Here is a 41,750-nt window from a genome sequence, read left to right on the forward strand (position 1 = left end):
CAGCACAACGATCCAGCCAAGCTGAACCACGGCCAGGTATTTCGCGTAGCGCAGGCAGGTGTCGCGGCGGGCAGGGTCCTGCCTGGACGCCCGCACCCACTGCGTCACCAAGGCCAGGCGCATGAGCACATAGCCGCCGACTATTACCCTGTTGTCTACGTGGTCACCTTCAACGATGGAGTGGAACATCGGCTCGATACCCATCGCCAGGATCAGGACCCCGACTATCTGGACCATAGTGACTACGCGGAACACCCAGTCGTCGGTGTCGTACGCGCTGGCGAACCAGGTGAAGTTGATCCAGGCCCAGATCACCGCGAACATCGCAAAGGAGAAGCCCAGCAGCCCGGCACCGAAGTGGGCTTCGGCGATTTCGTGCGCGAACTGGCTGCCGGCCACGCCGAAGGCAATGACAAAGGTCAGGTCGAAGAAGAGTTCCAGCGGTGTGGCCGCACGGTGCTTCTCATGGGGATCCCGGCCGCCCATGCGGGCGAAGGCATGCCGAAGTGGGTTTGAGGACATGGTTCAAACGTACCGTCGGCGGGGTTCCGGCTCCACTGTGTCGGAGCCATGGGTGCCGCCGCAGTTCGCCGTACTTCGAATTCGCCGGAACGCTGCCCGCTCGCCGGAAGTCTCCCGGCGAGCTCGAAGGGTTCCGGCGAATTCACGTCCGGGACACGCCCGCCGGCGGCTACACCCGGCCCAGCGCGTCGATGTCCTCGAGGAACTGCTGGTGGACCTCAACACTGACGGTGGTCCGGGTTTCACCGATCGCGTCGAGGTAGTCCTGCGTGGAGGGCCCCTTCCGGACCGCCTCGCGGACGGAAACGCTGCCTCCGGAAGCCGCACCGCCGTCGTCGTACACTGCCTTCTCGAGCGCACGCTGGGAGGCGCTGCGGGCCGCATACTCAATGTCCGCGGGGGAGAAGCCCTCGGTCCGTTCCACCAGGAGCTCCACGTCCACATCGTCCACCACGGTGGCCGGGATGAAGCGCTGCCACATGGCTTCGCGGGCCTGGCGGTCGGGCAGGCCGATCGGGATGACGTAGTCGAACCGGCCGTGGCGCAGGAAGGCCGTGTCCAGCGCGCGGATGAAGTTGGTGGCGCACACCAGCAGTCGGCCGGGCTGTTCGCGGAATGCCGGGATGATTTTCAGGAGCTCGTTCGTCACGCCCTGCAGCGGCGACGGCGGCTCGCCCGACCGCTGCGACGCGATCTCCTCCACTTCGTCGATGAACACCACGGCGTGCTCCAGCTCGGCGATCTCAAGGAACGTCTCGCGAAGGGCCCCGGCGAGTCCCTTCGGATCGGAGGCGAGCCGGGACGGGAAAACCTCCACGAACGGCCACTCGAGCCGCGACGCGATGGCCTTCGCGAACGTGGTCTTGCCCGTTCCGGGAGGACCAAAGAGGACGACGGCGCGCGGCGGCACCACGCCGTACTCATCCGCGAGGTCCGCCTCGGCCAGGGGAAGCACCAGGCGCCGCTCGAGGAGTTCCTTCTCATTCCGCATGCCGGCAACGTTTTCCCAGAGGTCCCGGGCCAGGATGCGGCCACCGAGCTGGCCCAGCGCCCCCAGTTCCTGGCGCTGCACGGGAATGGTCCGCTCGAAGTAGCGCAGGTTCTTCTTCAGCGCGAAGCCGCGGCTGAGGAAAGCCTCCACCCTGGTTTCGGACTCCGGCATCAGCGCGGAGAGTTTGTTGAGCCCGTGCGGGGCCATCCGGTTTTCGACGGCGGCAAGCAGCGAGGTGCCGATCCCCCGGCCGCGGTATTCAGGCAGCGTGGCGAGGAAAACGATCCAGCCCTGGTCGTGGGCCGCACGTCCGACGGCGGCGCCCACCACCATGTCGCCCTGGACCGCCACCACGGCGTGGTCCTTTTCGCAGGACGCCAGGACTTCGGAGAGGGCATACACCGGTTCCACGTTGGTGGCCTTGAGCGATTCCCAGAGGTGCAGGATCCCGTCCAGGTCCGCCGAGTGGAAATCCCTGATCCGCCAGTTGGTCATGCCGTGTCTCCCGGGTGGTTCGTCGTTGAACTGCTCGTTGAACTTTCACAGAGCCGCGCGATGAAGCGCTCTGCTGAGCATAGGCGATCGACCCGCGCCGAAGGGTTGCGGGAGCGTTGCATTACAGGAACGGCCGGGAGGTTCAGCCCGCCGGTTTGATGTTCTGGTTAATGTGGAACAGGTTGTCCGGATCGTATTTCGCCTTGATGCTGGCCAGCCGGGCGTAGTTACCGGCGTAGTTGTCCGTGATCCTGGACTGGTCATCGGCGTCCATGAAGTTGATATAGGCGCCGCCGGCGCTGTGCGGATGGAGCCCGGCCGCGTAGTCGCGCACCCAGCCCACGTTGGCGTCGTTGTCCGCAGGGTCCTCCCACATCCCTGCGATCACGGCGGCGAAATCGGAATCGCGGTAGGGGAATGCCGTGGCATCCCGCGGCACGCGCTGGACTGCGCCGTTGATGGGGTAGAAATGGTTGGCCGTCTGCTGGCTCGGGACGCCTTCGCCGAACTGCTTCGCCACTTTGATGACCTCATCGCTCAGGGTGGGCAGGAACTCGGCCTTCCAGTAGGCCTGGAGTCCCTTGGGCAACGAGTCGTCAAAGAGCGTGTTCAGGACCGGGTATGGCAGGGGCCCCAGGAATGAGCCGGCCACCGGCGCGACGTCCAGGAACGGCTGCCATTGCCGCACGCCTTCGTCATGCGGGCCGGTCCAGCCTCCCACCAGGACCACCACCGGACGGCCATGGAATTCCTCCGGCAGGAACGGGACCTCCGGCCCTTGGTGGACTCCGAGGAAGACGCCGAACTCCTCGGGCCCGGTGGCGATTTTTTCGCGGTACAGCTGGCCTACCGCTTCGGCATGTTCGAGCAGGTAGATGATGACGCCGCCGTAGATGACGTCCACTGGGTGCAGGCTGAATTCCAGGGATGTCACCACGCCGAAGTTTCCGGTTCCGCCGCGGAGTGCCCAGTAGAGGTCCTCGTTTTCCGTGGCACTGGCAACACGGAACTTGCCGTCCGCGGTGACTACGTCCGCGGACTTCAGATTGTCGCAGGACAGGCCGTATTTCCGAGAGAGGTAGCCGATTCCGCCGCCCAGCGTCAAGCCGGCCACGCCGGTGGAGCCGATGATGCCGCCTGTCGTGGCCAGGCCGAACGCGTTGGTTGCGTGGTTGAAGTCTGCCCACGTGGCACCCGTTTCGGCCCGGGCCGTCGCGGTGGAGGGATCCACCCGCACACCCCGCCGGTTGACGAAATCAATAACCAGGCCGCCATCGCACGTGCCGAAGCCGGGCGCGCTGTGGCCGCCGCCGCGAAGGGCAACGTCCAGTCCTTCATCGCGGGCGAAATTCACTGCCGCCATCACATCGGCCACTTGGGTTACCTGCAGGATGGCGGCGGGACGTTTGTCGACCATGCCGTTGTAGACGGTCCGGGCTGTTTCGTACCCAGGGTGGTCCGCCGTGATGAGGTTGCCGCGTACTTTTTCCTGCAGTGACTGGAAAGTGCTGCTGTTCATGTTGAACTCCAAGCTGTCTGACGCTTAGGTGTCCGGGCACAACGCCCCGCCAGCTGGCCATGCCCCGATGTGATGGTGAAGACCGGTGCACCACGGCAGCGCCGTACGGCCTGGCCGCACGCTCTGCCGTGGCGTGCTTTGTGACTGCGTGTCTGCCGGTTGGCAGCCAATACCCGGGCACTTCGGTGGGCCCGGTTATTCGTAAAAGTACGCCCGCGCCGCGGGGCGGTCAACGCAATTTATGACGACGGCGGCACCTTGGGTTCTGTGTGTACAGAACCCAAGGTGCCGCCGTCGTACGTCTCTGCCGGCGGGCCGGCGCGGCGCTACTTCTTGAAGCTTTCCGCGGGCGGGTTGGCGATGACGGGTGCTGTGCCGGTGAAGCCGTCGCGGGTTTCGGCGATTTCGCGGATGCGGGTGCGGCAGGCGTACCAGCCGACCACCATGAGGGCGCAGGCGATGGCGGTGACGAGCATGGTCAGGGGTGAGTCGATGAAGACCATGACCAGGACGCTGGCCAGGAAGAGCAGGGAGAGGTAGCCGGTGTAGGGTGCGCCGAACATCCGGAAGGAGGGGCGTGTCAGCCAGCCTTTGTCGGCCCAGCGTTTGAGCTGGATCTGGCAGAGGACGATGGTGGCCCAGGTCATGACGATGCCGACGGAGGCGACGTTGAGGACGATCTCGAAGGCCTGGGCCGGGACGAGGTAGTTCAGCGGGACCCCGAGCAGGGACACCCCGGCGGTGATGGCGATCCCGCCGTAGGGGACGCCGGCCTTGTTCATCCGGGAGGCGAACTTGGGCGCGGAGCCGTTCACTGACATGGAGCGCAGGATCCGGCCGGTGGAGTACAGGCCGGCGTTCAGGGAGGAGAGGGCGGCGGTGAGGACCACGAGGTTCATGATGACGTCCACACCCTGGATGCCGATGGAGCCGAAGAACGTCACGAAGGGGCTGACGCCCTTTTCGTAGGAGGTGTAGGGCAGCAGCAGGGCGAGCAGGATGACGGAGCCGACGTAGAACACGGCGATGCGGAAGACCACGGAGTTGATGGCCTTGGGCATGATCTTTTCGGGGTTCTCGGTCTCGCCGGCGGCGGTGCCGACGAGCTCGATCGAGGCGTAGGCGAACAGGACGCCCTGCATGAGGATGATCATCGGCAGCAGGCCGTTGGGGAAGATCCCGCCGTTGTCCGAGAGGAGGCTGATGCCGACCTGCTGGCCGTCCACGGGGGTGCCGAAGATGACGAAGTAGGTGCCCACGACCAGGAAGACGACCAGGGCTGCGACCTTGATCAGGGCGAACCAGAATTCCATCTCGCCGAAGACCTTGACGGAGACGAGGTTCAGGGCCAGGACCACGATCAGGGCGATCAGGGCCCAGGCCCACTGCGGGACGGCCGCCATCCAGGGGATGTAGTGGCCGAAGAAGTTCATGTAGAGCGCGGCGGCGGTGATGTCCACGATGGTGGTGGTGGCCCAGTTGATCCAGTAGAACCAGCCCGAGACGAACGCGGCCTTCTCGCCGAAGAATTCCCGGGCGTAGGAGACAAACGAGCCCGAGGACGGGCGGTGCAGCACCAGTTCGCCGAGTGCCCGCAGGATCAGGAACGCGAAGAACCCGCACACCGCGTAGGCGATGACCAGCGACGGGCCGGCCGCGTTAAGCCGGCCACCGGCGCCGAGGAACAGGCCGGTGCCGATCGCACCGCCGATCGCGATCATCTGGATCTGCCGAGGTTTCAGGTTTTTGTGATAACCCTTGTCCTCCGCATGCAACGCCGACTCGCTGGCATGCGCATGGCCGCCGTCTATGAGGTGGTCAGGGATGGGGGAATTCGTCATGGGGTGTCCTTCGGGAGAGCGGTTGGTGGGCCCACGACCGCAGGGATCCCTGGCCTCGCTTGCGGGGCCAGGGGCGGTGGGGGATTACTTGCTGAGGTTGGCGCAGCCCGGGTGGGTGTTCAGGGCGATCGCCAGGCCGATGGATGTGCTCCACCGTGATCCGGAGGTGTTCGGGGAGGGTGGTGGAAGGTCGTGCACGGACCGGGTCAGCGGTACGGCATCAGGGGCGGTCAGGTCGGTGGTCACCGATTTCCCGCAGGGCTTCGTTGGGGTTGGAAAGGAAGTCTGTGGGCTGCAGCAGGCCGACTTTGTGACCGCCGCCCAGGATGGGCGCAGTGCCGATACCGGCCAGCGGCGCTATGTCCACTCCGAGCGATTCGAGCAGGCGGACCGTGGCGGGCATCCGGGCGCGGTCGCCGCCGTCGGAAATTTTGACGGCCACTGCACGGCCGTCCGGCAGGCCCACAAGCTGCACGCCTTCGAAACCGTCTTTCGCCACTGAACCGGGGAGCAGCCGCATCAGGTCGGTGACGTCCCGGCGTTCGCCGGCCACCATGTCCGGGTGCTGGCGCATGGCGAGTCCGACGGCGGCTTCCGCTGCCGGCGGGACGGTCCCGGCGTGGTCGGGAGTGCTGCCTGCGGCGTTCCCGGCGGCGACAGCTATGCGGCCGAAGGCGCGGGCCATGCCGCGGAGGGTGAGGGCGAAGAGGGGTGTTCCGCAGCCGTCCGTGCTGCGGGCAAAGGGTTCCTCACCCGTCAGTTCAGTGATGGTGGCGGCGACGAGCCGCTGGAGCGGGTGCGACGGGTCGAGATAACCCTTGACGGGCCAACCGTTGATGACGCACGTGGCAGCCATGGCGGCGTGCTTACCGGAGCAGTTCTGGGTCAGCTGGGTGGCGTGGAAACCGGAGCGCAGCCAGTCCTCGCGCTCGGTGGTGCCGTAGGGGAGGTCGGCGCTGTTCTCGAGGTCGGCGGCGGTGAGGCCGTGCATGGCGAGGATGCGCTGGGTGCCGCCGCGGTGCTTGGCTCCGCCGGAGTGGCTTGCGGCGGTCAGGGCCAGCAGGTCGGCGGGGAGGTTCAGGCCGGCGCGGACCATGGCCACGGCCTGCAGGGGCTTGAGGGAAGAACGCGGGTAGAAGGGCGCCAGGGGGTCGCCGGCCGTTGCCAGGGTTGAGCCGTCCGGTGCCGTGGCGAGGGCCGAGCCGTAGTGGACGCTTTCCACCAGGCCGTCGCGGGTGGCGACCACCAGGGGTGCGTGCTGCGGGAGCATCGCGGATACGGCTGCGGCGGTGCCTTGGGCAGCGGTATGGGCAGCGGGCATGGCAGGGGCTGGCATGGAGTCCTAGGGGGTTACTTGTTGAGGATGGAATCGAGGGCAACGCCGACGGCGCGCAGGTGCTCGGCCATGGCTTTGCTCGCGGCATCCGCGGAGCCGGCCTCGATGGCGGTGAGGATCTGCTGGTGCTCGATGTCCGACGCGTGCTGCCGGTCGGCCACCATGTTCAGGGTTTCTGACTGGAACGCCAGCGCGCCCCGGATATCCGCGACCACGCTGGCGAACACCTTGTTGCCGCTGGCGCGGGCGATGGCGGCGTGGAAGCTGGAGTCCAGGGCAACCCAGGATTCGGGGTCCGTTTCCGCGGTCATCGCGGCGACGATGTGGCGCAGGGTCTCCAGTTCGTCGTCGGTCCGGCGCTGGGCGGCCAGTCCTGCTGCGGGGACTTCGATATGGGGACGCGCCTCGGTGAGGTCGCGGGCGGAGTACTGGCCCAGGGTGAGGTCGTTGGCTACCTTGTCGGCCACAACGAACGTGCCTTTGCCGGTTTTGGTGACGGTCAGCCCCAGCGCGGTGCAGGAGCGGAGGGCTTCGCGGATGACCGAGCGGCTCACGCCATACTGCTGCGAGAGCATCGCCTCGGAACTGAGCTTGCCCCCGACAGGTACCTGTCCGGATTCGATGTCGCTCCGGATGGCGTTGAATACCGCTTCGGCAGCGCTGAGCCGGGCGAGCGGATGGGGCACGCGCTGGGCGGTGCTCGGGCCTTGGGCCATTGGTTCCGCGGCGGACTCGGCAGGCTGTCCTGCTGTCCGGCTGTCTGACAGGTTCACGCTTAAAATATGGCACGGGTCACAGGGAGTGTCAACCATAAGCCGCTGGCGTGGACACCGTAAGCCGACGGCACGAAGGTGCTGCCGGACATCGGTACGCTCGTGCCGTTTTAACCCTTCCCGTAAATGTTGATCCGGCGTAAGCTCATGATTACCGGCGAATCGGCACGAACGTACCTATTGGAGTGCTCATGGCGACACCAATTAGCGACCTCCTGGCCACCGAGGTACGCGCACGCAGGTCTGCCCTGGGCCTCACCCAGCAGGACCTGGCGGACATGGCCGGCGTTTCCGAGCGATTTGTGCGCTTCGTTGAGCAGGGCAAGCCGAGCGTCCAGCTGGACTCGCTGACCGCGCTGCTGGAAACGCTGGGGCTGCAGCTGCAGCTGGTCACCAGAACCAGCCAGGCTGCGCGCGCACTCATCCGCCCCGCACGCGAACACGACACAGCGCCATGAAGCACCGCATCGCCGACATCTACAAGGCCGGCATACTGGCCGCGCGCCTCGAACGGCACGACGGCGGCACCCGGTTCAGCTACCTGCCGGCGTACCTCGCGTCCGGGGGACCCGCCGTCGCAAGTTCCCTGCCGCTGACGGGCGAACCGGTCCTCTCCGCAGCGGGCGCGGCGCCGCCCTATTTCACCGGGCTGCTGCCGGAAGGCCGCCGGCTCAACGCGCTGCGGCGATCCATCAAAACCAGTGCCGACGACGACCTGTCCCTGCTTATCGCGGCTGGCGGCAACCCCGTAGGGGATGTCCAAATCGTCGGCCACGGTGAACCGCTGGACCCGGACGAGCACGCCGTCCAGCTCGATCCGAAGCTGCCCGTGGACTTCGACCAGCTCCTGGGCGACCCCGATCTGATCGACCCCGTGGCCCTGGCCGGAGTGCAGGACAAACTGTCAGCCGGCATGATCTCGCTGCCCGTGGCCAGCGCCGGGAGGCGGTTCATCCTCAAACTCAACGCCCCCGAATTTCCGCATGTTGTGGAAAACGAGCTGGTGATGTTCCGGTACGCGGCCAAACTGCGGATTCCGCTGAGCAGGGTCCAGCTGATCCGGGATGTGGCAGGGCGGCCGGGCCTGCTCGTCGAGCGCTTCGACCGGGTGCCCGTCCCTGGCGCGGGTGCGGACGGTGTGCGGCGCCTGGCTGTGGAGGACGGGGCGCAGGTGCTCAAGCTTTACCCGGCGGACAAGTACAACGTGGGCTACGGGCAGGTGTGCCATGCGCTGGCGGATTACTGTTCGGCGCCTCTGCCGGCACTCCGGAACCTGGCCATCCAGGGGGCGTTTGCGTGGCTAAGCGGCAACGGCGACCTGCACGCCAAGAATGTCTCCATGGTCCAGCAGCCGCACGGGGAGTGGACCGTCGCGCCTGTCTACGACATCCCCTCCACAGTGGTCTACGGCGACAAAACCCTGGCGCTGACCCTTGCGGGAAAGCGCAGCGGAATATCGCGCCGGCACTACCTGGGCTGGGCTCAAGAGCTGGGACTCCCGGACCGCACGGCGGCCCAGGTGGTGGAGTTGGCGCTCAAGGCGTCCGGTCCGCTGATCGCCGACCTGGAAGCCGGCACCGCCTTTGCGGGCGTGGCAGGTTCCGGACGGGACGACGACGGTGGTTCGCCGTTTCCGGAGATGGTCACCCGGGCATGGGTCAAGGAGCTGAAGCACCGGAGGAGGCTGCTGGAAGGCTGACCACGCGCGTGGTCATCGGTGTAGTGCTACAGGTGCTGGATACCTGCGCGCTGCATGGCGTCCTTGTAGACCTCAACGCTCTTTGCGAGCAGCTCTTCCTGCTTGGCCTCAGAAACAGCAAAGGCCCGCCCGCCGAGCGCGCTGGCCTTGTAGATCTTGATGCCGCTGTTCTTCAGGGAGGAATGGTAGGTCTTCTCGAAGAGGGTAAGGAACGTTGAAGCGTCGGTGCCGTGGGCGATGATGGCCGAAACGCGGGAATTGATTTTCAGGAACTGGCGGAAGGGGCGCAGTCCGTCGGTCTTTTCCTGGACGTTGAGCGCGGTAGGGAGATCGGGGTCGCGGACCCACGGGTACGCATTCCATGGCATCACGTAACGGGGATCGAGTTCGGCGAGTTCGTAGATCTGGGTGGCGCGGCGGGCGGCTTCGTCGTCGTTGTTATGGGAGACGAACCCGGATTCGGTGCCTTTGCCGGGACTGACCTGCAGGCTGACGATCCGGCATTCATCCTCGTCGTGCACGGGATCGATGTACGGGACGACAGACCCTGGCTTCTTTTCCATCAGTTCGTCACAGAGCTGCGTTACCGCCGCGATGTTTGGTTCCTGTAGCAGGGCCTTTTTTTCGTCCCAGTCAATCGTCACGATCTCTCCCTCAGCAGCACGGCGTCCAGAATCAGGCGTCTTAGGCCACTCTACGCTTTTGGAGGTGGGGCGCGCAGGCGGGAAGTTATTCCATTCCCTTGCGTTCACGGTGGTGAAGAATGGTACGGCGGCCCCACACCGTGGACGCCAATGAACTAAGGAACCACAACAATGGTCAGCAGGACATCGCTTAGGGCCGAAGGGTTCGCCGGGTTCAGGACGGTAGGCAGCCTTGAGATCATGCGGATCCCGCAGGGCACAGGCGTCTTCGCCGTGCTCCGGCCGGACGGCTTCGAGCCGCGTTTCCTGAAGAAGAGCGCTGCCGGAGTGTTCAAAAAGAAGGACCCCTCGCTGCCGGAAACAGCATTGGCTGCCGAATGGGTCGGGGACGCGGACGTCCTCTATCTCGGCAAGGCGGGCCCCGGCAGCAAAGGCAACCGGGGGCTGCGCCGGCAGATCCAGGAATTCCTGGACTTTGGCAAGGGGAAGCCGCCGGGCCATTGGGACGGCAGGCTGGTGTGGCAGCTCGCGGCTTCCGAATCGCTGGTCATTGCGTGGAAAGAGGTCCCGGCTGGGGAGGTCAATGGGACCGAGGCCCGGCTCCACGCGGACTTCATCGCGGAGTTCGGGCGGCTGCCGTTCGCGAACCTCGTCCAGGCCCGGTTGAAGAAATAGCACCCACGAGTAACTAAGCCAGGCCGCCGTCGTATGTGAAGCGGCCGGCCAGCAGCGTTGCCGCAACCGGCATGGCGGCGTACACCGCATCCGGCGCGGCCAGCGGGTCGGCATCCAGCACCACCAGATCCGCAGGGTCCCCGACGCTGATCCGGCTCCGGCCCCTCGCTGACGCAGCCAGTGCCTGCCGCCGGCTGATGCGCTCCTGTGGATGCCACGGACCCCTGCCGTCCTCCCGGGACCTGGTGGTGGCCGCCGACATCGCAGCCCATGGATCCAGCGGCGCAACCGGTGCGTCCGAACCCAGTGCCAACGTGGCGCCGGCGTCCAACAGGGACCTCAGCGGAAATGCGCGGTGGGTGCGGCCGCCCCAGTTGGACTCCGCGGCGTCGCGGTCGTCGAGGGCATGGACCGGCTGCACGCTGGCGGTGATGCCCAGCGGGCCAAAGCGGCCGAAATCCTCCGTCCGGACAAACTGGGCGTGTTCAATCCGGCCGCCGGTCCCGGCACGTTCAAACGCGTCCAGCGCCACGCGGTTGGCGGCGTCGCCGATGGCATGGACTGCGGGGACAAATCCCGCTGCCTTCGCCTGCTCCAGGAGCGCCAGCAGCCCGCCTTCGCTCACAGTCAGCAGCCCATGGCTGCCGTCCGGGTACGGATCCGAGCAGAACGCCGTCCGCGTATTCAGCGACCCGTCAATGAGCACCTTCAGCGGGCCGACGCGCAGAAGCCCTTTGCCGCCGTCGAGCTCCAAGCCCGTGCTCATTCCCTCGTGGCGTGCCCGTTCAAGGTCCCCGGGGTAGACGCCGGCGTCCACCCGGAGGGCATCGAAGCCGCCGTCGATGCGCCGCAGCCAGGCGTCGCGGTTCCAGGTCATCTCGAAATCAACGATGCCCACGATGCCGCGGGCGGCAGCCGCCTGGGCGGCATCGGTGACCCAGCCGTCCACCACAGAGTCCGGCAGTTTGCCCAGCTCACGGGTCAGCGTAAAAGCAGGTTCCTCCCGGAGCAGGCCGCTGGCATCAACATGTACCCCGTACCGGCGGGCGGCGGCGCTGTTCACCCAGGCGCAGTGCAGATCGTGGCTGACCAGGGCGGTGGGCTGGTTGCCGGTGGCGGCGTCCAGCAGTTCCAGGGTGGGGACGTCCGGCCACAGGGCGTCGCGGAAGCCAACGCCCACGAAAGTGACCGAGGGATCGGCGCCGTGAACGTAATGTCCGACGGCGGCCGCAGCCTCCCGTGCGGTGGCCGCGGCGGACAGGTCCAGCCTGTTTGAGTGCAGTGCCCACTGGGTCATGTGGACGTGTTCGTCCCACAGCCCTGGAATGACGTAGCGTCCGTCCACGCTGATGACGCGGGCCTTATCCGGGATGCCTCCGCCGGGACTGATCCGTGCCACCACGCCGTCAACAATGTGCAGGTCGGTGACGGCCTCGTCGCCGGGTTGCCGGACGGAGACCAGGACGATGTTGTTCACGGTTTCCAATTCTGATCGTTCAGCAGGTGAACAGGACTCCGGCTTCCCCGGGCGGCTTAAACTGCCGGGCCCCGAAGCCGCTCCATCTCCCGGCGGTCCTTCTTGGTGGGGCGCCCGGTCCCGCGGTCACGCTGCGGGAGGCCCAAAGCGGGTGCGATGGGACGCGGCGGGGTGTGGTCGGTGAAGCAATGGGAGGCAGGTTCGGCTCCGACGCGCTTGGCGATCAGGCGCCGGACCTCAAGGATCCGTTCGTAGCCGGACATCCGGACGGTGACTGTGTCACCTGTGACCAGGGTGGCGGAGGCTTTGGCGGGACTTCCGTTCAGCCGCACGTGGCCGGCGCGGCAGGCGGCGGTGGCCGCGGAACGTGTCTTATAGGCGCGGATCGCCCACAGCCACGCATCAATGCGGACGCTGGCGGGGGAGGACGGAAGGATGGTCATGGCTGGCACCGAGTATACGGCGTGGAACTGCCCGCATCTTCCCATACCTGCTGGGAAGCATTGTTTATGCGTTGGTATGGAGCATCACCCTTCGCGGCAGGGGATACCGCAGCTGCCCGCGAACCACGTGGTTCCTGATCGCGGTTCCGCTTGCCACTGGAGCGCCCGTGGTGGCTTGGATCATGCTCTGGTTCTGAAAGCGGCCCGGCTACTGGACGGTGACGCGTACCCGCTGGACCATGTTGTTGCCCATCCCCTGGTAATTCCAGTTCTGCTCCAGGGGCTGGGCAGCGCCGGTGGCGTCTGTGGCGCGGCAGGCCAGCTCATGCTCGCCCGGATCGGCCACCCACGGAAGGGTCCATTTGCACCAGGCGAACGGTCCGGCCGGCTTTTCCAGCTGGGCCGCCACCCACTCGCCGTCGATCCCCACCTCAACGCCGGTCACCGCACCATGGCCTGACCAGGCCCTGCCCTGGAGCATCACCGGACCGTGCTGCAGCACCCTGTTGCGCGTGAAGAAGTCCGGTATGCCCGGCGGAACCATCAGCGAACGGACCCTGATCCGCGAAACCGGTGTTCCGGCGTCGTCCGCACTGTCCTGGTACCGGTAGGCCTGCTGCTGCTGGAACCCCGTGAACGGGCGCGTCACCACGTCGATGGACTCCAGCCACTTGACGCTGGTCATGCCGTACCAGCCCGGCACCACCAGGCGGACGGGGTAGCCGTGCTGCGGCGGCAGTTCGCTGCCATTCATCCGGTAGGCAAGCACGACGTCGGGCCGCATCGCCTCGCGGATGGGCAGGCTCCGCGCATAGCGATGCCGGACGCCGCCCTGGATTCCAGCATCGGCGCCGGTGAAGACCACCTCGGCGGCTTCGGGCAGGACGCCGGACTTCGCGAGGAGGTAGGCCAGCGGCACCCCCGTCCATTCCGCCGTCCCCACCCCTTCCTGGATCCAGGGCTGGCTCAGAGGCCGCGGTTTGAGCAGGGACCGTCCATTTCCCGCACATTCGAGGGTGACGGGAATGGTGATGGCCGGGTCCTTCCTGAGGGCTGCCAGGCTCAGCTCCAGCGACCGCTCCACGGCCCCCTTGACCTGCAGGCGCCAGGACGACGCGTCAATGTCCGGGATGTCGAAATGCGTGAGGACGTAATGGAGCCCGGGCGGCGTGATGTCCCGGCGCAGCGCCTCCAGCGGCATGGCATGGTTCCGGGCAGCCAGCTGCAGCTCCTCCGGGGTCAAGGGCCCCGACGTCGGAACACCTGCGGGCGGGGCGGTGCGGGCGGACTGGCGTTGCCTGTAAATCTGCTTCATGGCGGGTGCGATTCTGCTCGATGACGCTGGAGGGTCTTCCTCCTGACAGGTTTACGCCGCGGTGCACGCCCCCGTCAACGGCGCGACCGTACAGTTGAGGCCCCGTTTTCCGTGAAAAACAGGGCCTCAACTGTACGGTCGCGCTTGGCGGGTGGAATTGGTGTGCGGCGCTCCTAGGCTTCGCGGGCTGCGGGCGACTTGGTCTGCGCCGGATCGCGTTCGGCGAGGGAACCGATGGCGTCGTCGATCTTCTTCAGGACCTCAGGCTCCAGGACCACACCCGCGGCGGCCACGCTGTCCGCGATCTGCTCGGGGCGTGACGCGCCCACGATGGCGGACGCCACGTTCGGGTTCTGCAGGACCCAGGCCACCGCAAGCTGAGGCATGGTCAGCCCGGCTGCCGCGGCGATCGGCTTGAGCTCCTGCACGCCGGCCAGCACGTCGTCGCGCATCCAGCGCTGGATCATCTTTGCGCCGCCTTTGTCATCCGTGGCGCGGCTGCCTTCGGGCGCAGGCTGGCCGGGCAGGTACTTTCCGCTCAGCACACCCTGCGCCATGGGGGACCAGACAATCTGGGACACGCCCAGCTCCTCCGACGCCGGCACCACCTCGGCCTCGATGACGCGCCACAGCATGGAGTACTGCGGCTGGTTGGAGATCAGCTGGAAGCCCAGTTCCTTGGACAGCGCGTGGCCGTCGCGGAGCTGCTCCGCGGTCCACTCGCTGACGCCGATGTACAGCGCCTTGCCCTGCCGGACAATGTCCGCGAACGCCTGCATGGTCTCCTCCAGCGGCGTCTCGAAGTCGTACCGGTGGGCCTGGTAGAGGTCCACATAGTCCGTCTGCAGCCTGCTGAGTGAGCCGTTGATCGAGTCCATGATGTGTTTGCGGGACAGGCCCAGATCGTTTTTGCCCTTGGGGCCGGTGGGTCCGTAGACCTTGGTGAAGATCTCCAGGGACTCGCGGCGCTCACCCTTCAGCGCTTCACCGAGGACAGTCTCCGCTGCCGTGTTGGCGTAGACGTCCGCCGTGTCGAAGGTGCTGATGCCGGCGTCGAGCGCGGCCCGCACGCACTGGGTGGCGACGTCGTTCTCCACCTGTGAGCCGTGCGTCAGCCAGTTGCCGAACGTGATTTCCGAGACTTTGAAGCCACTGTTTCCGAGGTATCTGAATTCCATGGTTTTCACGCTAGCGGAGATGCCGGCTCACGGTAAGGGCTTTCCAAAAGCGCGACGGCGGCAGCGGGCAACTGCGGTCAGCGCCGGCGGAGCTCCGCGTACTCAAGGGACGGGACGATCGCCCCGGCATCGCGTTCCACGAAGTTGGTCCCCGGCGGCACCAGTTCGTCGATCGCGTCCAGCACGGTTTCGCCCAGGAGCGTGTCCGCCGCCCTGACGTAGGCGTTCAGGTGTTCCTCGGTGCGCGGGCCGACGATCACGCTGCTGATGGATGGATGGTTCAGGGCGAACCCCACTGCGAGATCCACCAGGGAGATCTCCAGCTTGTCCGCGAGCCGGGCGAGGGAATCCGACGCGAGCAGCTTCCGCTCGCTGGCAGGACCGGAAATGTCGTACCGGCCCGGCAGGGAGTGCACGCGTGCCGGCGGTTTGCCGGCGTCCAGGACGAAGTCGCCGGAGAGCCAGCCGCCGGCCAGGGGCCCGTAGGCAAGCACGCCGAGCCCGTACTGCTGGGAGATGGGCAGGACATCGCGTTCATTGGCGCGCACCAGCATGGAATAGGGGACCTGGTTGCCAACCGGCGGGATCAGGTGGTTGGTGGTGGCAAGCCACTGCGCCTCCACGAGCTGCGCGGGGGTGAACACCGACGTGCCGTAGTAGAGGATCTTGCCCTGCCGGATGAGGTCGTTCAGGGCGGTGATGGTCTCCAGCACGTCAGTGTTGTAGTCCGGCCGGTGCGCCTGGTACAGGTCGATCCGGTCCGTCTGCAGCCGCCGGAGGCTGCCCTCCACCGCCTGCATGATCCAGCGCCGGGAGTTCCCCGAGTGGGCCGGGTTGGCGCTCATCTGGCCGTGGAACTTGGTGGCCAGGAAGACGTCGTCGCGGCGGCCGCGCAGCGCGCGGCCCACCACCTGCTCGGACTCACCCTGGGAATAGACGTCAGCGGTGTCCACCGCGGTGATGCCGGCATCCAGGGCGGCCTGGATGATGCGGATGCTTTCGTCCGCTCCGGTGGGGGCGCCGCCGGATGCGCCGCCGGGGCCTTCGCCAAAGTTCATGGTGCCCAGCGTGAGCGGGCTGATCGGCGTGCCGGACCGCCCGAACACACGAAGTTCGCTGAGGCTCATCCCCGGCTCCTCACAAATCGATTTCCCCACGCGGATTGCTGTGGATCGTCACGACGCTACACAAATTCGGCTGCGCCCTGCAGGAAAGTGCCACAGTGCTTCGCTTTTCGTAGCACGGGGTAACGCAGGGGCCGGTAATGACGGTTTGTGAAGGTCAGCGCCGGTCGGCGGGCAGCTTGCCTTTGAGGACTTTTGCGTGCCCGGAGAGGGACATCAGCGAACCGGTGTCCAGCGGGGACAGCGGCGCGGGAGCGGAGGGCTTCTTGAAGGACCGCGGTACGTCCCGCACCGGGTGGTCCTGGTGCAGCGCCGACTCAACCAGCGGGGCCACGGCCACCACCTTCTCCGCGGGCACGCCGGGATCGGGCAGGTCCCGGACGGAAATCCTGATCTCAGGCGCGGCGGCCCGTGCACGCGCTACGGCCCGGGCATCAGCTTCCGCCACGGCGGCTGCCCAGCCCTCAGCCAGCACCGGAGGTTCACGGCGTGCCGCCGTGAGAAGAGGATGGTGCTCGACGGCGTACCGGAACCGCGGCTTGAATTCAGATAGTTTCAGCGCGTCGCGGCCGTCGCGCAGGGCCTTGCGCCAGTCGCGCGGTGCCGTCACGGTGGCGACGGCGGCGCTGCCGTGGGCACGAACAGTGGTCAGGGTGGCGCCGGTCTTGGTCCGCACGTTTGCACCCACGGCGGCGGCCCTTGCGCGAAGCCCCACGGCGCGCTGTGGTTTCGCGGGAGAGGGGGCGGCAGCGCCGTCGTCGTGTCCTGCCGGAGCAGTGACCGCGGCCGGAGCAGATGAGGCACCCGCAGGGTTGCCGGTCAGGCGGACCAGCGGGAGGGTTTCGTGCCGGGGAAGCCGGCCGAACAGAGCCATGACTGTCAGGGCGACCAGGCGGCCGACGCCGGCCAGGACCAGCGTTGCGACCACCAGCAGGAACAGGCCAAAAAACATCAGGAACGCCAGGCCGAGGGTTCCGAAAAAGGTCAGGTTAAGAGCGATGGTCGTTGAATCTCCCACGTCACCTCTCCAATCTGCCAGCAGCGGAGTCCGTGCCGGCACCCATCACCACGGGCAACAGCCCCTCCACTACCTTACGGACTATTTTTGGGCCCTGCCGACCCTTGGCGGGGTGCGTCCGGGGTTGTTTCGAACCTGTTACCGGATATGACAACGCCGGGGCGGCCTATAGTCGGACAAAGACCCCGAAGGAGCCCCGAATGCGGCCCCGGACCACCCTGACAGGAGCGCCATGCCCGAGAACCCAGCCACGTCGCGCAGTTGCTTCTGCTTGTCGGGGGAGCCGTACGCGCAGTGCTGCGGACGGTTCCACAGCGGCCAGTCCGACGCCGCGACCGCCGAGCAGCTGATGCGGTCCCGGTACAGCGCATTTGTCCTGCTCGACGCCGGCTACCTGCTGCGCACGTGGCATCCGGACACCGCACCATCGGAGCTGGAAGTGGACCCGGCCATGGAATGGCGGCGCCTGGATATCCTGTCCACCAGCCGCGGCGGGCCGCTGGACACCGAGGGGACCGTGGAGTTCAAAGCCCACTTCCGGCACGACGGCGCTCGCGGCGTCCACCACGAAACCAGCCGTTTCGTCCGCGAGGACCGCCGCTGGTACTACGTGGACGCCGTACTCATCGCCTAGCCTTCGCTGTACGTTTCGTCCGGGGTGAAGCCGGCCCGGTCCACCTTGCGGTGGAAGTGCATGCCCGCCAGCCCGCCCAGCACGGCGCCGACAAGCGCGACAAGGGCCACCACAACAGCGGCAATGATGCTGGTGATGGTCAGTTCGCCCTCGTTGATGGGGATCCGCGGGAAGCTGTTCAGGTTGGCCAGGACGTTGAACTGCTGGCCGGCGATGAGGCCCACGATGGCGATGACCACCGCGGCGATCAGCGCCCAGATCCACACCATGAATCCCTGCTTTGCGCCGTTGAACCGGGCCATCCGGCCCGCAACGTAGCCGCCCGAATAGTAGGAGACGAAAAGGATCACCAGCAGGACGATGATGCCCACCAGCCCGACGGTGCCGTTCGTGGTCACCTGGTTGACGGCGTCGTTGACGTCGGTGTTGCTGGCCAGCCCCACGGCTGTGCCTGCTGCGGCCACGAAGGCGGTAAGCAGGACGGCCATGCCCGTGGCGGCCAGCCAGCCGAAGAAAGCGGAGCCCACCTTGATCCCGCCGAACTGCTCCTTTTCCCGGGCCACGGCCGTCTGCCGGTCGGTCACGTTGGGGTCCGGCAGGGCAGGATCCGTCACCGGAGTGTCGGGCCGGTACTCCCGTTCCGCGGATGGCGGCAGTGTCCGGTCGAAGGCGCGTGTGGGTTCGCCTCCGGCGAAGGCTTCGTCACGAGCAGTCTCACTGCGTAGATTCTCATTCCGGGCTCGCCGCGGAAAGCTGTCCTCTGGGCCTGTTTGGTTGCTCATGGGTCAACTCAACCACTGGTGACCAGCGATAACAAGGATGCTTATCAATTGCTAGCGGTAGTTGCGGTGCAGGTTTTCCTTAGTTGAGGCCCCCGGAGTGGCGTCCGCGATCCACGGTCCGGTGCCCTCGGACTGGTCCAGGACCCCGGCTTCAAGCCAGGTGTAGTCGCCGGCCAGGACCTTGCGGGAGAGGTCGTGGTCGCCGTCGTCGGTGTTGCGCCAGAGCTGGTCGAAGTACTCTTCGATGCGGACCCGGGCCTGCTCGCAGTACGCCTCGGCGAGTTCGTAGGCACCGGCCGCCTGTTCCGGCGTGGTGTGGAGCATCATCTCGGCCCGGGAGCAGCACGCGGCCATCGCATAGAGTTCCGCGCCGATATCAACCACCCGGCCCAGGAACGCCTGCTTGTACTCGAGCCTGGCCTGCCAGCGTCCCATCCCGTAGAAGGTCTGGCGGGCCAGCTTGCGCGAGGACCGCTCCACAAAGCGCAGCTGTTTGGCCAGCCGGCCAAAGTCGCTGTAGGAGCGGGGGTCCATGCCCGCGCCGGCCACCAGTTTGGGCAGCCACCTGGCGTAGAACCCTGAAGCCCCGACGGCGGCCCTCGCCTTGTCCTGAAGGCTTGCGTCCACCGATGCGAGGTCGCCGGCGGCCGCCAGGTGGGCGTCCACCGCTTCGCGGGCGATGAGGAGTTTCATGATTTCCGATGAACCTTCAAAGATCCGGTTGATCCGGAGATCGCGCAACTGCTGCTCGGCGGGAACCGCGCGTTCACCGCGGGCCTGAAGGGACTCCGCCGTCTCGAAGCCCCGGCCGCCGCGGATCTGCACCAGTTCGTCGGCGATCCGGTAGCTGATCTCGGTGGACCACAGCTTGGCCAGGGCGGCTTCAATCCGGACATCCTTCTGCCCGGCGTCGGCGAGCTCGGCGGACAGCTCGAAGACGGCATCCAGGGCAAAGGCGGACGCTGCGATGAACGCGATCTTCTTGCCCACTGCCTCGTGCTTGCCCACGGGCTGGCCCCACTGGGTGCGGGCGTTGGACCATTCGCGGGCAATCTTCAGGCTCCAGCGTCCGGACGCGACGCACAGCGCCGGAATGGAAAGCCGGCCCGTGTTCAGCGTGGTGAGCGCGATCTTCAGGCCCTGCCCTTCGCGTCCCAAACGGTTGGCGGCCGGGACCCTGACCTGGTGGAACCGGGTCACGCCGTTTTCGATGCCGCGCAGCCCCATGAACGTGTTGCGGTTCTCCACGGTGATGCCTGGGGAGTCCATTTCCACCACAAAGGCGCTGATGCCGCCCTTGTGCTTTGTGCCGTCCGCGTCAGTGTGGGCAGGGACCAGGGCCATCACCACCACCAGTTCGGCGATGACGCCGTTGGTGGTCCAAAGTTTCACGCCGTCCAGGAGGTAGGACCCGCCGTCGTCCGTGGGGACCGCCGTGCTGCCCATGCGGGCCGGATCGCTGCCCACGTCAGGTTCCGTGAGCAGGAAGGCGGTGATGGCGCCGGCGGCACAGCGGGGCAGGTATTCCTTCTTCTGCTCCGGTGTTCCGAACACCTTCACAGGTTCGGGCACGCCGATGGACTGGTGGGCGGACAGCAGGGCGCCAAGGCTGGGATGTACGCTGCCCAGCAAGGCCAGCGCCCGGCCGTAGTACACCAGGGACAGCCCCAGGCCGCCGTACTCCTGCGGAATCTTCATGCCGAAGACGCCGAGGTCAGCAAGGCCCCTGAGGTATTCGTCCGGGATCCTGGCATCACGTTCTATAACGCGGCCGGACATGGTGCGGGCGTACGCCTCGATGCGGGCCATGAACGCTTCGCCGCGTTCCACGTCATCGGGTTTGGCGGTTGGCCAGGGGTGGACGAGGCTTAGATCGAAATTGCCCAGGTACAGGCCCTTGGCGAAGCTGGGCCGGTCCCAGCCTGTCTGGCGGGCTGCCTCGGTTATTGCGCGGGCGTCCGCCGCGGTGGCTTCGGATCCGATGTTTCCCGCAGCGACGGGAACATCGGCGTCCGGCGCATCGATGGGTGGCGAGCTGGCGGCGGGACTGTCAGTGGCGGAGCTCATGGGGTATCTCCTCTGCCCGGGATGGCCGGTTCAAGCCATGGATCCGCCGGGTTGGAGAACCCTTTAGCTGTCTCTCAATATTACCCGCGGGTAGCTTCCAGTGCTAGGGGATGGCTGGCCGTGGAAGTCCCCGGGAATCTCCACGGTGGACGCGTGATGCACCAGCCTGTCCCATCCATTGTTGATTCCGTGGACCACTGCCAGCAGCGTGGTCGAGGCGACGAACCACCCCAGCTTCCCCACGCCTACCAGGACCAGGGCCAGAAACCCCGCCGTCAGGACGAAGGCCGCCAGGACCAGGGCAAACACCAGGGTTCCTACAAAAACCATGGTGGCTGTCTCCACTGCACTTAGGTCGAACTGCATGCTTCCCCCTGCTGCGCCGTTGCTTCAGTTGAATCAGTAGCACGAGCGTAGGGGTTGCCGGCCGCCGCCAGCCAGACCAGGCACGCCGCCGCAGCGGGTTGATATGGGATCGCAATGCTACCGGCCCGTAGGTCACGGAGCGGTCGCGGAAGTCCCGGTCCCGCTTGCGTTAATCGTCGTCGAACTCCGGGGCGGCCTGGTTCAGGACCGCGAAGTCGGCGCCGAGCCCCACTTCAACCTCAGAACCGTTGTCCAGCCGGACTTCAACCTCATAGGCGACGTTCCCGTCGTTTTCCCGTTCGACCTCGGCGACAGTACCTTGGCCCACCCTTGCCAGCGCGGCGTTCGCGGCCTGGTCCCGGTCCGCAGTGTTCAGGGGTGCGAGGTTCGTGTCGTCGTCGTTGTCCTGCCCGGACCCCGTGGTGGTGGACAACTGCGAAGACCGGTCGACGTTGACTCCGATCCTGCCCAGGTCCTGATCTCCGCCCGTACGGGCGCTCGCAGCGACCGCCACTGTCGCGCCACCCAGAATCACCGCCGCAGCCGCCAGTACCGTGACCAGTGCAGCTTTTTCGCGCATGTCAAACTCCTCTCAGGTGATTTAAACAGTGTGCTCCCGGGGCCAGCAAGGTACAACGATTAATCGGTCGCGGGGCCTGCGTTAACCTTGTAGTTGGCAGTTTTCGCGATCCGCGCTGCCCAACCATCCCAGCAGCTGAAGGAGAGTGCGTGCCCCGCTCCGCCAGGTCATCCGCTGACGCGATCAGCGCCCGGCTCAGGGACCTCGAACTCCTTACCAAAGGACCGGCGTGGGCGCTGACCCGCTCCGCTCCCTGGGTCATCGCAGTGCTGCAGGCGTCCTTCACCCGCACGCGCCCGCAGCTTCCGCTCGAGGAGTTCCATGCCGACGTCGACTCCTTCCTGGAGCAGCTCCGCCGCGAAGAACCCGGGCTGGGCGGAGTGGCCAACGGGAAGTCCTTCGGCGATGAGTGGACGCGCAAGCACTTCCTGACCCGCCGCAACCAGTCAGGCCAGATTGTCTACGAGGTCACCGAGCCGGCCGCCCGTGTTCTCGCCTTCCTGGACAGCCTCTCCAGCGAGCGTTCCACGCTGAACGGTTCCCGGCTGGGCACGCTCCTGGGTGATGTGGAGAAGCTGGCCAACGAGACCAACCCGGACCAGAGTGCCCGGCTGGAATCCCTCGCCGAAGAGATCGGGGAGCGGCAGCAGCTGATCCAGGACATCAGCTCGGGCGACTTTGACGGCCTGCTCGATGACGACGAAGCCGTGGAAGCCGCCGGCAACATCCTGGACCTTGCCGCGAGCCTGCCCGCGGACTACAAAAAGATGCGCGACCGGATCGAGGAACTGGTGGGCGAGCTGCGCAACCAGATCATCGAGGAGTCGCTCAGCAAGGGCGCCACCATGGCGCAGGTGCTCGAAGCAGACAAACGGCTCCGGCAGAGCCCCGAGGGCAGGACGTTCCGGTCATTCACCGCGTTCCTGGAGGACCCGCAGCAGCAGATGCGGTTCCGTTCCGCGATCGGCGAGGTCCTCAGCCGGCAGTTCGCCGATGACCTCTCGCCCGAGGACCGCGAAACCCTGAAGAACCTGGTGGCTGAGCTCCGTCACCAGCACAGCCAGATCCAGCGGATCTACGGCAAGCTCAGCGAAAGCCTGAACACCTACGTCCAGAGCGACGACTTCCGCCAGTCCGTCCGCCTCCGGAAAGTCCTGCGCGAGGCCGAGCAGGCCATCCGGTCGCTGCCCTATGAACGGGAACGGCCCGGCCTGGTCCGCGGTCCGGTGCTGTTCAACGCCGGCTTCGAATCGCTGGCCATGGTCAAGCTTTACGATCCCGACGAGTTCGCCGTTCCGCCCAGGCTCGCGGACCCCATCGCCTTCAGCGACTCCGACCGCGTGCGCTCGCCGAGGACCGGCAAGGCCCGGCCCGAGGCCATCAGGGCGGCCGTCGCCGGTGCGTCCACGCTGGCCGAGGCCTGGGCCCAGCTGCCGCCCGACGAACAGCACATCAACTCCATCCGGGCACTCCTGTCGCACGCCCTCCAGGAAGGCGCGGACTTTGACCGCGCCGCCTGGGACGGCCTCGACTTCGAACAGATAGACGGCACCACCCGCAAGGCATTCCTGCCGGTGGTCACCCTCAAGAAGGATTGACGATGACTGAAGAAACCACGACGGCGGCCGAGCCTGAGACCTCGTTGGTCGAGCCTGTCGAGACCCCGGGGATTTCGACAGGCTCACTCCCCGGGGGAGTCACACCCCGGGACACGTTCGTGGACGGTGCGGCGCTGTTCCCCGGCGACACGGGCGTGCTCTCCATGAAGGTGCGCCAGGCACTGGTGAAGCTGCTCAAGGGTCCGTATGTCGACGGGGGCCGCGACGAAAAGCTGTGGACCACGCTCCTGGATAACCAGCTGATCCTGCGCAGCCGGCTGTCCGAGCTGTTCCTGAGCCTCCAGCTGGACCACGAGCGCAAGATCGCGGTCCTGCGTCCGGTGGATCCGGAGGCGATCGGCGGCAGTTCACGCTCAAGCATCCTGCGCCAGCAGCGTGCGCTGAGCCGGGTGGAGACCATTGTGCTGCTCCGCCTGCGCCTGCTGCTGGACCGCCACGTCACCGCCCAGACGGACCCCACCATCACGCGCGAGGAAATAGCGGACCTCGTGGCCCACTACCAGCCCGCCGGACAGCAGGACGCCCTGAGGGATTCGGACGTGGTCACCCGCGCCATCACCAAGCTCCTGGCCCGCCAACTCCTCCTCACCACCGGCCTGGAGGACGTCTACACCATCTCCAACGCCCTCCCCCTGGCCCTCCCGTTCGAAAACATCGGCGACATCCCGGCCCAAATCGAGGCGCTGGTAGCAGCAACAGCAGACCCCACAGGCACAGAACCCCTGATAGAGCTCGACGGCGACGCGGGTGCCGAGGACGACGACGCCGATGCCGCCCCCGCCCCTCCGCCGGGCGACTACGCTGCAAGCAGCGCGTCGCCCGGCTCCGCTAGGCCCGATGCCACTCCCTGGGCGGCATCGGCGTCGTCGTCCGTGGGTGCGCAGGTTCCGGGCACGAGCGGTGACACCGGGGACATGCGGCAGCGTGCGTCTAAGCGAGGAACGAGCGAGCACGCCGAGCATGTGTCCGGCGGCGCCGCGAACGGAACCATCGAGGGGGCAGAAGCATGAGCATCGCAACCATGCTGCCGATGGGCGAGCTCACGAACCCAGGCCAGATGCGCCTGGCGCTGGTGCAGGTGGTCAACTGGGGTACCTTCCACGGTGCGCACACGATGCACGTGGACCGCAACGGAACCCTGCTCACGGGTAACTCGGGCGTGGGAAAGTCGACGCTGTTTGATGCCATGCTGCGCGTGTTTGATGCCCGGCCGCGGTCCAACGAGGCGGCGGCGCAGCGGGCCGGCGGTGCCGTGGAGGACAAGCGGACCACGTTCACGTATATGCGCGGCAAGGTGGGCGACAAGGCGGTGGGCGAGGGCTCGGCCAGTGCGTTCCAGCGCCCGGGTGCCACCTGGTCCGCCGTCGCGCTGACGTTTGATAACGCCGCGGGCACCCGCGTCACGGTGTCGGCACTGTTCGACCTGCCGAAGAACGGCACGGAGTCCAGCGTCGGGCGCTTCTACTTGATCGACACCAAGCCGCTGGACCTGCCGGCCATCGAGGACATCGCCGAGAAGCGCTTCACCAAGGCCGCCCTGGAGACGATCTTTCCGGACGCCCAGGTCTTCGACGTCCACAAGGCTTTCGCGGAACGTTTCCGCCGCCTCCTGGGCATCAGCTCGGACCAGGCCCTGCCGCTGCTCCGCGTGATCCAGGCCGGAAAGGGCCTGGGCGGCAGCGTCAACACCTTCTTCCGCGACCAGGTCCTGGACGCCCCGGCCACGCTCGCCGCTGCTGATGACGTGGTGGAGGAATTCAGCAACCTCATGTCCATCCGGCAGCGGCTGGAGGATGTGCGGCAGCAGCGGGACCAGCTGGCCCCGGTGCCCGGGCTGAACAAGGACTACGCGCAGTCGCTGCTGGACGCGAACCGGCTCCGTGAGCTGGCAGGCGAGGAATTTGAGGCCTACAGGCAGCGGCTCGCGGTCACCGTCCACCAGAAGACCCTTGCCCGGTTCAAGGAGCTGGCCCAGGTCAAGGCCAAGGAGCTGGGTGCGGAACGCTCGGTCCGTGACGGGCTGGCCAAGGAACTGCGCCAGTTGGAGACCGACTACAACAACCAGGGCGGCAACGCGATCTCCGCGATCGAGCAGTCGCTGGAGAACGCCAGGGTTGGCCTGAGGCTCGGGCGGCAGGTGGAGGAAGCGGCCCGCAAGGCCCTGTCCGACGCCGGCCTGCAGCTTGAGTGGACCGCCGAGGGCTGGGAACAGGCACACGAGCAGGCGGCCGCCCGGTCGGCCGAGCTCAAGGATGACTCGCAGGCCCTGCAGGAACTCCGGTTCGAGGCCTTCGACGGCCACGCCACCAAAAAACGCGAGCTGGCGGCAGCCCAGCAGGAGCTCGTGTCGCTGAAGACACGCAAATCCCTGCTGCCGCCGTCGAGCATTGAGAACCGTGCGGCAATTGCCGCGGCCACCGGCGTTGCTGAGGACCAAATGCCGTTCGGCGGAGAGCTGATCGACCTCGCCGAGGGGGAGGAGCAGTGGCGTCCCGCCGCGGAGAGGGCGCTCCGGAACCTCGCCACCACGCTGCTGGTCCCCGGCGAACATTTCGCCGCGGTGACCCGCTACCTGAACGACAACAAGGTGCGCGGGGCCCTGCGCGCCGTGGATGTGTCCAAGCCGCTCGCCGGCGGCGCGCTGGCTGTGGAGGACGTGCGCGACGGCGACCTCCTCACCAAGCTGGACATCCTCGCGAGCGGCGCAGTGACGGATGCGGGGGAATGGATCCGGGAGCGGATCGCGCTCGATTTCGCCTACCCGTGCGTTGCGGACCCCAACGAACTGGCCACCCTGGACAAGGGCCTGAGCCTGGGCGGAGTGGTCAAGCGCAACCGCCACACGGTGGAAAAGGACGACCGTTTCACAGGGCGCCAAGATTACGTCCTCGGCTTCGATAACGCCGCCAAGCTGGAGCTCGTGGCCGCCCAGGTGGAGGACCTTCAGCAGGAACTGGCCAAGGCCGCCGAACTGGCCCAAAGCCGCGAAGCGTCCCACCAGGGCATGAGTCGGCAGATCGACGCGCTGCGGCTCATTGCGGAGGACCACCGCCCCTGGGAGCAGGTATCGGCCGCGGTTGCCGCGGAGGAACTCGCCAGGATCGAGCAGCGGCTCAAGGACGCCCTGGCCGCCCAGGCCGACCTGGAACCGCTGCGCGCCAACATCGAGGCGGCGCGGCAGAAGCACCAGGCCAGCACCGAGGCCGCGGCCGTCCTGCAGAGTGAATACAAGGCACTCGACCGGCAGCTGAGCAACGCGGATTCAATGCTGGAAGCCGCGCGGGCCCGCCTGGAGCAGGCTCCGCCGTCGGACGCCACAGTGACCGCGCTGGAACCGTACTTCACTGACTTCGGCGACGTCAGCGAAATGCACGAGCTGGACAACCTGGCCAACCGCGTCCGGACGGCACTGCTGGGGGAGTTGCACGCTGCCGAGACGCGCGGACAGGCAACCTCCGAGCGGCTGACGCGCATCTTTGAAGGCTTCGTCCGGGAGTGGGGCACCGCCATTTCCGCGGACCACGGCACGTCGATCGGCGCAGCGGGGGAGTTCGAATCCCGTTACCACGCCATCGTCAGCGACGGCCTTCCCGCGCAGGAGACCGAGTTCCGGCAGTTCTTCAACCAGCGCACGCATGAGTCGTTCAGCACGCTGCTGCACCTGCTGGACGAGGAACGGCGGTCCATCACCAGCCGGATCCTGCCGCTCAACGGCATCCTGTCCGAGGTCAACTTCCATGAGGGCAGCTTCCTGGAACTGGACATCAAGCAGACGCTGCCGGGTACGGCAAAGCAGTTCAAGGACGCCATCCAGAACGCGCTGAAGGCCCGGCATGCCCGGCACGGCAGGGCGGAAAACGCCGAAGCCGACGACGCCGAACTCACCGCCCGGTACAAGACCCTTGAAACGCTGGTCAAGCGGCTGGGCTCGCAGACCCCGGAGGACAGGCGCTGGCGTGCGGAGGTGCTGGACGTCCGCGGCCACCTGTTTATCCAGTGCAAGGAGCACCGCGAGGTGACCGGTCCGCGCGGCGGCAAGCGGACCGACGTCTACATGCACGCCGACACCGGCTCCATGTCCGGTGGCGAGCGGCAGCGCTTCACCGCGTTCATCATGGCCGCGGCGCTGAGCTACCAGCTGGGCATCGCCGAACAGGGGTTCACCACATACGGCACGGTCATGATGGACGAAGCGTTTGTGCTGGCGTCCGAGGAGTTCGCGGGTGCCGGCATCAAGGCGCTGCACGAATTCGGCTTCCAGCTGCTGCTGGCCGCGCCGGAGAACGTGATCGACCTGTCCCGGCACCTGGGCTCCGTGACCGAGATCCTGCGGGACAAGCGCACTAACCGCTCGGGCGTGCTGACCGCTCCGGTGATCCGGCCGAGGCCCGGCCAGGAGGGTGAGTGGCGGTCCGAGGCCAACCCCGTGGACATCGTGCTCCGCTGACCCCGACCCTCTCTCACTTCCTGTCGGTTTTTCACGAACGCTCATGCACCTGGTGCTTGAGCGTTCGTGTTTTTTCTGCAGGAAATGAGAGAGCGTTTGGGCGTCGGGCTGTGTGCTTCGTCACGTAGGGCAATTAAGTAACGCAAACCTTGCGTAATGCGGCAGAGGGTAGGCTAGCCTTACTTAGGTTCGCTTCATTCACCTAAGGAGTTCCGTGACTTCCCCCCTCTTCTCCGGCCCGAGTGCCACCCGCCGCACCCTGTTCAAGTCAGCCGGCAAGGCAACGGCCGTTCTGGCCGCAGCGGCACTCACTCTCTCCGCCTGCTCCACGGGACCCGCGTCCTCCACGTCGGACGCCAGCACCTCCAACTCCAGCAGCTCGCAGTTCCCGGTCACCATCAAGCATGTCTTCGGTGAGACCACCATCAAGGAACAGCCCAAGCGCGTCGTCACCGTCTCCTGGGTCAACGACGACGTTGCCATCGCCCTCGGAGTGGTCCCGGTGGGCGTCCCCAAGAACGAGTGGGGCGGCAACGAGCAGGGCTCCACGCCCTGGAAGGATGCAGCCCTGAAGGAACTCGGCGCAGGCTTCGGCACGGACAAGGCCCCGGTCCAGTTCTCCGAGGCGGACGGCGTCAACTTTACCGAGATCGCCAAGCTCACCCCGGACGTCATCCTGGCCGCCTACTCGGGCCTGACTGAAGAGGACTACAAGAAGCTCAGCGAGATCGCACCGGTGGTGGCCCACCCTGAGGTTGCCTACGGCACGTCATGGCAGGATTCAACTTCCATCATCGGCAAGGCGCTGGGCAAGGAAGCCGAAGCCACCAAGCTCATCGCCGACACCGAGGCCACCATCAAGGAAAAGGTCGCCAAGTACCCGCAGATCGCAGGCAAGAGCTTCATCTACGGCAACCTGGAGCCCGCTTCGGCTGACGGCGTCAACGTCTACACCGCCAACGACAACCGCCCCCGCTTCCTCAGCGAGATCGGCATGAAGCTCGCGTCCGTTGTGGAGGACAACTCGAAGGGCTCCAAGGAATTCTTCATCCCGTGGTCCGCCGAGAAGGCCAATGAACTCGAGTCCGACATCTTCGTTACCTGGGTTCCGGACGCCGCCACCACCGATTCCATCAAGTCGGACCCGCTGCTCGGCCAGATCCCGGCCATCAAGACCGGCGCCCTGGTTGCCGATTCGGACAACACGCTGACCCTGTCCATCTCGGCCTCCTCCCCGCTGAGCCTGCCGTGGTCGCTGGACACGTTCCTGCCGCAGCTGGCCACCGCAGCGGATGCAGTGAAGTAAGCACCGTCCCATGACGGAAAGTACGACGACGGCGCACGCTGAGGAGCGACATCTCGGCGCTTTGGCGACACGAAAGGGCCGAGAGCTCACCCCTCGGAGCCCCGGCGCCGCCCGCCCGCGCCCCGTAACCAGGCAGGCTGTCTGGCTGCTGGCCGCCGTCGTCGTACTTGCTTTGTTAACGGCCGCTTCCCTGGCCATCGGTGCCCGCGGGCTTTCGCTGGCCACGGTGTGGCAGGCCCTGGCGCAGTTCGACCCCGCCAACGGTGACCACGCCGTGGTCCACGCCCGCATCCCCCGCACTGTCCTGGGCATTCTCGCTGGCGGCGCCCTGGGCCTCGCCGGCGCCGCCATGCAGGGCGTCGCCCGCAACCCGCTGGCGGACCCGGGCATCATGGGCGTCAACGCCGGAGCCGCGCTGGCCGTGGTGACCGGCATCTATCTTTTTGGCGTTACCTCCCTCAGCGGCTACATCTGGTTCGCCTTCATCGGCGCCGGAGCGGCCGCCGTCGTGGTTTACCTCATCGCTTCCATGGGCAGGGACGGTGCGACGCCGGTCAAGCTGGCCCTCGCCGGGGCCGCGCTCAGCGCCGGGCTGTATTCCCTGATGAGCGTCATCCTCGTCTCCAGCCAGGACACCCTGGACCGCTTCCGTTTCTGGCAGGTGGGCGGGATCGCCGGCCGCGACTGGGCTGTGGTGCTTCCGGGCCTGCCGTTCCTCGCCGTCGGCGCCCTGATTGTCCTGGCCACCGGCCGCATCCTCAACAGCCTCGCCCTCGGTGACGACATCGCCCGGGGCCTCGGCCAGCGCGTTGGCCTGACGCGCGGCGTGACGGCCCTCGGCATCGTGCTGCTCTGCGGTTCCGCGACGGCGCTGGCAGGTCCCATCGGGTTCGTGGGCCTGGTTATTCCGCACGCGGTCCGGTCCCTCACCGGCCCGGACTACCGCTGGATCCTGCCGTTCTCCCTGGTGCTGGCCCCGGCCCTGCTTCTGGGGGCGGACATCATCGGCCGCGTTGTGCTGCTGCCGGGCGAGGTGCCGGCCGGCATCATGACGGCGCTGGTGGGCGCGCCGGTCTTCGTCTGGCTGATCCGCCGCGGCAAGGGAGCCGGGCTGTGACGACCTCCACCAGGCGCGAACTGGCATATAACGCCCTCAAAACCGCGAAAACAGGGGATTATCTGCCAGTTCGCGCGTCCCTGCTGCGCCGCACCGTCCTGAACCGGACCGCCGTCCTGGCCATCGGCGTCGTTCTCCTCTTTGCCGCGGGCGTCCTCCTGGGCAGCTACACCGTGACCCTCCCGGACTTCTTCAAGATCCTCATCGCACACCTGACCGGCGGCGAACGGATTCCGGGCGCCAGTTTCATCGTCATGGAGAATAAGCTGCCCCGGGCCGTCATCGGCATCATGATCGGCACCGCCTTCGGCTTGTCCGGCGGACTGTTCCAGACCATGCTCCGCAACCCGCTGGCCAGCCCCGACGTGATCGGCATCAGCTACGGTGCCAGTGCGGCCGCGGTCACCGCCATCGTCGTCTTTGGTGCCACCGGTCCGGTCGTGTCCGGCGCGGCACTGGGTGGTGCGCTGGGGATCGCAGCGCTAATCTACGCCATCTCGCGCGGACCGGCACTGGGCTCCGGCGGCGGCAACCGGGTGAACGCCGCGGGCAACCGGCTCATTCTGGCCGGGGTGGGCATCGCGGCCGCCCTCCACGCGGTGGTCAACTTCCTGATGACCCGCGCGGACATCCGCACGGCGGCAGACGCGCTCGTGTGGCTCAACGGCTCCCTCAACTCCGCCAACTGGGACCGCGCCGGCATGCTGGCCCTGGCGCTCCTGGTCCTGGTCCCCGCCGTCATCGCCCTCGCGGGGCCGCTGCGCATCCTGGAACTCGGCGACGACGCCGCGGCCGGCCTGGGCATCCGCGTGGGGTCCACCCGCCTCGCCGTGGTGATCACCGCTGTCGGACTCGCCGCGGTGGCGACGGCGGCAGCCGGCCCGGTCTCGTTCGTCGCCTTCCTTGCCGGGCCCATCGCGCGGCGCTTCACCGGGAAAGCCAGCCTCCCGGCGTCGGCCCTGGTGGGTGCGCTGATTGTCCTGGCCGCCGACTACTTCGCCGCCAACCTCGCCCCCTTGCTGCTGGACGGCACCGTGCTGCCGGTCGGCGTGATCACCGGCGCGCTCGGTGCCCCGTTCCTGCTGTGGCTCCTGGTCACAGCCAACCGAAAGGATGCCTGACATGGCTGTTCTCAGCGCCCAGGACCTCACGCTGAAATATGACCAGCGCTGCGTGGTGGACGGCCTCACGGCGGACATCCCGGAGGGCAAGGTGACCATGATCGTGGGCGCCAACGCCTGCGGCAAGTCCACGCTGCTGCGCGGACTGTCCCGGCTCCTCAAGCCGGCGGCCGGCGTGGTGACGCTGGACGGCAAGGACATCCACTCCCGCCCGGCCCGGGAACTGGCCCGGACCCTCGGCCTCCTCCCGCAGCACCCCACCGCGCCGGACGGCATCGCTGTCCGCGACCTCGTGGGCCGTGGGCGCTACCCGCACCAGGGCTTCTTCCGCAGCTGGAGCACGGAGGACGACGCCGCGGTCCAGCGCGCGCTGGAAGCGACGGAAACGCTGGAACTCGCCGAGCGGAACGTCGACGAACTCTCCGGCGGCCAGCGCCAGCGGGTGTGGATCGCCATGGCATTGGCCCAGGAGACCGACGTCCTGCTGCTGGACGAACCCACTACGTACCTGGACCTCGCGCACCAGGTGGAAGTCCTGGACCTCATCACGGACCTGAACCGCAAGCGCGGCACCACCGTGGCCATCGTTCTGCACGACCTCAACCTGGCCGCCCGCTACGCGGACCACGTCATCGCCATGAAGGGCGGCGAAGTGGTGGCCCTGGGCCACCCGACCACCGTTGTCACCGAAAAGCTGGTCCGCACCGTCTTCGGCCTCGAGTCCCGGGTGATACCCGACCCGGTCTCGGGCACGCCCCTGATCATCCCTATCGGCCGCCACCACACCACCGCCACCGAACTGGAGCTCGTTTCATGAAAACCCGCGACATCGCCGCCACTGAGCCCATGACCCTGGCCTTTGAGGTCACCGTCTCCTCCGTGCAGGAGCTGAGCCCCAACTTCCGCCGCATCACGTTCGGCGGCTACTGCCTGCGCGACTTCGGCGTGAACGGCGACACCCTTGACCTGCGGATCAAACTGATGATCCCCTCACTGGCGGAGGACGGCACGGAGCTTCCGCTGCCGGTATTCGAAATGACGCAGTCCGGCTGGTACCGGGAATGGCTGGCCATGGACCCCGCCGAACGGGGCTCAATGCGGACCTACACGGTCCGCGAGTCGCGGCTGGATTCGGTCTACCCGGAGATCGACGTCGACTTCGTGATACACTTCGACGCCGACGGCAATGGCGGTCCTGCCGCCAACTGGGCCCGTAACGCCAAACCGGGCGACGCGATCACCATCATCGGCCCCAACAACCGCCACGCCCAGTGCTACACCGCCGAGATCTACGGCGGCATCGAATGGCGCCCCGGAATGGCGCAGCGCATCCTGCTCGCCGGCGACGAAACAGCAGTCCCGGCCATCTCCGCCATCCTGGAAAGCCTGCCGTCCTACATGACCGGCCACGCCTTCCTGGAAGTCCCCGAGGCCGGTGACTTCCTGGAACTCACCTCGCCGGCCGACGTCGAAATCACCTGGCTGGCCCGCGGCGCGGCGATCGGCCGCTCACGCCCGCACGGCGAGCTGCTCCAGCAGGCAGTGCGCTCGGCGGTTCCTGAACCCGGCTGGGTTGGCATCAAAGCGTCCGACGGCGGCGCTGGCCCGGAGCCCGAAGACGTCAACGTGGACGTGGACATCCTCTGGGAGACCCCCGCGCGGATGGAAACAGCCGAGATCGAGGCCACCAAGAACCCCGACATGCCGGCCGGCGCCATGCCCTTTTACGCCTGGATCGCCGGGGAAGCGGCCGTCATCAAGGACATGCGCCGGTACCTGGTGCGCGACGTCGGGATCGACCGCAAGCAGGTCGCGTTCATGGGTTACTGGCGCCAGGGCAAGGCCGAGCTCTAGCCCCCAGCCGGAAGGGCTGTCTTACTGGTAGACGCGGACCCAGTCGACCTGCATCTGCGAGGGCTTGGTGGCGGAGCCGTCCGGGAACCAATCCAGCTGCAGTGTCTGCTTCATTACGGTAGAGGGCTGGTGCGCCGGGTTCGTGTCAGTGAAGGTCTTTACTCCGTCGACGTATCCGCTGATGCCGGCCGGGGTCCACTCCACCGCGTAGTTGTGCCACTGGGTGCCATCGACGGGCGTCGCCGCTGTGGTCTGGAAATCCGCTCCACCACAGGCGTAGTGCAGGAAGAACCTCATCACGGAGGTGACTGAGCTGCCCTCGGCATAATCGATCTCGGCACAGTTCGGTGCACTGTTGTTGTTGAGGATCAGGACCGGGTGGTATTTCGGGTCCCGCGCATTGGTTTTCATGCGCGTTTCCCAACGACCAAACCTTTGTTCCGCGAACTTTGCGGACATGCCGCCAGTGGTGCCGGCGGCGTCTCCGCTAACGGTGGCCACGCCGTTGGCAACGGACCAGGCCTGGGGGCTGCGCACGCCTTTGCCTGCATGCCCTGCACTGTTGTAGACACTCCATTTCGTCCGGTCGGGTGCACCGGTGTAGGAGAATTCATCGCCCGTCAGGACCGGGCCCCAACCGAAGGCGGCAGCTGCCTGGGCACCGTCACCCGTCGTCGCGAGAGCCTGGCTGGCTGGCTGGGCGACCGCAGGCGCGGGCGCCGGGGCCGGGGCCGCGGCAGGCGCCGGTGCCGAGGTGACGGCTGTCGCCTCGGTTGCCGCCGCCGCAGCGGAGGTCTGGCTGCTCGAAGCCGTGGGGGCCGGAGACGCCGTGGCCGTGTCAGTTGGGGCTGGAGTGGCAGGTGAGGACGCGCCGTCGGCCGAGGATGAGTCAGCCGCCCCGTTGGTCGTAGGGGCTAGGCCGCATCCTGTCAGGGACACAGCACCCATGGTCATGACGATGGCTATTTTCTTGAACAAGATACCTCCGGGCTTAGGGCAGGAAGAAACAACTGATGCACTTGAGACGTTGACGAGTGCGGAAAGCATCCTTGGGCCCCTTGGCGGGGCCAGAGCTAGCAGGCGCCGGAGTGGCGCAGCGGGGTCCAGTGATCGGGCGCCCGGGGCCCTGCATTGGGGCCAGCCGCCAACGTTACCTGATCGTGACCATCGGCCGCAAAAATGTGACAGGCGCTGAGCAATCGCTGATCGGACCGATCTGGCCCCGCTTCGTGGACTCCGCCTGTTGGTGTTGCTCTTCTGCACGTCCTGTTGCTGTCCGTTTACCTTGGCGTCTCTTTGGGCGGTTACCTTCATCGGATGGGTTCTAATCCTTTGCTTCGGGAGCCGGAGGGCCGGCGGGTATTCGTTGCTTTGGGCGATTCGTTTACCGAGGGCGTGGGGGACCGGGACGAGCGGCTGCCCAACGGGGTGCGGGGCTGGGCTGACCGGGTAGCGGAGAAGCTGGCGAAAGCCCAGCCCGGCTGGAGGTACGCCAACCTGGCCATCAGGAGCAAGCGGCTTCGGCACGTCATCAGCGAACAGCTCGAACCGGCGCTGGCCATGAGGCCCACGCTGATCACGCTGTATGCCGGCGGGAACGACATCCTGGACCTGGGCACGGACATGGCCGCCCTGATGGAGGACTACGAAAACCTGGTGGCCAGCCTCGCCGGCACCGGGGCAACGGTGGTGCTGTTCACCGGTTTCGACGTCAAGGTGTCGGCACTGCTGGAGCCGTTGAAGAAGCGGAACTCCGCATACAACCAGCGTGTACGTGAGATCGCCGCCACGTACGGCGCCGTCCTGGTGGACTACTGGTGCCTGGACGCTTTCCACGACCGGCGCATGTGGGATTCGGACCGGCTCCATATGGCCAAGGCCGGCCACAAGTATCTCGCCGGGCAGGTCCTGGACCAGTTGGGGATTCCACACAAGATCAGGCCCAAGGACTGGGAGCCGCCCGCCAGGCTCAGCCTGCGCGAATGGGAGAGGCGGCAGCGCCGCTGGGTGAACGACTGGGTGCTGCCGCTGTTCGGCCGGAAAATCAGGGGCATCACGCTGGGCGACGCGCTCAGCCCGCGCTGGCCTGAGCCGGTGAAGGTGCCGCGTAAGGGCGGCCTGAAAAAGCTAGCCGAATCGCGGCGGGCCGAAGCCGGCAGCGCCTAGGTGTCCAGGAGGTTCTCGAAGCCTTCCGCGACGCTGGTGGCCTTGAATTCGATGATTTCGAACTCTGCCACGCCGTTGCTGTAGAACGGGTCCCGGGCCAACGAAGCATCCAGGGTGGCGCGGTCGGCACCGGACAGCAGGACGCCGCCCACCGCCGGAACCCTGCGTCCGGACGCAAGGAACACGCCGGCGTCGAACTCTTCCTTGACCCAGGCCATATGCGCCGGGCGGTGGAAGTCGACGATGTCTTCGGGCACCTTGTAGGTCAACGACACAACAAACATGGACTCAGCCTACCGGGACGGGCCCACCGCGTCCGGTGCGTCACTTGAACTCTCAACCACGGCCTGCTCCTAGAATGAATCCATGACCGAACCGCGCTGGCTCAACGCCGATGAACGCCGTGCCTGGCTGGCCCTCCTGAGCATCAACACCATGCTTCCGGCAGCCCTGGACAACCAGCTGCATACGGCAGGCAAGGTGTCGCTGTTCGACTACAACGTCATGGCCATGCTCTCCGAGGCGGAGGGACGCTTCCTCCCCATGAGTGAACTGGCCGCCCGCACCAGTTCCTCGCTGTCGCGGCTGTCGCACGTGGTCACCAAGCTGGAGAAGCGCGGCTGGCTGGAGCGGAGGCCACACCCGGGTGACGCGCGCGTAACTACTGCACACCTGGCCGACGCCGGCATGGCCACTTTGGTGGCTCTCGCACCCGGGCACGTGGAGGCGGTGCGCGCGAAGTTCCTCGATGCCCTCACGGAACGGGACGTGGCGGACCTGGCGAGGATCGGCGAGAAGATCGTAGCCCGTCTTGACGACGACCACTGGATCCTCCGCGAAAACTGAGCCGGCGCCAGTCTCGCCTTGACCGCGTGCGGGCACAGCACTTGGTTGCTCCCAGCAACAGATGACACACTGGCGCTATGGATTTTTCGGCCCGGTACGTAGCCCTTGGTGACTCCTTCACGGAAGGCGTCGGGGACAACGACGCTGCCCGTCCCAACGGTGTCCGCGGCTGGGCAGACCGGGTGGCCGAGCAGCTGGGCGCAGCAGACCCGGGCTTCGGCTACGCCAACCTTGCCATCCGCGGCAGGAAGCTCCGCCAGATCATGGCCGAACAGGTGGATGCCGCCGTCGAACTTAAACCCACCCTGGTGACCGTCTACGCCGGAGCCAACGACATCCTCCGTCCCCGGATCGACATTGACGACCTGCTGGCCGAGTACGACGACGGGATCCGCAAACTGAGCGCGACCGGCGCCACCGTGGTCCTGTTCACCGGGTTCGACGCCCGCGGCTCCAAAGTCTTCAGCACCATGCGGGGACGCACCGCCATCTACAACGAGCTGGTCCGCGGAATCGCGGGGGACCACGGCGCGCTGCTCGTGGATTACTGGCGCTTCAACGAGTACTACGACTGGGGCATGTGGGCCCAGGACCGGATGCACATGTCAGCTGCCGGGCACGCGAACATGGCCAAGCGGGTCCTCGATGTTCTCGAGCACGACCACTCGATCGAGGTCCCTCCCATGACGCCGGTGCCGGAGCTCGGCCGCGTGGATGCCCTCCGGGCCAACGCCCGCTGGGTCAAGGAATTCGCCGGCCCGTGGGTGGTCCGCCGCGTGACGGGCAAGTCCTCCGGCGACGGCCTGGCGCCGAAATACGCCCAGCTCACGCGCCTCTAGCCGCAATTTCGTGGCCACGAAAGCCGGGTGTGGCCAGAAGTGTCCCGTCGGCTTTGACGGCGAGGGCGTCCACGTCCCAGCCGTCCGCGGCACGGTCCAGCATGGGCAGTCCGCCGGCGATGATGGCGGTCGCCAGCACGTCCGCCGTCACGATGTCGGCGGCCGCAACCGATACCTGCACAAAAGCCGGGCCTGAACCCGGCAGGGACCAGATGTGGTCTCCCCGCTCTGCCGAACCGGACGTCGCCAAGGCGCGGCGCCGCCGTCGTCCATTGCCCAGCGGATAGCCGGACAGCAACGTTTGGCGGTCCGCCGGATCCACAATCCCGGCCCGCCACGGCTGCCCGCTGCCGGGAACCGGTGAGCCGCTGGCCAGCACGTCGCCGCCGGCGTTCAGGCACCAGTCCTCCCGACCCAGCGCCAGCAGCGAAGTCCCTGCCTCCCGGATGGCATGCCCCTTGATCAGTCCGGAAAGATCCAGCACGCCGTCGGCCCGCTCCGGCGTGAACGCACCTTCCGTGCGCAGCCGCCATTCCAGCGCTTCGGCATACCGCTCGCGCATCGCGTCCGAGGCGCCGCGCAGGGTGATTTCGCCCCGGGCCAGGCGGCTCGCCTCCGAATCCGGCCGGTACAGGCTGAAGGTTTGGTCCAGTTCCCGGAAGAGACGTTCGACGACGGCGGCAGCGGCCGCCAGTTCGTCCTCCGCTGTGTGCCCTCCCGCGCTGTGCCCTTCGGCGGCGTGCCCTTTTGCAGCGGGTCCGGCCGGCAGGGTCAGGCTGATGACCGTGCCCATGCAGCGGAAGGTGCTGGCCCTCAGCGCGGACCGGTGGTGCCGGGGAGCTGCTGCGTCAGAGATTCGCGGCATCGAGGGCTGCCTGGAGCGAGGTGAGATAGGCGTCGCTGGTGACCGTCGCGCCGCCGATGGTCTGGACGTCGGCGGACTGCGCGGCCAGTACCTCGCTCCGCAGCAGCGGGGCGGCGCGGTTGCTGATCTGGACGGACTTGCGGTCGTCATCGGTGAGCTGCAGCGCCGTTACCTCCGTGACTTTGCCGGCGCTGACGGTGATCTGCACCTGGACGGCGCCGAAACGGGTCTGGACGACGGCGCCCTTGTACGTGGCAGACGCTGCGGCCGCGCCGGATGACCCGGATGCGCCGGAGGCTTCGGCCGACCCAGCCGCGCCGGAACTCGACGAGGAGCCGGCCGCGCCGGAGGCGCCGGTTCCCGAAGAACCGGAGCCGGCCGCCCCCGTGGTCCCGGTGCCCGTTGTGCCTGCGGATGCCGCGACGGCGCTGCCGGTTTCGACCACTTGGGCGCCGGCCTGCCAGCCGGCCAGGAGAATGCCCGCCGAAGCCAGGGCCGCAGAAACTGCTCCTCGTGCTTTCACCAGTCAAACCTTTCGTGATGGATCTGCTCGGGCCGTGCCCCGGCAGTCCGGGCCTCGGCGATGACGTTGCCGGCCCACCGGGACGGGCCACAGATATAGACGTCTGCGTCTGCGATGTCCGGTGCGTATGCGGCCAGGTTGTATCCGCTCCGGACTGCGTCTGCGGGCAACCAGCTGTGGGAGTCCCAGCGGGCACGGGGGCCGATGAGGTGGAAGAGGCGCACACCGCGGCGGCGGCAGCTCTCCAGGAGCTCACCGCTGAGGTACAACTCCTGCTCCGTGCTCCCGCGGAGCAGGACCGTGGCGTCACCGTGCGCAAACGGGGTAGTTTCCAGCAGCGCACGCAGCGGGGTGATCCCGATACCGGCGCCGATCAACACCACTTTGTCCCGGCTCCGTGCAGCCGTGCCGAACAATCCGTACGGCCCCTCCACGGCCACTTTGGTTCCTGGCCGGAGACGGGCCAGCTGGGCCGAACCCCGGCCGAGGTTGCGGACCGTGATGCGGAGCGTGCCTTCACCGTCCGGGCCTACCACGAGCGGCTCGGCGGAGAGACTGAAAGGGTGGGAGTGCCACCACAGCCCGCGGGCCAGGAACCGCCAGACGAAGAACCTGCCCCCGTTCCCGGTCAGCCGGTTGAGCTGAAGCCCGGTCATTTCGATGTTCACAACGCCTGGTGCAATTCTCTCCACCCGGCTCACCGTCAGCCGGTGCCGCGAGGTGGCGGCCAGCGGCTGGACCACCCGGAAATACAGCAGTGCGGCGCCCGTGACAGCGCAGATGGACAGCCAGTACCAGCGCTGCCACGTGCCATCGGCGAAGAGGCCGCCAACACTGAACTGGTGCGGGATCGACGTGCCCACGGCAACGTAGGTCAGAAGGTGAACGGCGTACCAGAACTCGTACGGGAAGCGGCGGCGGACCGCCACCAGGGAAGTCACCACCACGGCGATGAACAGCCCCATCGACACGAACGCAAGCCACATGTCCGGCACGAGCACCCAGAGGGCAACTGACTCGCTGATGGGGTCCAGGCCCTCCGCCATCCCGTAACCCACGGCTATCAGGAGCCCGTGCGCCAGGAGCAGGTACGGGGACGGCTTGCCAAGCAGCCGGTGGACCTCCAAGGCACGGTCGTGGCCGATCGTCCCATCGATGAGCGGAATGCGGGCCGCCAGGAGCAGCATCAGCAGGACCAGGTCCATGCCCACCAGGCCGGCCACGATCCCGGCCGCAGTCACAGCGGAGGCGGGTGAACTGATTCCGGCAGCGCCGCCGTCGGCCAGCCAAAGCGCGACGGCGGCAGCCACCGACGCCCAGGCGGCGACAGTCAGGAGGTCCGTCCGGAGCATGCGCCACCCGTGCTGGACAGCGAAGCGGCCAGATCCGCCGCGCTGCCCGGAACCCGCGTGCGGCCCGGGGCCATCAGGTCTCTTGTGCGCCGGAGGAGCCGGCAGAAGCTGTGTGTTCATGATTCAAAGGTGCGGGCGGAAGCTTTCATTCAGCTGTGAAATTACCCGCCCGGAAGCAATGAATTGGACCAGCCGCAGCGCCGGCGCCTATACACCATCTGCGGCCGGATTGGTCTTTAATTGCCTGAACTCGTAGACTTGGTAGGCGCTAAGTGCGCGGAGCGTGCGCAATTGCTCCGGTGGCCCGGTAATTTTCTCCAGGCTAGCCGGTAGTTAGGGGCTCAAGTTGCGTGACTAACCGTTCACCCTGATCACTTTGGGTCGCACTTACACGCATGATCCTGCAGCAGATATGCGGATCATTACATTCAATTCTTGAGGAGAAGTCATGGCAGCACACTGCCAAGTGACCGGGGCCGAGCCGGGCTTTGGGCACAGCATTTCGCACTCGCACCGCCGCAACAAGCGTCGGTTCGATCCGAACATCCAGAAGAAGCGCTACTGGGTTCCGTCCCTGCGCCGTAATGTCACGCTGCAGGTTTCTGCAAAGGGCATCAAGACCATCGACGTACGCGGCATCGACGTAGTCGTCGCCTCTATCCTTGCTCGGGGAGTGAAGCTCTAATGGCTAAGGACAAGGACGTACGTCCGATCATCAAGCTCAAGTCGACTGCGGGCACGGGTTACACCTACGTAACCCGCAAGAACCGTCGTAACGATCCGGACCGCATGGTTCTGAAGAAGTACGACCCCAAAATCCGCCAGCACGTCGAATTCCGAGAGGAGCGCTAAACCATGGCTAAGAAGTCCAAGATTGCTCGCAACGAGCAGCGCAAGGTCATCGTTGAGCGTTACGCTGCAAAGCGCCTCGAACTGAAGAAGACCCTCGTCGACGCCAACGCAACCGACGAAGCACGCGAAGCTGCACGCCTCGGCCTGCAGAAGCTGCCCCGCAACGCCTCCCCGATCCGTCTGCGTAACCGCGACATCATCGACGGCCGTCCGCGCGGTACCTTCCAGAAGTTCGGTATCTCCCGTGTTCGCTTCCGCGACATGGCGCACCGCGGTGAGCTCCCGGGCATCACCAAGTCTTCCTGGTAATCCAGCACCGCTGATTCCAGCTGCTTGAGAAGGGCCGGCAACCATTTGGTTGCCGGCCCTTAGGCGTTTAAGGCCGCCGGTGATCGGTTTCGGCGGGTGATCGAGCGTGTCCGGTGATCGAGCGTGTCCGGTGATCGAGCTTGCCGAGATCCCCCCTGCAGGCCACCTATGCTGCAGCACACAGAAGCGAAGTACGACGGCGGCGCCCGGCTTTGGGGCTGATGACGGTTTTGGGCCCGGAACGGCGGGGTTTTGGGCCGCCTGGATAGTGGATTTGCGGTGGGGGTTGAGTGGGTGTATTGTTTTCTAAGTCGCCGCGAGGGAGACAGCGAAGAGCTGGTTACCACGGGCGGCCAAACCCCCAAATTCAAGACCAAATTCTGGTAGCTCATTAGAGCGCCTCAATTCGGTGGGGACGGCGTTTCCTGCCGATGAAGATCCTGAAATACGGATTTGCATCGGGGCGGGAATCCGGGTAAGTTTGAGAGGTTGCTCCGGAGCGATCCACGGCCGAATGGTTGTGGTGGTGCCGGGTGTGTCTGTTGTTTGAGAACTCAATAGTGTGCCAAGTTTGTTGATACCAATTTTTTGTATTGAATTGGTTGAATTGACTGGATCCGCCACCCCGTGGTGTGGTCTGGTTTTTACAGCTGGTTTCAAATTTTGCAGTGTGTGTTTCCCGTTTTCCCGGGGGCGCATGTTGTGTCTGTTTTTGTTTTACTTCAACGGAGAGTTTGATCCTGGCTCAGGATGAACGCTGGCGGCGTGCTTAACACATGCAAGTCGAACGATGATCCCAGCTTGCTGGGGGATTAGTGGCGAACGGGTGAGTAACACGTGAGTAACCTGCCCTTAACTCTGGGATAAGCCTGGGAAACTGGGTCTAATACCGGATATGACTCCTCATCGCATGGTGGGGGGTGGAAAGCTTTTTGTGGTTTTGGATGGACTCGCGGCCTATCAGCTTGTTGGTGAGGTAATGGCTCACCAAGGCGACGACGGGTAGCCGGCCTGAGAGGGTGACCGGCCACACTGGGACTGAGACACGGCCCAGA

The 41,750-nt window shown here is 66.5% G+C and carries 40 protein-coding genes, 1 rRNA gene and 1 pseudogene (1 of these 42 only partly in view); 19 read left to right on the top strand and 23 right to left on the bottom strand.

Annotated elements, in window-relative coordinates; translation table 11 throughout:
* The 7 genes from ABV518_RS06865 to ABV518_RS06895 all read right to left on the bottom strand — a co-directional run.
* Positions 1-522, bottom strand: partial view of a low temperature requirement protein A gene (locus tag ABV518_RS06865; RefSeq protein WP_367766108.1) — the 5' portion only. Its footprint begins 735 nt before the window's first position; only the first 522 of its 1,257 coding nucleotides appear in the window; its start codon is at positions 520-522; its stop codon lies beyond the left edge, outside the window.
* Between the two features lie 169 nt (positions 523-691).
* Positions 692-2,008, bottom strand: a complete 1,317-nt coding sequence (locus tag ABV518_RS06870) for an ATP-binding protein (RefSeq protein ID WP_131135418.1) — start codon at positions 2,006-2,008, stop codon at positions 692-694.
* 142 nt (positions 2,009-2,150) lie between these two features.
* The gene (locus ABV518_RS06875; protein WP_367766110.1) at positions 2,151-3,527 is read right to left on the bottom strand and encodes an FAD-binding oxidoreductase; all 1,377 of its coding nucleotides are present in this window, start codon (positions 3,525-3,527) and stop codon (positions 2,151-2,153) included.
* 326 nt (positions 3,528-3,853) lie between these two features.
* A complete protein-coding gene (locus ABV518_RS06880; protein WP_367766111.1) occupies positions 3,854-5,368 on the bottom strand; it encodes an amino acid permease in 1,515 nt (504 codons plus the stop codon).
* Positions 5,369-5,452: 84 nt separating this feature from the next.
* The gene (locus ABV518_RS06885) at positions 5,453-5,614 is read right to left on the bottom strand and encodes a hypothetical protein (RefSeq protein ID WP_367766112.1); all 162 of its coding nucleotides are present in this window, start codon (positions 5,612-5,614) and stop codon (positions 5,453-5,455) included.
* Positions 5,589-6,704 carry an asparaginase gene (locus ABV518_RS06890; RefSeq protein WP_367766113.1) on the bottom strand — a complete coding sequence of 372 codons (1,116 nt, stop codon included), beginning with the start codon at positions 6,702-6,704 and terminating at the stop codon, positions 5,589-5,591. The genes ABV518_RS06885 and ABV518_RS06890 overlap by 26 nt, the downstream gene beginning before the upstream one ends.
* Positions 6,705-6,718: 14 nt before the next feature.
* Positions 6,719-7,420 carry a FadR/GntR family transcriptional regulator gene (locus ABV518_RS06895; protein WP_367766160.1) on the bottom strand — a complete coding sequence of 234 codons (702 nt, stop codon included), beginning with the start codon at positions 7,418-7,420 and terminating at the stop codon, positions 6,719-6,721.
* Between the two features lie 248 nt (positions 7,421-7,668).
* Between ABV518_RS06895 and ABV518_RS06900 the strand changes: the two genes are divergently transcribed.
* Both ABV518_RS06900 and ABV518_RS06905 read left to right on the top strand, forming a co-directional pair.
* The gene (locus tag ABV518_RS06900) at positions 7,669-7,935 is read left to right on the top strand and encodes a helix-turn-helix transcriptional regulator (protein ID WP_367766114.1); all 267 of its coding nucleotides are present in this window, start codon (positions 7,669-7,671) and stop codon (positions 7,933-7,935) included.
* Positions 7,932-9,176 (top strand): type II toxin-antitoxin system HipA family toxin, encoded by a 1,245-nt coding sequence (locus ABV518_RS06905; protein ID WP_367766116.1) that lies wholly within the window; start codon positions 7,932-7,934, stop codon positions 9,174-9,176. The genes ABV518_RS06900 and ABV518_RS06905 overlap by 4 nt, the downstream gene beginning before the upstream one ends.
* Positions 9,177-9,202: 26 nt before the next feature.
* Here ABV518_RS06905 and ABV518_RS06910 read toward each other — a convergent pair whose 3' ends face one another.
* Positions 9,203-9,820: a uracil-DNA glycosylase gene (locus ABV518_RS06910; protein WP_131135425.1), complete on the bottom strand. Its 618-nt coding sequence runs from the start codon at positions 9,818-9,820 to the stop codon at positions 9,203-9,205.
* 171 nt (positions 9,821-9,991) lie between these two features.
* Between ABV518_RS06910 and ABV518_RS06915 the strand changes: the two genes are divergently transcribed.
* Positions 9,992-10,495: a hypothetical protein gene (locus tag ABV518_RS06915; RefSeq protein ID WP_367766118.1), complete on the top strand. Its 504-nt coding sequence runs from the start codon at positions 9,992-9,994 to the stop codon at positions 10,493-10,495.
* A gap of 13 nt (positions 10,496-10,508) precedes the next feature.
* Here the strand turns inward: ABV518_RS06915 and ABV518_RS06920 are convergent, their stop codons facing one another.
* The 6 genes from ABV518_RS06920 to ABV518_RS06945 form a co-directional block, all read right to left on the bottom strand.
* Entirely contained in the window at positions 10,509-11,972 is a 1,464-nt protein-coding gene (locus ABV518_RS06920; protein WP_367766119.1) for an amidohydrolase family protein, read from the bottom strand.
* Between the two features lie 56 nt (positions 11,973-12,028).
* A complete protein-coding gene (locus ABV518_RS06925) occupies positions 12,029-12,415 on the bottom strand; it encodes an RNA-binding S4 domain-containing protein (RefSeq protein WP_367766121.1) in 387 nt (128 codons plus the stop codon).
* 208 nt (positions 12,416-12,623) lie between these two features.
* On the bottom strand, positions 12,624-13,730 hold the full coding sequence (locus ABV518_RS06930) for a sulfite oxidase (RefSeq protein ID WP_367766123.1): 1,107 nt from the start codon (positions 13,728-13,730) through the stop codon (positions 12,624-12,626).
* 173 nt (positions 13,731-13,903) lie between these two features.
* A complete protein-coding gene (locus tag ABV518_RS06935) occupies positions 13,904-14,908 on the bottom strand; it encodes an aldo/keto reductase family protein (RefSeq protein WP_367766124.1) in 1,005 nt (334 codons plus the stop codon).
* 77 nt (positions 14,909-14,985) lie between these two features.
* Positions 14,986-16,035, bottom strand: coding sequence for an aldo/keto reductase (locus ABV518_RS06940; RefSeq protein WP_367766125.1), 1,050 nt, complete (start codon positions 16,033-16,035; stop codon positions 14,986-14,988).
* Positions 16,036-16,189: 154 nt separating this feature from the next.
* Entirely contained in the window at positions 16,190-17,050 is an 861-nt protein-coding gene (locus tag ABV518_RS06945; RefSeq protein ID WP_367766126.1) for a hypothetical protein, read from the bottom strand.
* Positions 17,051-17,282: 232 nt separating this feature from the next.
* On the opposite strand from ABV518_RS06945, the gene ABV518_RS06950 reads away from it, so the two are divergent.
* A complete protein-coding gene (locus tag ABV518_RS06950) occupies positions 17,283-17,684 on the top strand; it encodes a YchJ family protein (RefSeq protein ID WP_367766127.1) in 402 nt (133 codons plus the stop codon).
* On the opposite strand, the gene ABV518_RS06955 is transcribed toward ABV518_RS06950, so the two are convergent.
* The 4 genes from ABV518_RS06955 to ABV518_RS06970 form a co-directional block, all read right to left on the bottom strand.
* Positions 17,681-18,466 (bottom strand): TIGR04086 family membrane protein, encoded by a 786-nt coding sequence (locus tag ABV518_RS06955; RefSeq protein ID WP_367766128.1) that lies wholly within the window; start codon positions 18,464-18,466, stop codon positions 17,681-17,683. The two genes, ABV518_RS06950 and ABV518_RS06955, sit on opposite strands and share 4 nt — an antisense overlap.
* Positions 18,467-18,517: 51 nt before the next feature.
* Entirely contained in the window at positions 18,518-20,533 is a 2,016-nt protein-coding gene (locus ABV518_RS06960) for an acyl-CoA dehydrogenase family protein (protein WP_367766129.1), read from the bottom strand.
* Between the two features lie 63 nt (positions 20,534-20,596).
* Positions 20,597-20,899, bottom strand: a complete 303-nt coding sequence (locus ABV518_RS06965) for a hypothetical protein (RefSeq protein WP_367766131.1) — start codon at positions 20,897-20,899, stop codon at positions 20,597-20,599.
* 169 nt (positions 20,900-21,068) lie between these two features.
* Positions 21,069-21,479 carry a PepSY domain-containing protein gene (locus tag ABV518_RS06970; protein ID WP_367766132.1) on the bottom strand — a complete coding sequence of 137 codons (411 nt, stop codon included), beginning with the start codon at positions 21,477-21,479 and terminating at the stop codon, positions 21,069-21,071.
* 149 nt (positions 21,480-21,628) lie between these two features.
* Here ABV518_RS06970 and ABV518_RS06975 point away from each other — a divergent pair, with 149 nt between their 5' ends.
* From ABV518_RS06975 to ABV518_RS07010, 8 genes and pseudogenes are all read left to right on the top strand, one after another.
* Positions 21,629-23,077, top strand: coding sequence for a DUF3375 family protein (locus ABV518_RS06975; RefSeq protein ID WP_367766133.1), 1,449 nt, complete (start codon positions 21,629-21,631; stop codon positions 23,075-23,077).
* A 2-nt stretch (positions 23,078-23,079) separates the two neighbouring features.
* A pseudogene (locus ABV518_RS06980) lies at positions 23,080-23,835 on the top strand (DUF4194 domain-containing protein); the annotation flags it as partial.
* Between the two features lie 269 nt (positions 23,836-24,104).
* The gene (locus ABV518_RS06985; protein WP_367766134.1) at positions 24,105-27,545 is read left to right on the top strand and encodes an ATP-binding protein; all 3,441 of its coding nucleotides are present in this window, start codon (positions 24,105-24,107) and stop codon (positions 27,543-27,545) included.
* Positions 27,546-27,759: 214 nt separating this feature from the next.
* Positions 27,760-28,851, top strand: a complete 1,092-nt coding sequence (locus ABV518_RS06990) for an iron-siderophore ABC transporter substrate-binding protein (protein WP_367766135.1) — start codon at positions 27,760-27,762, stop codon at positions 28,849-28,851.
* Positions 28,852-28,861: 10 nt separating this feature from the next.
* Positions 28,862-29,968: a FecCD family ABC transporter permease gene (locus tag ABV518_RS06995; RefSeq protein WP_367766137.1), complete on the top strand. Its 1,107-nt coding sequence runs from the start codon at positions 28,862-28,864 to the stop codon at positions 29,966-29,968.
* Between the two features lie 62 nt (positions 29,969-30,030).
* On the top strand, positions 30,031-31,089 hold the full coding sequence (locus ABV518_RS07000) for a FecCD family ABC transporter permease (RefSeq protein ID WP_367766161.1): 1,059 nt from the start codon (positions 30,031-30,033) through the stop codon (positions 31,087-31,089).
* 1 nt (position 31,090) lies between these two features.
* Complete coding sequence (locus ABV518_RS07005) at positions 31,091-31,906, top strand: ABC transporter ATP-binding protein (protein ID WP_367766138.1); 816 nt, start codon at positions 31,091-31,093, stop codon at positions 31,904-31,906.
* Entirely contained in the window at positions 31,903-32,943 is a 1,041-nt protein-coding gene (locus ABV518_RS07010) for a siderophore-interacting protein (protein WP_367766139.1), read from the top strand. The genes ABV518_RS07005 and ABV518_RS07010 overlap by 4 nt, the downstream gene beginning before the upstream one ends.
* Before the next feature lie 21 nt (positions 32,944-32,964).
* On the opposite strand, the gene ABV518_RS07015 is transcribed toward ABV518_RS07010, so the two are convergent.
* Positions 32,965-33,921, bottom strand: a complete 957-nt coding sequence (locus tag ABV518_RS07015) for a family 16 glycosylhydrolase (protein WP_367766140.1) — start codon at positions 33,919-33,921, stop codon at positions 32,965-32,967.
* Between the two features lie 339 nt (positions 33,922-34,260).
* Here ABV518_RS07015 and ABV518_RS07020 point away from each other — a divergent pair, with 339 nt between their 5' ends.
* The gene (locus ABV518_RS07020; protein ID WP_367766141.1) at positions 34,261-35,109 is read left to right on the top strand and encodes an SGNH/GDSL hydrolase family protein; all 849 of its coding nucleotides are present in this window, start codon (positions 34,261-34,263) and stop codon (positions 35,107-35,109) included.
* On the opposite strand, the gene ABV518_RS07025 is transcribed toward ABV518_RS07020, so the two are convergent.
* Positions 35,106-35,393, bottom strand: coding sequence for a YciI family protein (locus ABV518_RS07025; RefSeq protein ID WP_367766142.1), 288 nt, complete (start codon positions 35,391-35,393; stop codon positions 35,106-35,108). The genes ABV518_RS07020 and ABV518_RS07025 overlap by 4 nt on opposite strands.
* Positions 35,394-35,475: 82 nt before the next feature.
* Here ABV518_RS07025 and ABV518_RS07030 point away from each other — a divergent pair, with 82 nt between their 5' ends.
* Positions 35,476-35,955 (top strand): MarR family transcriptional regulator, encoded by a 480-nt coding sequence (locus tag ABV518_RS07030; protein ID WP_310166785.1) that lies wholly within the window; start codon positions 35,476-35,478, stop codon positions 35,953-35,955.
* A gap of 77 nt (positions 35,956-36,032) precedes the next feature.
* Complete coding sequence (locus ABV518_RS07035; RefSeq protein ID WP_367766144.1) at positions 36,033-36,794, top strand: SGNH/GDSL hydrolase family protein; 762 nt, start codon at positions 36,033-36,035, stop codon at positions 36,792-36,794.
* Here the strand turns inward: ABV518_RS07035 and ABV518_RS07040 are convergent.
* From ABV518_RS07040 to ABV518_RS07050, 3 genes are read right to left on the bottom strand one after another with little or no spacing between them, the layout of a single operon-like run.
* On the bottom strand, positions 36,781-37,587 hold the full coding sequence (locus tag ABV518_RS07040) for an FAD:protein FMN transferase (RefSeq protein WP_367766162.1): 807 nt from the start codon (positions 37,585-37,587) through the stop codon (positions 36,781-36,783). The two genes, ABV518_RS07035 and ABV518_RS07040, sit on opposite strands and share 14 nt — an antisense overlap.
* Positions 37,588-37,642: 55 nt before the next feature.
* A complete protein-coding gene (locus ABV518_RS07045; protein ID WP_367766145.1) occupies positions 37,643-38,182 on the bottom strand; it encodes an FMN-binding protein in 540 nt (179 codons plus the stop codon).
* The gene (locus tag ABV518_RS07050) at positions 38,179-39,654 is read right to left on the bottom strand and encodes a ferric reductase-like transmembrane domain-containing protein (RefSeq protein ID WP_367766146.1); all 1,476 of its coding nucleotides are present in this window, start codon (positions 39,652-39,654) and stop codon (positions 38,179-38,181) included. The genes ABV518_RS07045 and ABV518_RS07050 overlap by 4 nt, the downstream gene beginning before the upstream one ends.
* 328 nt (positions 39,655-39,982) lie before the next feature.
* On the opposite strand from ABV518_RS07050, the gene rpmB reads away from it, so the two are divergent.
* The 4 genes from rpmB to ABV518_RS07070 all read left to right on the top strand — a co-directional run.
* Positions 39,983-40,219 (top strand): 50S ribosomal protein L28, encoded by a 237-nt coding sequence (gene rpmB / locus ABV518_RS07055; protein ID WP_104043693.1) that lies wholly within the window; start codon positions 39,983-39,985, stop codon positions 40,217-40,219.
* Positions 40,219-40,386 carry a 50S ribosomal protein L33 gene (rpmG, locus tag ABV518_RS07060; protein ID WP_013602737.1) on the top strand — a complete coding sequence of 56 codons (168 nt, stop codon included), beginning with the start codon at positions 40,219-40,221 and terminating at the stop codon, positions 40,384-40,386. The genes rpmB and rpmG overlap by 1 nt, the downstream gene beginning before the upstream one ends.
* Before the next feature lie 3 nt (positions 40,387-40,389).
* Positions 40,390-40,695 (top strand): 30S ribosomal protein S14, encoded by a 306-nt coding sequence (gene rpsN / locus ABV518_RS07065; protein WP_050687445.1) that lies wholly within the window; start codon positions 40,390-40,392, stop codon positions 40,693-40,695.
* A 722-nt stretch (positions 40,696-41,417) separates the two neighbouring features.
* A 16S ribosomal RNA gene (locus tag ABV518_RS07070) occupies positions 41,418-41,750 on the top strand; the annotation flags it as partial.

Source organism: Arthrobacter sp. HS15c, from assembly GCF_040812005.1.
Classification (GTDB): domain Bacteria; phylum Actinomycetota; class Actinomycetes; order Actinomycetales; family Micrococcaceae; genus Arthrobacter.

What these genes read in the sequence shown, in the direction of transcription:
- ABV518_RS06870 (WP_131135418.1), bottom strand. Translation starts at nt 2,008, where the DNA reads ATGACCAACTGGCGGATCAGGGATTTCCACTCGGCGGACCTGGACGGG.
- ABV518_RS06875 (WP_367766110.1), bottom strand. Translation starts at nt 3,527, where the DNA reads ATGAACAGCAGCACTTTCCAGTCACTGCAGGAAAAAGTACGCGGCAAC.
- ABV518_RS06880 (WP_367766111.1), bottom strand. Translation starts at nt 5,368, where the DNA reads ATGACGAATTCCCCCATCCCTGACCACCTCATAGACGGCGGCCATGCG.
- ABV518_RS06890 (WP_367766113.1), bottom strand. Translation starts at nt 6,704, where the DNA reads ATGCCAGCCCCTGCCATGCCCGCTGCCCATACCGCTGCCCAAGGCACC.
- ABV518_RS06895 (WP_367766160.1), bottom strand. Translation starts at nt 7,420, where the DNA reads ATGGCCCAAGGCCCGAGCACCGCCCAGCGCGTGCCCCATCCGCTCGCC.
- ABV518_RS06900 (WP_367766114.1), top strand. Translation starts at nt 7,669, where the DNA reads ATGGCGACACCAATTAGCGACCTCCTGGCCACCGAGGTACGCGCACGC.
- ABV518_RS06905 (WP_367766116.1), top strand. Translation starts at nt 7,932, where the DNA reads ATGAAGCACCGCATCGCCGACATCTACAAGGCCGGCATACTGGCCGCG.
- ABV518_RS06915 (WP_367766118.1), top strand. Translation starts at nt 9,992, where the DNA reads ATGGTCAGCAGGACATCGCTTAGGGCCGAAGGGTTCGCCGGGTTCAGG.
- ABV518_RS06925 (WP_367766121.1), bottom strand. Translation starts at nt 12,415, where the DNA reads ATGACCATCCTTCCGTCCTCCCCCGCCAGCGTCCGCATTGATGCGTGG.
- ABV518_RS06930 (WP_367766123.1), bottom strand. Translation starts at nt 13,730, where the DNA reads ATGAAGCAGATTTACAGGCAACGCCAGTCCGCCCGCACCGCCCCGCCC.
- ABV518_RS06935 (WP_367766124.1), bottom strand. Translation starts at nt 14,908, where the DNA reads ATGGAATTCAGATACCTCGGAAACAGTGGCTTCAAAGTCTCGGAAATC.
- ABV518_RS06940 (WP_367766125.1), bottom strand. Translation starts at nt 16,035, where the DNA reads ATGAGCCTCAGCGAACTTCGTGTGTTCGGGCGGTCCGGCACGCCGATC.
- ABV518_RS06950 (WP_367766127.1), top strand. Translation starts at nt 17,283, where the DNA reads ATGCCCGAGAACCCAGCCACGTCGCGCAGTTGCTTCTGCTTGTCGGGG.
- ABV518_RS06955 (WP_367766128.1), bottom strand. Translation starts at nt 18,466, where the DNA reads ATGAGCAACCAAACAGGCCCAGAGGACAGCTTTCCGCGGCGAGCCCGG.
- ABV518_RS06960 (WP_367766129.1), bottom strand. Translation starts at nt 20,533, where the DNA reads ATGAGCTCCGCCACTGACAGTCCCGCCGCCAGCTCGCCACCCATCGAT.
- ABV518_RS06965 (WP_367766131.1), bottom strand. Translation starts at nt 20,899, where the DNA reads ATGCAGTTCGACCTAAGTGCAGTGGAGACAGCCACCATGGTTTTTGTA.
- ABV518_RS06970 (WP_367766132.1), bottom strand. Translation starts at nt 21,479, where the DNA reads ATGCGCGAAAAAGCTGCACTGGTCACGGTACTGGCGGCTGCGGCGGTG.
- ABV518_RS06985 (WP_367766134.1), top strand. Translation starts at nt 24,105, where the DNA reads ATGAGCATCGCAACCATGCTGCCGATGGGCGAGCTCACGAACCCAGGC.
- ABV518_RS06995 (WP_367766137.1), top strand. Translation starts at nt 28,862, where the DNA reads ATGACGGAAAGTACGACGACGGCGCACGCTGAGGAGCGACATCTCGGC.
- ABV518_RS07005 (WP_367766138.1), top strand. Translation starts at nt 31,091, where the DNA reads ATGGCTGTTCTCAGCGCCCAGGACCTCACGCTGAAATATGACCAGCGC.
- ABV518_RS07010 (WP_367766139.1), top strand. Translation starts at nt 31,903, where the DNA reads ATGAAAACCCGCGACATCGCCGCCACTGAGCCCATGACCCTGGCCTTT.
- ABV518_RS07020 (WP_367766141.1), top strand. Translation starts at nt 34,261, where the DNA reads ATGGGTTCTAATCCTTTGCTTCGGGAGCCGGAGGGCCGGCGGGTATTC.
- ABV518_RS07025 (WP_367766142.1), bottom strand. Translation starts at nt 35,393, where the DNA reads ATGTTTGTTGTGTCGTTGACCTACAAGGTGCCCGAAGACATCGTCGAC.
- ABV518_RS07030 (WP_310166785.1), top strand. Translation starts at nt 35,476, where the DNA reads ATGACCGAACCGCGCTGGCTCAACGCCGATGAACGCCGTGCCTGGCTG.
- ABV518_RS07035 (WP_367766144.1), top strand. Translation starts at nt 36,033, where the DNA reads ATGGATTTTTCGGCCCGGTACGTAGCCCTTGGTGACTCCTTCACGGAA.
- ABV518_RS07040 (WP_367766162.1), bottom strand. Translation starts at nt 37,587, where the DNA reads ATGGGCACGGTCATCAGCCTGACCCTGCCGGCCGGACCCGCTGCAAAA.
- ABV518_RS07050 (WP_367766146.1), bottom strand. Translation starts at nt 39,654, where the DNA reads ATGAACACACAGCTTCTGCCGGCTCCTCCGGCGCACAAGAGACCTGAT.
- rpmB (WP_104043693.1), top strand. Translation starts at nt 39,983, where the DNA reads ATGGCAGCACACTGCCAAGTGACCGGGGCCGAGCCGGGCTTTGGGCAC.
- rpmG (WP_013602737.1), top strand. Translation starts at nt 40,219, where the DNA reads ATGGCTAAGGACAAGGACGTACGTCCGATCATCAAGCTCAAGTCGACT.
- rpsN (WP_050687445.1), top strand. Translation starts at nt 40,390, where the DNA reads ATGGCTAAGAAGTCCAAGATTGCTCGCAACGAGCAGCGCAAGGTCATC.